The sequence below is a fragment of the Halomonas alkalicola genome, from assembly GCF_030704205.1.
GTDB lineage: Bacteria > Pseudomonadota > Gammaproteobacteria > Pseudomonadales > Halomonadaceae > Halomonas > Halomonas alkalicola.
Genome location: NZ_CP131913.1, coordinates 57672 through 111954, shown reverse-complemented (window position 1 = coordinate 111954; position 54283 = coordinate 57672). Strand labels below are relative to the sequence as shown.

At 67.7% G+C, this 54283-nt stretch carries 59 protein-coding genes, 1 tRNA gene and 2 pseudogenes (1 of these 62 running past the window's edge); 34 read left to right on the top strand and 28 right to left on the bottom strand.

Annotated features, from left to right (window positions below; genetic code table 11):
• Positions 1–249: 249 nt before the first annotated feature.
• A pseudogene (locus B6N23_RS00590) lies at positions 250–696 on the bottom strand (DUF4158 domain-containing protein); the annotation flags it as partial.
• Positions 697–878: 182 nt separating this feature from the next.
• Here B6N23_RS00590 and B6N23_RS00585 point away from each other — a divergent pair.
• From B6N23_RS00585 to pdxH, 8 genes are all read left to right on the top strand, one after another.
• The gene (locus B6N23_RS00585; RefSeq protein WP_016487057.1) at positions 879–1145 is read left to right on the top strand and encodes a nucleotidyltransferase family protein; all 267 of its coding nucleotides are present in this window, start codon (positions 879–881) and stop codon (positions 1143–1145) included.
• Entirely contained in the window at positions 1142–1528 is a 387-nt protein-coding gene (locus B6N23_RS00580; RefSeq protein ID WP_003100872.1) for a HepT-like ribonuclease domain-containing protein, read from the top strand. The genes B6N23_RS00585 and B6N23_RS00580 overlap by 4 nt, the downstream gene beginning before the upstream one ends.
• A 236-nt stretch (positions 1529–1764) precedes the next feature.
• Positions 1765–2121 carry a cupin domain-containing protein gene (locus tag B6N23_RS00575; RefSeq protein WP_003465043.1) on the top strand — a complete coding sequence of 119 codons (357 nt, stop codon included), beginning with the start codon at positions 1765–1767 and terminating at the stop codon, positions 2119–2121.
• 254 nt (positions 2122–2375) lie between these two features.
• Complete coding sequence (locus B6N23_RS00570; RefSeq protein WP_003100858.1) at positions 2376–2702, top strand: hypothetical protein; 327 nt, start codon at positions 2376–2378, stop codon at positions 2700–2702.
• Positions 2699–3199 (top strand): hypothetical protein, encoded by a 501-nt coding sequence (locus tag B6N23_RS00565; RefSeq protein ID WP_003100856.1) that lies wholly within the window; start codon positions 2699–2701, stop codon positions 3197–3199. The genes B6N23_RS00570 and B6N23_RS00565 overlap by 4 nt, the downstream gene beginning before the upstream one ends.
• Positions 3196–3567 (top strand): hypothetical protein, encoded by a 372-nt coding sequence (locus B6N23_RS00560; protein WP_003100853.1) that lies wholly within the window; start codon positions 3196–3198, stop codon positions 3565–3567. Before B6N23_RS00565 ends, B6N23_RS00560 begins: the two co-directional genes overlap by 4 nt.
• Positions 3561–4118 (top strand): recombinase family protein, encoded by a 558-nt coding sequence (locus B6N23_RS00555; protein WP_003100847.1) that lies wholly within the window; start codon positions 3561–3563, stop codon positions 4116–4118. The genes B6N23_RS00560 and B6N23_RS00555 overlap by 7 nt, the downstream gene beginning before the upstream one ends.
• A gap of 80 nt (positions 4119–4198) precedes the next feature.
• Entirely contained in the window at positions 4199–4840 is a 642-nt protein-coding gene (gene pdxH / locus B6N23_RS00550) for a pyridoxamine 5'-phosphate oxidase (RefSeq protein WP_110068723.1), read from the top strand.
• A gap of 94 nt (positions 4841–4934) precedes the next feature.
• On the opposite strand, the gene B6N23_RS00545 is transcribed toward pdxH, so the two are convergent.
• Positions 4935–7682, bottom strand: coding sequence for a bifunctional acetate--CoA ligase family protein/GNAT family N-acetyltransferase (locus B6N23_RS00545; protein ID WP_305501171.1), 2748 nt, complete (start codon positions 7680–7682; stop codon positions 4935–4937).
• A gap of 115 nt (positions 7683–7797) precedes the next feature.
• Here B6N23_RS00545 and B6N23_RS00540 point away from each other — a divergent pair, with 115 nt between their 5' ends.
• Positions 7798–8751 carry a histone deacetylase family protein gene (locus tag B6N23_RS00540; protein WP_305501167.1) on the top strand — a complete coding sequence of 318 codons (954 nt, stop codon included), beginning with the start codon at positions 7798–7800 and terminating at the stop codon, positions 8749–8751.
• A gap of 124 nt (positions 8752–8875) precedes the next feature.
• The gene (locus B6N23_RS00535; protein WP_119021083.1) at positions 8876–9508 is read left to right on the top strand and encodes a helix-turn-helix domain-containing protein; all 633 of its coding nucleotides are present in this window, start codon (positions 8876–8878) and stop codon (positions 9506–9508) included.
• Position 9509: 1 nt separating this feature from the next.
• Here B6N23_RS00535 and B6N23_RS00530 read toward each other — a convergent pair whose 3' ends face one another.
• Positions 9510–10361: a formate dehydrogenase accessory sulfurtransferase FdhD gene (locus B6N23_RS00530; protein ID WP_305501165.1), complete on the bottom strand. Its 852-nt coding sequence runs from the start codon at positions 10359–10361 to the stop codon at positions 9510–9512.
• 132 nt (positions 10362–10493) lie between these two features.
• Between B6N23_RS00530 and B6N23_RS00525 the strand changes: the two genes are divergently transcribed.
• The 12 genes and pseudogenes from B6N23_RS00525 (at position 10494) to B6N23_RS00475 (ending at position 20977) form a co-directional block, all read left to right on the top strand.
• Positions 10494–10925, top strand: a complete 432-nt coding sequence (locus B6N23_RS00525) for a DUF3305 domain-containing protein (RefSeq protein WP_369424763.1) — start codon at positions 10494–10496, stop codon at positions 10923–10925.
• Positions 10922–11455, top strand: a complete 534-nt coding sequence (locus tag B6N23_RS00520; protein WP_110068728.1) for a DUF3306 domain-containing protein — start codon at positions 10922–10924, stop codon at positions 11453–11455. The genes B6N23_RS00525 and B6N23_RS00520 overlap by 4 nt, the downstream gene beginning before the upstream one ends.
• A 34-nt stretch (positions 11456–11489) precedes the next feature.
• On the top strand, positions 11490–13199 hold the full coding sequence (locus B6N23_RS00515) for a 4Fe-4S dicluster domain-containing protein (protein ID WP_305501162.1): 1710 nt from the start codon (positions 11490–11492) through the stop codon (positions 13197–13199).
• Positions 13200–13201: 2 nt separating this feature from the next.
• The gene (locus tag B6N23_RS00510) at positions 13202–13834 is read left to right on the top strand and encodes a TorD/DmsD family molecular chaperone (RefSeq protein ID WP_305501160.1); all 633 of its coding nucleotides are present in this window, start codon (positions 13202–13204) and stop codon (positions 13832–13834) included.
• Positions 13835–13911: 77 nt separating this feature from the next.
• Complete coding sequence (locus B6N23_RS00505; protein ID WP_110068731.1) at positions 13912–14115, top strand: twin-arginine translocation signal domain-containing protein; 204 nt, start codon at positions 13912–13914, stop codon at positions 14113–14115.
• Positions 14116–14146: 31 nt separating this feature from the next.
• On the top strand, positions 14147–16342 hold the full coding sequence (locus B6N23_RS00500) for a molybdopterin-dependent oxidoreductase (protein WP_500796445.1): 2196 nt from the start codon (positions 14147–14149) through the stop codon (positions 16340–16342).
• Positions 16278–17006 (top strand): molybdopterin dinucleotide binding domain-containing protein, encoded by a 729-nt coding sequence (locus B6N23_RS17155; RefSeq protein ID WP_500796446.1) that lies wholly within the window; start codon positions 16278–16280, stop codon positions 17004–17006. The genes B6N23_RS00500 and B6N23_RS17155 overlap by 65 nt, the downstream gene beginning before the upstream one ends.
• Before the next feature lie 29 nt (positions 17007–17035).
• A complete protein-coding gene (gene fdh3B, locus B6N23_RS00495) occupies positions 17036–17686 on the top strand; it encodes a formate dehydrogenase FDH3 subunit beta (RefSeq protein WP_305501158.1) in 651 nt (216 codons plus the stop codon).
• A gap of 11 nt (positions 17687–17697) precedes the next feature.
• Entirely contained in the window at positions 17698–18753 is a 1056-nt protein-coding gene (locus B6N23_RS00490; RefSeq protein WP_305501157.1) for a formate dehydrogenase subunit gamma, read from the top strand.
• A gap of 101 nt (positions 18754–18854) precedes the next feature.
• Positions 18855–19175 (top strand): DUF1244 domain-containing protein, encoded by a 321-nt coding sequence (locus B6N23_RS00485; RefSeq protein WP_305501155.1) that lies wholly within the window; start codon positions 18855–18857, stop codon positions 19173–19175.
• Positions 19172–19693: a molybdenum cofactor biosynthesis protein B gene (gene moaB / locus B6N23_RS00480; protein WP_119021092.1), complete on the top strand. Its 522-nt coding sequence runs from the start codon at positions 19172–19174 to the stop codon at positions 19691–19693. Before B6N23_RS00485 ends, moaB begins: the two co-directional genes overlap by 4 nt.
• A gap of 77 nt (positions 19694–19770) precedes the next feature.
• Positions 19771–20977 (top strand): annotated as a pseudogene (locus tag B6N23_RS00475) (molybdopterin molybdotransferase MoeA).
• 12 nt (positions 20978–20989) lie between these two features.
• On the opposite strand, the gene B6N23_RS00470 reads toward B6N23_RS00475, so the two are convergent.
• The 7 genes from B6N23_RS00470 to B6N23_RS00440 form a co-directional block, all read right to left on the bottom strand.
• Positions 20990–21562 carry an ACP phosphodiesterase gene (locus tag B6N23_RS00470; protein ID WP_305501152.1) on the bottom strand — a complete coding sequence of 191 codons (573 nt, stop codon included), beginning with the start codon at positions 21560–21562 and terminating at the stop codon, positions 20990–20992.
• A 7-nt stretch (positions 21563–21569) separates the two neighbouring features.
• Entirely contained in the window at positions 21570–21923 is a 354-nt protein-coding gene (locus B6N23_RS00465; RefSeq protein WP_305501150.1) for a TusE/DsrC/DsvC family sulfur relay protein, read from the bottom strand.
• Positions 21923–22213, bottom strand: coding sequence for a sulfurtransferase complex subunit TusB (gene tusB / locus B6N23_RS00460; RefSeq protein WP_110068739.1), 291 nt, complete (start codon positions 22211–22213; stop codon positions 21923–21925). The genes B6N23_RS00465 and tusB overlap by 1 nt, the downstream gene beginning before the upstream one ends.
• A 28-nt stretch (positions 22214–22241) precedes the next feature.
• A complete protein-coding gene (locus B6N23_RS00455) occupies positions 22242–22625 on the bottom strand; it encodes a DsrE family protein (protein WP_305501142.1) in 384 nt (127 codons plus the stop codon).
• Between the two features lie 9 nt (positions 22626–22634).
• Positions 22635–23027 carry a sulfurtransferase complex subunit TusD gene (tusD, locus tag B6N23_RS00450; RefSeq protein ID WP_110068804.1) on the bottom strand — a complete coding sequence of 131 codons (393 nt, stop codon included), beginning with the start codon at positions 23025–23027 and terminating at the stop codon, positions 22635–22637.
• 76 nt (positions 23028–23103) lie between these two features.
• Positions 23104–23772, bottom strand: a complete 669-nt coding sequence (locus tag B6N23_RS00445; protein ID WP_169958318.1) for a Bax inhibitor-1/YccA family protein — start codon at positions 23770–23772, stop codon at positions 23104–23106.
• 91 nt (positions 23773–23863) lie between these two features.
• Positions 23864–24307, bottom strand: a complete 444-nt coding sequence (locus tag B6N23_RS00440; RefSeq protein WP_169958317.1) for an NUDIX hydrolase — start codon at positions 24305–24307, stop codon at positions 23864–23866.
• A gap of 119 nt (positions 24308–24426) precedes the next feature.
• Between B6N23_RS00440 and B6N23_RS00435 the strand changes: the two genes are divergently transcribed.
• Positions 24427–24516 (top strand) — tRNA-Ser (locus B6N23_RS00435).
• Positions 24517–24595: 79 nt separating this feature from the next.
• Positions 24596–25150 (top strand): YaeQ family protein, encoded by a 555-nt coding sequence (locus B6N23_RS00430; protein WP_169958316.1) that lies wholly within the window; start codon positions 24596–24598, stop codon positions 25148–25150.
• Here B6N23_RS00430 and B6N23_RS00425 read toward each other — a convergent pair.
• Positions 25144–26850, bottom strand: a complete 1707-nt coding sequence (locus B6N23_RS00425) for a potassium/proton antiporter (RefSeq protein ID WP_302143116.1) — start codon at positions 26848–26850, stop codon at positions 25144–25146. The genes B6N23_RS00430 and B6N23_RS00425 overlap by 7 nt on opposite strands.
• A gap of 149 nt (positions 26851–26999) precedes the next feature.
• Between B6N23_RS00425 and B6N23_RS00420 the strand changes: the two genes are divergently transcribed.
• Positions 27000–28385 carry an ABC transporter substrate-binding protein gene (locus B6N23_RS00420; RefSeq protein ID WP_305501135.1) on the top strand — a complete coding sequence of 462 codons (1386 nt, stop codon included), beginning with the start codon at positions 27000–27002 and terminating at the stop codon, positions 28383–28385.
• A 16-nt stretch (positions 28386–28401) separates the two neighbouring features.
• On the opposite strand, the gene B6N23_RS00415 is transcribed toward B6N23_RS00420, so the two are convergent.
• The 3 genes from B6N23_RS00415 to B6N23_RS00405 form a co-directional block, all read right to left on the bottom strand.
• Positions 28402–29175, bottom strand: coding sequence for an alpha/beta fold hydrolase (locus tag B6N23_RS00415; RefSeq protein ID WP_305501133.1), 774 nt, complete (start codon positions 29173–29175; stop codon positions 28402–28404).
• Between the two features lie 34 nt (positions 29176–29209).
• Complete coding sequence (locus B6N23_RS00410; protein ID WP_305501131.1) at positions 29210–29890, bottom strand: 7-cyano-7-deazaguanine/7-aminomethyl-7-deazaguanine transporter; 681 nt, start codon at positions 29888–29890, stop codon at positions 29210–29212.
• Between the two features lie 185 nt (positions 29891–30075).
• Positions 30076–31992 (bottom strand): propionyl-CoA synthetase, encoded by a 1917-nt coding sequence (locus B6N23_RS00405; RefSeq protein WP_305501129.1) that lies wholly within the window; start codon positions 31990–31992, stop codon positions 30076–30078.
• Positions 31993–32326: 334 nt separating this feature from the next.
• On the opposite strand from B6N23_RS00405, the gene B6N23_RS00400 reads away from it, so the two are divergent.
• On the top strand, positions 32327–32650 hold the full coding sequence (locus tag B6N23_RS00400) for an ArsR/SmtB family transcription factor (protein ID WP_119021105.1): 324 nt from the start codon (positions 32327–32329) through the stop codon (positions 32648–32650).
• On the opposite strand, the gene sohB is transcribed toward B6N23_RS00400, so the two are convergent.
• Entirely contained in the window at positions 32647–33687 is a 1041-nt protein-coding gene (gene sohB / locus B6N23_RS00395) for a protease SohB (RefSeq protein WP_305501124.1), read from the bottom strand. The genes B6N23_RS00400 and sohB overlap by 4 nt on opposite strands.
• A 139-nt stretch (positions 33688–33826) precedes the next feature.
• Here sohB and B6N23_RS00390 point away from each other — a divergent pair, with 139 nt between their 5' ends.
• Positions 33827–34138, top strand: a complete 312-nt coding sequence (locus B6N23_RS00390) for an SCP2 sterol-binding domain-containing protein (RefSeq protein ID WP_305501122.1) — start codon at positions 33827–33829, stop codon at positions 34136–34138.
• Positions 34139–34188: 50 nt separating this feature from the next.
• Here B6N23_RS00390 and nudC read toward each other — a convergent pair whose 3' ends face one another.
• The 4 genes from nudC to B6N23_RS00370 are packed head-to-tail and all read right to left on the bottom strand — an operon-like array spanning position 34189 to position 37029.
• Complete coding sequence (gene nudC / locus B6N23_RS00385; protein ID WP_305501120.1) at positions 34189–34959, bottom strand: NAD(+) diphosphatase; 771 nt, start codon at positions 34957–34959, stop codon at positions 34189–34191.
• On the bottom strand, positions 34959–35708 hold the full coding sequence (dnaQ, locus tag B6N23_RS00380) for a DNA polymerase III subunit epsilon (RefSeq protein ID WP_305501118.1): 750 nt from the start codon (positions 35706–35708) through the stop codon (positions 34959–34961). The genes nudC and dnaQ overlap by 1 nt, the downstream gene beginning before the upstream one ends.
• Before the next feature lie 45 nt (positions 35709–35753).
• Positions 35754–36233: a ribonuclease HI gene (gene rnhA / locus B6N23_RS00375; protein ID WP_379687228.1), complete on the bottom strand. Its 480-nt coding sequence runs from the start codon at positions 36231–36233 to the stop codon at positions 35754–35756.
• Positions 36226–37029: a class I SAM-dependent methyltransferase gene (locus B6N23_RS00370; protein WP_305501114.1), complete on the bottom strand. Its 804-nt coding sequence runs from the start codon at positions 37027–37029 to the stop codon at positions 36226–36228. The genes rnhA and B6N23_RS00370 overlap by 8 nt, the downstream gene beginning before the upstream one ends.
• 68 nt (positions 37030–37097) lie before the next feature.
• On the opposite strand from B6N23_RS00370, the gene gloB reads away from it, so the two are divergent.
• The 7 genes from gloB (at position 37098) to B6N23_RS00340 (ending at position 44981) form a co-directional block, all read left to right on the top strand.
• Positions 37098–37865 carry a hydroxyacylglutathione hydrolase gene (gene gloB, locus B6N23_RS00365; RefSeq protein ID WP_302142843.1) on the top strand — a complete coding sequence of 256 codons (768 nt, stop codon included), beginning with the start codon at positions 37098–37100 and terminating at the stop codon, positions 37863–37865.
• 76 nt (positions 37866–37941) lie between these two features.
• Entirely contained in the window at positions 37942–38613 is a 672-nt protein-coding gene (locus B6N23_RS16995) for a transglycosylase SLT domain-containing protein (protein ID WP_369424757.1), read from the top strand.
• Positions 38610–39155, top strand: a complete 546-nt coding sequence (locus B6N23_RS16990) for a LysM peptidoglycan-binding domain-containing protein (RefSeq protein ID WP_369424756.1) — start codon at positions 38610–38612, stop codon at positions 39153–39155. The genes B6N23_RS16995 and B6N23_RS16990 overlap by 4 nt, the downstream gene beginning before the upstream one ends.
• A gap of 112 nt (positions 39156–39267) precedes the next feature.
• A complete protein-coding gene (locus tag B6N23_RS00355) occupies positions 39268–41130 on the top strand; it encodes an extracellular solute-binding protein (protein ID WP_379687233.1) in 1863 nt (620 codons plus the stop codon).
• A 78-nt stretch (positions 41131–41208) separates the two neighbouring features.
• Entirely contained in the window at positions 41209–42279 is a 1071-nt protein-coding gene (locus B6N23_RS00350) for a microcin C ABC transporter permease YejB (RefSeq protein ID WP_302142840.1), read from the top strand.
• Positions 42280–42283: 4 nt separating this feature from the next.
• Positions 42284–43384 carry an ABC transporter permease gene (locus B6N23_RS00345; RefSeq protein ID WP_305501112.1) on the top strand — a complete coding sequence of 367 codons (1101 nt, stop codon included), beginning with the start codon at positions 42284–42286 and terminating at the stop codon, positions 43382–43384.
• Positions 43377–44981, top strand: a complete 1605-nt coding sequence (locus tag B6N23_RS00340; RefSeq protein WP_305501110.1) for an ABC transporter ATP-binding protein — start codon at positions 43377–43379, stop codon at positions 44979–44981. Before B6N23_RS00345 ends, B6N23_RS00340 begins: the two co-directional genes overlap by 8 nt.
• Before the next feature lie 82 nt (positions 44982–45063).
• Here B6N23_RS00340 and B6N23_RS00335 read toward each other — a convergent pair whose 3' ends face one another.
• The 9 genes from B6N23_RS00335 to B6N23_RS00295 form a co-directional block, all read right to left on the bottom strand.
• Positions 45064–46353, bottom strand: coding sequence for an O-antigen ligase family protein (locus B6N23_RS00335; protein WP_305501108.1), 1290 nt, complete (start codon positions 46351–46353; stop codon positions 45064–45066).
• Between the two features lie 179 nt (positions 46354–46532).
• Positions 46533–48527 (bottom strand): polysaccharide biosynthesis protein, encoded by a 1995-nt coding sequence (locus B6N23_RS00330; RefSeq protein ID WP_305501106.1) that lies wholly within the window; start codon positions 48525–48527, stop codon positions 46533–46535.
• 161 nt (positions 48528–48688) lie between these two features.
• Positions 48689–48901, bottom strand: a complete 213-nt coding sequence (locus tag B6N23_RS00325; protein WP_305501104.1) for a hypothetical protein — start codon at positions 48899–48901, stop codon at positions 48689–48691.
• Between the two features lie 287 nt (positions 48902–49188).
• Positions 49189–49380, bottom strand: a complete 192-nt coding sequence (locus B6N23_RS00320; RefSeq protein WP_305501102.1) for a hypothetical protein — start codon at positions 49378–49380, stop codon at positions 49189–49191.
• 302 nt (positions 49381–49682) lie between these two features.
• A complete protein-coding gene (locus B6N23_RS00315; RefSeq protein ID WP_369424753.1) occupies positions 49683–50174 on the bottom strand; it encodes a YgjV family protein in 492 nt (163 codons plus the stop codon).
• A gap of 66 nt (positions 50175–50240) precedes the next feature.
• Positions 50241–51920 carry an IS1634 family transposase gene (locus tag B6N23_RS00310; RefSeq protein ID WP_305501100.1) on the bottom strand — a complete coding sequence of 560 codons (1680 nt, stop codon included), beginning with the start codon at positions 51918–51920 and terminating at the stop codon, positions 50241–50243.
• Between the two features lie 267 nt (positions 51921–52187).
• Entirely contained in the window at positions 52188–53177 is a 990-nt protein-coding gene (moaA, locus tag B6N23_RS00305) for a GTP 3',8-cyclase MoaA (RefSeq protein ID WP_305503888.1), read from the bottom strand.
• A 30-nt stretch (positions 53178–53207) separates the two neighbouring features.
• A complete protein-coding gene (locus tag B6N23_RS00300) occupies positions 53208–53861 on the bottom strand; it encodes a Crp/Fnr family transcriptional regulator (protein WP_305501098.1) in 654 nt (217 codons plus the stop codon).
• Positions 53862–53913: 52 nt separating this feature from the next.
• Positions 53914–54283: the 3' end of a molybdopterin molybdotransferase MoeA gene (locus B6N23_RS00295; RefSeq protein ID WP_305501096.1), read on the bottom strand. It continues 881 nt past the right edge of the window; only the last 370 of its 1251 coding nucleotides appear in the window; the start codon falls outside the window, past its right edge; it ends in the stop codon at positions 53914–53916.

The following is a 54283-nucleotide window of genomic DNA, read 5'->3' as shown; positions in this document are numbered from 1 at the left end:
CGCCTTGAGGCGTTCGATGTGTTCCAGCATGTGCCGCGAGTTCGGTTTGACCGGGGATTGCCGCAGCCAGGCCAGCCACGTCGTCTTGCCGTTGTCGCGGCGCTTGAGCAGATCGTCGAGGCGACGGCGATGCACGTCCGTCAGCGGCTCAGCCAAGGCGTCGTAGAGACGCCGGTTGGCGCGGGTAATCGCTTCGGCGCTCGCCCGCTCGACGGCGTTGAGGGCGGGCACAATGACCGACTGCCGCCGCAGGTGCTCGATCAAGGCTCTGGCCAGCACGATGCCCTTGTCGGTTTGCATGGCCAGCTCGGTCAGCAACTGGACAGCCTGCCGGTAGTGGCCAATCGTGAACGGCTGGAAGCCGAACACCGTTTGCAGCTCGACCAGGTGCTCGCGTCGGGTCTGCTCACGCTGCCCGTACTCGTCCCAGCTTTCGATGCCGACCTTGAGCTGGTTGGCGACCAGTCTCAGCAATGGCGGGAACGGTGGCTCATCAGCGCCAAGGATGACGCCGGGAAAGCGCAGGTAGCAGAGCTGCACCGCGAAGCCCAGCCGATTGGCCGGGCCGCGCCGCTGCCGGATGATGGAGAGGTCGCTTTCGCTGAACGTGTAGTGACGGATCAACTCATCCTTGGTGTCCGGCAACGCCAGCAGGCTTTCGCGCTCGGCGGCGGAGAGGATCGAACGGCGGGGCATGCGGTTTCCTTCTTCTTGAAAAAGTAGGTTTGTGACAAGCCCGCCAAGGCAACCGGCGCGGCACGGGAATCAAGGCATTGCGATTCTCGAAAATAGTTCTTGAAATTCTATTCTTGATTGCATATCATCTCAACGAGTTTCGATAAGAAAGGATGCGCATGCGACCGTCTGTTGTGCTTGACATGAAGCGAAGCGCAGTGCGTGAAGCGGTAGGCCGCTTTCGCGCCGCGAACCCGCGCGTCTTCGGCTCGGTGCTGCATGGCACCGACCGGGATGGCAGCGACCTCGACCTGTTGGTCGATGCGCTGCCCGGTGCCACGTTGTTGGACTTGGGCGATTTGGAAGAAGAACTGAAATCGCTGCTCGGCGTTGACGTCGATCTGCTGACTCCCGGCGACCTGCCGCCGAAGTTCCGGGCCAAGGTGCTCGCGGAGGCGCAACCGATATGAGCGAGAACCGCCTGCCCGATTACCTCGACCACATTCAGCAGGCCGCAACCGATGCGCGCAGCTTCGTGGAAGGGATGGCCAAGGACGACTTCTTGGCCGACAAGCGCACCCAGCAGGCCGTCATCATGAGCCTGATCGTCATCGGCGAGGCGGCCACAAAGGTGATGGATGGCTACGTCGAGTTCACCCAGGCGCATGCCGACGTGCCGTGGCGCAGCATGCGCAATATGCGTAATCGCATGGCTCACGGCTATTTCGACATCAACCTCGATGTGGTGTGGGAGACGGTACAGGAATGGCTGCCGGCGTTGCTCCAGCAATTGCCCGCCGTGCGTCAGGATGCCGACGATGAAGACCGTAACGACAAAGGCATGGAGCCATGACCAATCAAGCCGCCGATGTTCGGCCCCTCTGGCGTGTTCGATCCCGCGACCTATGAGCCGCGCTCGGGCAAGACCTTCTGGATGGCCGCAACGGACGTGAGTTCGCTGGTGGGCAAGGAGGCAGCAGCCGACACGCTCATCGGCAACTGCACGACCGCACGACCAGCCTCCCGTTCAAATTCGAGTTAGAACTCATATCCAGCCTGTCTGGGGGCACTGTGAAAGAGGGATCTCCGATGACTGTTGAATCGAGAATATTTTCTGTAGCCGAGTATGTTCAGCCGTCCGAAGGCGAGCCTATTCGTTCCGTTGTGCTTGAAACCCGAGACTCAATTATCGTGGTTTGGCATGTCCATCCCGGGCAGGAAATTGCGGCTCACATTCATCCTCACGGCCAAGACACGTGGACTGTTTTGTCGGGAATGGCTGATTACTTTCAGGGCAATGGGATTGTTCGTGCCCTCAGGGAAGGTGAGATAGCCGTGGCAAGACCGGGCCAAGTGCACGGGGCGCGAAATACAGGTACCGAGCCATTTGTGTTCGTCTCGGTTGTGGCATCAGCCAATGCCGGTTTCGTATTGGCTGAGCGATAGAGCCCAATCTCTGGAGTTGGTCCAATGAGCGGTCGGGGAGATAGGTAACAGACATGCAGCGGACACGGCTGCTAAACCAGGTCGCAAACCTCCTTGCGTCGCAGCGTGCCGCAAGCGACGCGATCAATCGAATGGGGTCGGCATGAGACTGAACACCATCCAGTTCCCGACCGCGTAGCCGCCTGTCCTGCCGATCAGGTCTTGACCATCGACGCCTGGGATCAGTCCTGAATGTTCTTGGAGACCACTACGTTATGAGCCGCAGCCGCCGCAAAACACCCATCGTCGGGCACACGACCTGCGGCAGCGAGCGCGAGGACAAGAAGCTCTGGCATCAGCGCTGGCGCACCCGTGAGCGCACGGCGCTGACCAGCGCGTCGCCCGAAGCCCTGAGCGCCCATCTGCCCCTGCTGGAAAACCAGGCCAGCAGCGTCTGGTCGATGGGCAAGGATGGCCGCTCCTACTGGCCCGTCAAGCGCCAGGCCGCCACGGCGGATCGCATCGCCAATCACAAGGGACGCAACCCGCAAGAACGCGCCTCCCTGAAAAAGCGCCTGCTGCGCAAGTGGATGAGCAAATGAAGCTCTCCTTCCATCAGCACATTGCGCTGTTCTGGATGATCGGTGCTCCGGGCGTCTTCGCGCCCGTGATCGAGAACGCCAAGCGGCCCGATGCCGGCGCCGTCATGGCGTGGGGTGTCGCGATCGTGGCGGTGATGATCCTCTTCACCCCTTTGCTGCTGCGCTGTCCACCATTCCGGCGCTGGTATGGCCGGACGGATGCGCTGTCGGAGCGGCAGCGCCAGGCGCTTGCCGAGCGCGGCCTGCGCCGCTACTACCAGACCGCTTTCGATGACGGCTACGTGCCCCGCGTGATGCCCTACGTGTGGCGCATCATCTGGACGGTCGGCGGGTTGATGGCTGTGACCGCCGTACTGCCTACCAACACCGGACGGCCAGCCTTCGATGCCTTGGTGGTCTTCTCGACCTGGTATCCGATAGGCGTGATGCTGCTGGTTTTCGCGTCGAGGCCCCTTGGCCGGTTGATTCGCCAAAGAGCACAGGAGCGGCGGAAATGAGCACGTCAACCATCGAGGCGCTGGCCAGCGCCTGGGCAAGGATTGCCGAGGAAGCGGAATTCCCCGCTGACTACGAGGGGACTGCCACACCACAAGCGCATCGGGCTAGCGAAGCTATTCAGGAGCAGATTCGGGAGCGCATCGTCGCCACCAACGACATGCGGCTGTTCAGCCTGCTGCACCTGCTGGGTCAGGCGTCGCTGCGCATGGAGCAAGCGCTGTGGCCGGAGGATTACGAGCGGATGACGCGCGAGGTTGAGGAAGCCCTGCGGCAAGCCACCGACGCCAACGCCAGATCGTACACCCACGAAGAAGTGATGCAGGCGATGCAGGAACGCATCGACCGGGCGCGAGACAAGCCATGTTGATTGGCTATGCGCGCGTCTCGACGCAGGATCAGAACCTGGAGCTGCAACGCGAAGCCTTGAGCAAGGCCGGATGTAAAAAGGTCTTCGAGGACAAGGTGAGTGGCACGCGGGCAGACCGGCCTGGCTTGGCCAAGACGCTCGAAATGCTGCGCGAAGGCGATACTTTGGTCGTCTGGAAGCTCGACCGGCTGGGCCGGTCGGTCAAGCAACTGGTCGATCTGGTCGGCGATCTGCACAAGCACGGTGTCCAGTTCAGGAGCCTCACCGACTCCATCGACACCGGCACACCATCCGGGCGGTTCTTCTTCCACGTCATGGCGAGCCTTGCCGAAATGGAGCGCGAGCTGACCGTCGAGCGCACCCGCGCCGGGCTGGAAGTCGCCAAGCAGCTCGGCCGCAAAGGCGGCCGCAAGCCGAAGATGACCGACAGCAAGATCGAGTCGGCCAAGAAGCTGCTGGCCAGCGGGGTGCCGCCCAAGGACGTGGCCAAGAACCTCGGCGTGTCCATTCCGACGCTGTACCGCTGGGTGCCAGCCTCCACGCACGCTTAGCGTGCTTTATTTTCCGTTTTCTGAGACGACCCCTGAAGGCGCGCAGAGGCGACCATGCAAGAAACTTCGAGGAGATTTCCATGACACGCAACATCGCCGATATCCGCCGCGACTATGAAGGGGGACAGCTCGACGAGGCCCAGGCCACCGAGAACCCCATGGAGCTGTTCGAGGAGTGGCTGGCACTCGCGCTCGAGAGCGAGGGCGATGACGGCAACGCCATGACCCTTGCCACCGTGGACAGCCAGGGGCTGCCGCACGCGCGCATCGTCCTGCTCAAGGGCATCGACGACCAGGGCCTGGTCTTCTACACCAACTACCACAGCCACAAGGGCAGCGAGCTCACCAATGTCCCGAATGCCGCTCTGGTATTCTGGTGGCCCAGCCTGGCGCGCCAGGTGCGGGTCGAGGGCAGCGTCGAACAGGTCAGCGCCGAGGAGTCCGACGCCTATTTCGCCAGCCGTCCGCGGGCCAGTCAGCTGGGCGCCTGGGTGGCCACCCAGAGCGTGGTGATTCCCGGGCGCACCTGGATCGAGGAGCGCCAGAGCCGTTTCGAGCAGGCCTACGAGGGACAGGAGATCCCGCGCCCCGTGCACTGGGGCGGCTACCGCGTGGTGCCCACCATGATCGAGTTCTGGCAGGGCCAGCCCAGCCGCCTCCACGACCGCATCCGCTACGAGGCCCGCGACGGCCAGTGGCAGCACTTCCGCATGGCCCCCTGAGCGACCCTGCGGCCCGACACAAACCGCAGATCGACAACGCGAGACCCCCGCCACCGGCGGGGGTCTCGCGTTGGGGGCCGCGTGGCGCTCGCCCTCAGTCGGGCAGGCTCTCCAGGCGATGGCGCTGCCATTCGCTCTGGGGCTCGTTGAGGCGCAGCACCGCATCCACCACCTGCTCCTCCATGTTGTAGCGCTGGCTGAACCCCAGATGCTTCATCAGGGCGCGCATCGGGTGGTTGTCCACCATGATCTTGCCGATCATCTCCAGGGTGCCGACACTGCGACAGTAGTCGATCATCTTGTTCATCAGCAGGCTGCCGATGCCGAGCCCCTGGAGGTCATCGCGGATGATCACCGAGAACTCGGTGCGGATGTTGTCCGGGTCGTTCCACACTCGCACCACGCCGAGCATCTCCTTGCTGCCATCCTCCTGCAGGTGTTCGGCGATGAACGCCATCTGCCGGTCGTAGTTGATGTGCGAGAGCATCGACAGGTCGCGCTGGGTGAGGTCCGACTTGTTGTGGAAGTAGCGGAAGCGGATGCTCTCCTCGGAGAGCTGGCGGTGGAAGCTGGTGATCAGCGGGGCGTCCTCGGCCCGGATCGGGCGCACCTCCACCTCCCAGCCGTTCTTGAGGGTCACCCACTCTCGCAGCTCCTCCGGGTAGGGCATGATCGCGAAGCGGGCCGGGGTGCCGAGGTCCATGGCGAAGTCCACCGCCACCATCTCGTCACGGTTGAGCAGCAGCGGGTTGATCTCCATGCCGCGCAGCTCCAGCAGGTCGCTGGCCATCTGCGACAGCTTGACCAGCAGCTGGCAGAGCCGGCCGATATCGCGCTGCGGGTCGCTGGAGTGCTCGTGGATCAGGCGTGCCACGTGGGTGCGGTCCACCATGTCCTCGGCCAGGGTCATGTTGAGGGGGGGCAGCGCCACCTGGCGGTCGGCCAGGATATTGACCTTGTAGCCGCCGATACCGAAGACGATCACCGGGCCGAACACCGGGTCCCGGGTGACCCCGGCGCACACCTGCAGCGAGTGCTTGCCGCGCTGCATGGGCTGCAGGCAGTACTCGCGAACCCTGAAGGCGGGATACTTCTCGCTCACCTGTTCGCCGAGCAGCGCGACCCCCTCGGCCACCTGCTCGGGGCTCTTCAGATCCTGCAGCAGCCCCGCCGAGACCCGGTGGGGATGCTTGCGATAGCGAAACGGCCGGCAGTTCCCCTCGTGCACCACCTTGAGCGCCATGGCGCCATCGAACGCCTCCGCCGCCTCGGCGCCCTCCTCGGGGGTCGCCACGTAGCGGCTCTGGGCCACCGGAATGCCGTAGGCCTCCAGCACCTGGGCGGTCTCAGAGTGGGAGAGCGTCTCGCGCCCCTCGGCCTTGGCCTCCCGGATCAGGGTGCGGCAGCGGGCGCGGATGTCCGGCGTGGTGGCAAACGGCAGGCTGGGTGGAGTCTCCTGCAGCAGCGCCTGCACCCGCTGGTAGTCCACCATGTGCATGAAGGCGTTGATCGCCTTCTCGGGGGAGACATAGGTGGGAATCCCCGCCAGGTTGCACTCGTGGCGCGCCGAGAGCGCCTCCTCGAGCCCCATGAAGCTGGTCAGCAGGTTGCGGCGAAAGCGCTTGCGGTTGGCCACCACCGCCTCGGCGGTGGTCCTGGAGGGCGCCAGGCGGGTCGGCGCATGCACCACCAGCACGGCATCGACGCCGGGGTCGGCGGCCACGATCTCGATGGCATCGACGAACTTCTCGGGGGTGGCGTTGCCGCCCAGGTCCACCGGGTTCTCCCCCGGCTTGCTCATGTCGAAGTCGCCCTGCCTGAGGGCGCGGCGCGTCTCCTCGGTGAACAAGGCCAGCTTGCCCCCGGCGTGGATCAGCTTGTCGATCGCCAGCATGGCGGGGCCCAGGCCGTTGGAGACGATCGCCAGGCGGTCGCCGCGCAGCGGCTTCATGCGCGACAGGGTCATCAGCGCATCGAAGAGCTCATCGGAGTCGTGGACGCGCACCACCCCGGCCCGGGAGAAGGCCGCATCGAAGATCTGGTCGCGGTTGGCGACCCCCGGCGTGGGCGGCAGGCCGGTGAGGTCCGACTGGGGCGTGCGGCCGCTCTTGATGGCCAGCACCAGGCGGTTGCGCGAGGCGTCGCGCAGCGCGGTCATGAAGTGCTGGGCGTCGAGGATCTTCTCCAGATGGAGCAGGATCGCCTGGGTCGGCGAGAACTGGTTGATGTAGTCGAGCAGGTCGGGAAGCATCACGTCGACGCTGTCGCCGAGGGTGATCAGGTGCGAGAAGCCGACACCGCGCCCCGCCGCCCAGTCGATCATCGCCGTGCCGAGCATGCCCGATTGGCCCAGGTAGGCCACCTTGCCGGCCTTGATCGGCCGGTTGGCATAGGAGGCGTTGAGCTTGCGGCCCGGCACGATCAGCCCCATGCACTCGGGCCCCAGCACGCGGATCCCCGACTGGCGAGCGGCATCGAGCATGCGCTGGCGGATCGAGGCCTTGCCGTCGCGGGCCTCGTCCAGATGGGAGCCACCGGAGAGCACCAGGGCGGCGCGCACCCCGATGCTGCCCAGCCGCGCGATGCGCCCCGGCACCGTGGCCACCGGCGAGCAGATGACGGCGAGGTCCGGGGCCTCGGGAAGCTGGCCGATGCGCGCGAAGGCGGGCTGGCCGAAGACGCTCTCGTACCCCTTGGGGTTCACCGCCCAGATGGTGCCCGGAAAGCCAGCCTCCTGCAGGTTACGGATCACCAACCCGCCCAGGGAACTGGCCTTTTCCGAGGCGCCGATCACGGCGATGGTGCGAGGTTCGAAGAAGTGAAGCAGGAAACGGGTGCTCAAGACGCTCTCCCGACGGCTGGTGGCTGGATTGGCTGCCTACTGTGTACGACCTATTGACACTGTCTGGCAAGGGATTAGGCAAAGTAAAGTGACGCCAGTCAGCCTGGAGGCACCGATGATCACCGGTTACATCACCCATCCCCACTGCCAGCTCCACCACATGGGCCCCGAGCACCCCGAGAGCCCGCTGCGGCTGGAGGCGATCCGAGCCAGGCTGTCCCTTTCCGGGCTGCTGCAGCAGACCATGCAGTCCGAGGCCCGCGAGGCCACCGAGGAGGAGCTGGCGCGGGTCCACCCCCTGCGCCACCTGCGCGCCCTGGACAAGTGCGTGCCCGATGAGGGCATCGTCACCCTGGACAGCGACACCATGATGAACCCGGACAGCCTCAACGCCGCCCGGGTGGCCGCGGGGGCGGTGATCCGCGGCGTCGACCAGGTCTTTCGCCAGCAGGCCGACAACGTCTTCTGTGCGGTGCGCCCCCCCGGCCACCATGCCGAGGCCACCGATGCCATGGGCTTCTGCTTCTACAACAACGTGGCGGTGGGGGCCGCCCACGCCCGCGCCAAGTACGGGGCGCGGCGCATCGCCATCCTCGACTTCGACGTGCACCAGTGCAACGGCACCATCGACATCTTCAAGGATGACCCCGATGTGCTGGTCTGTACCAGCTTTCAGTACCCCTTCTACCCCTGGCGCTACCTGCGCAGCGAGTGGCAGAACGTGGTCAATACCCCGCTGGAGGCCGGCACCGACGGCGCCGCCTTCCGCCGCGCCATCGAGGATGACTGGCTGCCCGCCCTGCACCGCTTCAAGCCGGAGCTTGTGCTGCTCTCCTCGGGCTTCGATGCCCACCGCGAGGACGAGATGGCCGAGCTGTGCCTGGAGGAGGAGGACTTCTACTGGATCACCCATATGGCCATGGAGATCGCCGCCCTCTACGCGGATAACCGGCTGGTCTCGGTGCTCGAGGGCGGCTATCACCTGGACTCCCTGGGCCGCAGCGTCGAGGCCCACCTCAAGGCGCTGCTCGGCCAGCCCTTCGGCGACGCCCCCGCACCCTCGGCCTGAGGTTTCCTGTCGGCGGGAAACGTTCCCCGCCGACGGCGGCGCCGGGTCGGCCTGAGAACGGCGTTATCGCCGACGGGCTGTGATAAGCTTGAGTAAACCTGTTTCCGATAGTGAATTTCTGCCGATGACCGCCACCACCGATCAGGACGCCGCCCTGCGCATCGCCTCGGGCCGCAAGCCGCTCGTCGAACCGCTGCGCCTCGGCGAGCGCCTGCGCGAGATCCGCCTGGCCAACCAGTGGACCCTGGAAGACGTCAGCCAGCGCACCGGGCTCGCCCGCTCCACCCTCTCCAAGATCGAGAACGACCAGATCTCGCCTACCTTCACCGCTGTGCAGAAGCTGATCGGCGGGCTCGGCATCGACCTGCCCCAGCTGCTCACGCCGCCTCGCCAGCAGAGCCGTACCATGGGCCGCCGCGACCTGACCCGCCGCGGCCACGGGCAGCAGCACCCCACCCCCACCTATGAGCACGAGCTGCTCAGCTGCGAGCTGGCCCAGAAGCGCATGATTCCCTTCAAGACCATCGTCCGGGCGCGCAGCTTCGATGAGTTCGGCGAGTGGGTGCGCCACGACGGCGAGGAGTTCCTGATGGTGCTCGACGGCGAGATCCTGCTCTATACCGAGTTCTACGAGCCGCTGCGGCTCGAACAGGGCGACAGCATCTACTTCGACAGCGACATGGGCCACGCCCTGATCTCGGTGAGCGATGAGGATGCCGTGGTGCTGTCGGTCTGCACTCGAGTCGACGCCGCCTGAGTCAGCCCCTGGCGCCAGCCGCCCGGTCTCCCGGGCGGCGCTGAGGGATGGCATCCAGCACCAGGCGCTCGCCGGCGTGGATCGCCTGGAAGTGGCGCCCCTTGGCGCGGGCGATCAGCATCACCCCGAAACGGCTGGCGAGCTCGACCCCCTTCTGGGTCACCCCGGAGCGCGACACCAGCACCCCGATGCCCATCTGGGCCACCTTGAGCACCATCTCCGAGGTGAGCCGCCCGGTGGTGTAGAAGATATCCGCCTGCCCCGAATCCGCCTCTGCCAGCCACTGCCGCCCCGCCAGGGTATCCACGGCGTTGTGGCGGCCCACGTCCTCCACGAAGTCCAGCACCCGGGCCTGATGGCACAGCGCACAGCCGTGCACCGCTCCGGCGCTGCGGTAGGTCTGGTTGTGCTCGCCGAGGTTCTCCAGCAGCGCATAGAGGGTCGACTGGCGCAGCGGCGTCTCGGCCAGCGGGCGGCGAGGCACCGCATCGAGCAGCCGGCCGAACACCGTGCCCTGGCCGCAGCCGGTGGTCACGGTGCGATGCCCCAGACGCTCCTCGAGATCCTCCGGCAGGTGTCGGGTCACCACCGCCGCGGCCTCGACCTCCCAGTCCACGTGCACCGCCACGAGATCGTCGCCGCGGGTCAGCAGCCCCTGGTTGCGCAGGTAGCCCACCACCAGCGCCTCGGGGTCATCGCCCAGGGTCATCAGGGTGACAATCTCGCGCCTGTTGAGATAGAGAGTCAGCGCGCGCTCGGCGGCGATGGCCTGGCGACGGGGCTCGCCGAACTCGTCGAGGACCTCGATCTCCAGGGTGGCGGGCAGGCGGGCATGGCTGCGGGTGAACGGCATGAGGCGTCTCGTCTGTAGTGGGTGGGTGCCGACGGCGACTTGACCATCATGGCACCCTGGCGCCTTACTGTCTCCAGTACCGCCGCCATCACCGCCCTCGGCTCCCCCCCTCCACAACAACAGGAGCGTGCCGTGACAGACGCCCACCATATGCGCCCCTTCGGCATCACCCTGGCGGCCCGTGAGCACACCATCAACGGCTTCCGGGCTACCCAGTGGCACATCGCGGACCTGACCCCGGAGCGGGGCGGCGATGCCACCCTGTGGCTGCAGCTCACCATGACCGAGCGCGCCGCCTACCGCTTCAATCTCTCCTCGGGCAACCCTCGCCTCTTCGTGCGCGCCGGCTTTACCGGCGGCCCCGCCAGCGCCGCCGCCATCACCGCCAGCCAGGACGTGGCCGCCGCCTGGATGGACGGCGAGCAGCAGGTGCTCGAAGCCCCCATGCCCCTGGCCATCCAGGTGTGGATCGAGGCCTATCTGGCCCGCCACGGCGAGGCGCCCGTGGAGGAGCGCAGGAAGAAGCGCAAGGGCGCCGGACGCGCCCGGGAGGCTCAGCCATGAACCGCCTGGAGCGTTGGTCGCGCCGCAAGCGCGGCCTGGAGGCCGAGCCCGCCGCCTCGGCGGAGGCGGTGCCACCTCCGCACGAGGCAGCGGCCGCCAGCGACGAGCCGGACGCCCCGCCTCCCCTGCTGGACGATACCCTCCCCGACCCCGAGAGCCTGCCGCCCGGCAGCGAGGTCAGCCGCTATCTGCAGGAGGGGGTCAGCCAGGCGCTGCGCCGCCGTGCCCTTCGCCGCCTCTGGCAGGCCGACCACTACCAGGTCCGCGACGGCCTCGACGACTACGACGGCGACTACAGCCAGCTCGAGCCCATGACCCGGGAGGTCGCCGAACGCCTGCGACACTGGAGCCGGCGGGTCAACGAGGCCCTCGAGCCCGAAGAAGCCATCGAGGAGGCCGCCCCTGACGAGGAGCAGGCGCGGGTCGCCGACGACGAGGCTCACCCTCCGGTCGAGCCCGCCCCGGACGCGGCACCGGTCGGACGCGACCAAGGTGGCATAGGTCATATTAGCGATTCTCGACAAGACTGAGAGGAGCCCTACCCCCCAACAACAAGAGGTGTTCATGCCCGCCCCCATCGCCCTGACGTCGCTGGATGACCGGCGCAACCGTGCCGCCCGCGACGCCGCCAGGCGCCGCATCTCCTGGCCGGCCAACCTGGCTCCCGAGACCGTGGAGTTCGAGAGCCAGGGCCATCTGCTGATCCTGGGCAGCGAACTCGACGCGCGGCGCGCCGCCGCCACGCTGATCGACCGGCTGCCGGGCATCGCCCTGCTGGTGACCGAGCGCTCCAGCGCCGAGGATGACCCGGCGCTGGAGCAGATCTGGCAGGCTACCGCCGCCCTGCCCTGCCATACCGCCGCCAACGCCGACGCCCTGCGCCTCGAGGGCTACCTGGGACGCTTCCTGGCCACCCTGGCGCTGGACGGGGAGAGTGTGAACCTGGCCCAGGCCACCCTGGGGCGGCCCCGCTTCGACCAGGTCCTCGACCTCGGCGCCCGGCCGCACCTGACCCTGGAGCTGCCCCCGCCGGGCTACCTGGCCGTGCGCTGGGGCAGCGCCGAGGCCGACCAGGCGCTGGAGACGCTGGCCGCCTCCGTCGGCGTCTTCGAAGCCCCTCGTCACGTGCAGATCAACGCCGATCTCTGCGCCCACCAGCGCAGCGGCCTGCCCGGCTGCACCCGCTGCCTGGAGACCTGCCCGGCCGACGCCCTGGCCAGCCGCCAGGGCCGGGTCGAGGCCTGGATCGAGGTCGACCCGCACCGCTGCCACGGAGCGGGCAGCTGTGCCAGCGCCTGCCCCACCGGGGCCATCGAGTATCGCCTGCCGCACCCCGCCCCCCTGGAGGGCTACCTCGCGGGGCTGCTCGGCGCCTATGGCGAGGCCGGGGGCGAGCACCCGGTGGTGCGCTTCGTCAGCGAGGCGCGCCGCCGCTGTGAAGCCGCCGAGCCGGCGGGCCATGTGCTCGACATCGAGCTGGAGGAGCTCGGCGCCGCCGGGCTCGACCACTGGCTCTCCGCCCTGGCGGCCGGCGCCGCCGAGGTGCGCCTGCAGCGCGATGCCGAGACCCCTCCGACCCTGCAGCAGCAGCTCGAGGCCCAGGCTGTCCAGGCCAGGGAGCTGCTCTCGGCCCTGGGGCACCGCCCCGAGCGTCTGGCATGGCTCTCCATCGAGGACGACGGCAGCGCACGCGACGCCCTGCCCCGGGAGGCGGCGCTGATCGCGCGCCCCCGTGCCGAGCCGGCGGGTGGCAAGCGCGAGCGCCTCAACGCTACCCTCGACTGGCTGGCCGCCCAGGGGGCCCCGAGCGGTGAGAGCCACGCCCTGCCCGCCGGTGCGCCCTTCGGCGCCATCGAGGTGGACACCGAGCGCTGCACGCTGTGCCAGGGCTGCGTGGCGCTCTGTCCCACCCCGGCGCTCTCCGGCGGCGACGACACCACCCCGCGCCTGGCCTTCCGCGAGGCCGACTGCATCCAGTGCGGCCTGTGCGCGGCCGGCTGCCCGGAGCAGGCGATCCGTCTCGCGCCGGGGTTCCTCGCCGCGCCCGAGCGGTGCGAGACCCGCGTGATCAAGGAGGAGCCGGCCTTCGCCTGCATCCGCTGCGGCAAGCCCTTCGCCACTGCCAGCACCATCGCCAGCATCCAGCGCAAGCTGGCCGACCACCCCTATTTCGCCGGTGAGGCCCGCGCACGCCTCGAGATGTGCGAGGACTGCCGCGTCCAGGACGTCTGGCAGGAGCTCGCCCGCGACCCCGAACGCCAGCTGAAGGTGTAGCCATGCATGACAACCGCCAGACCGTGGCCGCGGTGGATGAACGAGAGGCTCTGCGCGCCGATATCTACCGCCTGCTTGCCCGGCTCCTGCTCGCGCCGCCGGATGCCGAGCTGCTCGATCTTCTTGCCCACCTGGAGCCCGACGAGGACGGCGGCGAGATGAGCGCCGCCTGGCAGGCGCTGGCCGATGCCGCCCAGACGACCACTCCCGAGGCGGCCGGCCGGGCGCATTTCGAGCTGCTGGTCGGGGTGATCCAGGGGGAGGTCACGCCCTACGCCTCCTGGTACCTGCACGGCACCCTGATGGACGAGCCCCTGGTGGCCCTGCGCCGCGACCTGCGCCGGCTGGGCATCGCCCGGGCCGAGGAGAGCCGCGACCCCGAGGACCACCTGGGCGCCCTGCTCGAAGTGATGGCGCTGCTGGTGGAGGGCGGCTCACCCGACCAGGCGGCCTTCTTCCATCGCCACCTGGCCTCGTGGGCGCAGCGTTGTCTGGCTGACCTGGCGAGGGTGTCCCCCCCCATCTACGCTGGTACTGGGCGCCTGGGCATTGCCTTTCTGGCGCAGGAGAGGCAGCGCTTCGAGGCCATGACCGAGGAGTCACCGGTACGCATGATCGACCCGGCTGCCGGTTAGCCACCCTGGCCATTCGACTGACGCGGCCGACAACAACCAACAAGAACGTCCCAACGCCTGATTCGAGGAACCACGCCATGAACCGACCCCACGACGCCCAGCGTCGCCGCTTCCTCCGCACCCTGGGGGCCGGCGGCGCCCTGGCCGGTACCACCGCTGTCATCGGCCATGTCAGCCTCAGCCAGGCAGACGCCCCACCTTCCCCTGAGCGCGAACCGGCGGAGAGGAACTACCGGGAAACCGAGCATATCCGCACCTACTACGCCACCCTGCGCGACTGAGCGCCCCGCCCAGGTCAGGAGGTAAGACACCATGCGTCTGACACGCAAGCAAGACACCCCACGCCCGGCGGGGCTCGGCATCTCCCGCCGGCAGTTCCTCAAGCGCAGCGGCGCGGCCACCGGGGGTCTGGCGGCCGCCGGCTTCATGGGCCACGGGATGATGCGACCCGTCGAGGCGAGCGGCAAGACCCCGGTGCTCGACTCCCCGGTCGAGGTCAAGCGCACCATCTGCTCCCACTGCTCGGTGGGCTGCGGCACCTACGCCGAGGTGCAGGAAGGGATCTGGACGCGCCAGGAGCCCGCCTTCGACCACCCCATCAACCGCGGCGCCCACTGCGCCAAGGGCGCCTCGCTGCGGCAGCATGGCCACTCCAGCCGCCGCCTCAAGTACCCCATGAAGCTGGTCGGCGGCCAGTGGCAGCGGATGAACTGGGACGAGGCCATCGAGGAGATCGGCGACAAGGTCCTGGCCCTGCGCGAGGCCCACGGCCCCGACAGCATCTTCTGGCTCGGCTCGGCCAAGTTCAACAACGAGCAGGCTTACCTGCTGCGCAAGTTTGCCTCCCTGTGGGGCACCAACAATACCGACCACCAGGCGCGCATCTGTCACTCCACCACGGTCGCCGGGGTGGCCAACACCTGGGGCTACGGAGCGATGACCAACTCGCTCAACGACATGCACAACAGCCGCTCGATGCTGTTCATCGGCTCCAACCCCGCCGAGGCCCACCCGGTGGCGATGCAGCACTTCCTGATCGCCAAGGAGCGCAACAGCTGCGACATCATCGTCGCCGATCCCCGCTTCACCCGCACCGCGGCCAAGGCCGATACCCATGTGCGCATTCGCCCCGGCTCCGATGTCGCCTTCATCTGGGGCCTCTTGTGGCACATCTTCGAGAACGGCTGGGAGGATCGCCAGTACATCCAGCAGCGGGTCTACGGCATGGACGAGGTGCGCGCCGAGGTCGCCACCTTTACCCCGAGGGTGGTGGAGGACGTCACCGGCGTGCCCGAGGCCACCATGCGGGACGTGGCGCAGCGCCTGGCCACCCAGAAGCCGGGCTGCATCGTCTGGTGCATGGGCGGCACCCAGCACACCACCGGCAACAACAACACCCGCGCCTACTGCATCCTCGAACTGGCCCTTGGCAACATCGGCAAGTCCGGCGGCGGGGCGAATATCCTGCGCGGCCACGACAACGTCCAGGGCGCCACCGACCTCGGCCTCGACTCCAGCTCCCTGCCGGCCTACTACGGCCTGGCCGAGGGGGCCTGGCAGCACTGGGCGCGGGTCTGGGACGTCGACTACGAGTGGCTCAAGGGCCGCTTCGACCAGACCGAGTACCACGACGGCCTGCCCATGAACAGCAGCGGCATCACGGTCTCGCGCTGGGTCGACGGGGTGCTCGAGGAGGACGAGGCGATCTCCCAGCGCACCGCACTCAAGGCGATGTTCTACTGGGGCCATGCGGTCAACTCCCAGACCCGCGGCCCCGAGATGCGCCGCGCCATGCAGAAGCTCGAGATGATGGTGATCGTCGACCCCTACCCCCCGGTGGCCGCGGTCATGCATGACCGCACCGACGGCGTCTATCTGCTGCCTGCCTGCACCCAGTTCGAGACCACCGGCAGCGTGACCGCCACCAACCGCTCGCTGCAGTGGCGCGACAAGGTGATCGAGCCGCTGTTCGAGTCCAAGCCCGACCACGAGATCATGTACCTGCTGGCCGAGAAGTTCGGCTTCGCCGAGGAGCTGACCCGCCATATCCAGGTCAACGGCAAGGAGCCGCTGATCGAGGACATCCTGCGCGAGATCAACCGCGGCACCTGGACCATCGGCTACACCGGCCAGAGCCCGGAGCGCCTCAAGGAGCACCAGAAGCACTGGCACACCTTCAGCTTCGAGGACCTGCGCGCCGAGGGCGGTCCCGCCGACGGCGACTACTACGGCCTGCCCTGGCCCTGCTGGGGCACGCCGGAGTTCGCCCACCCCGGCTCGCCCAACCCGCCTCCTCTACGACCCCAGCGTGCCGGTCAAGGAGGGCGGCATGGGCTTCCGGGCCCGCTTCGGCATCGAGCGCAACGGCGTGAACCTGCTGGCCGAGGGCTCGGCCCCGGTCGCCGGCGAGCTCGACGATGGCTATCCCGAGTTCACCGACCAGATGCTCAAGGACCTGGGCTGGTGGGACGACCTCACCGACGAGGAGAAGGCCGCCGCCGAGGGTGAGAACTGGAAGACGGACCTCTCCGGGGGCATCCAGCGGGTGGCCATCGAGCACGGCTGCGCTCCCTACGGCAACGCCAAGGCACGCGCCGTGGTATGGACCTTCCCGGACCAGGTGCCCAAGCACCGCGAGCCGCTCTACACCACCCGTCGCGACCTGGTCGAACAGTTTCCCACCTGGGACGACTTCCGCTCGCTGTTCCGGCTGCCCACCCTCTATCGCAGCATCCAGGAGAACGACAACTCCGACCGCTACCCGATCATCCTCACCTCGGGTCGCCTGGTGGAGTACGAGGGCGGCGGCGAGGAGACCCGCTCCATGTCGTGGCTCGCCGAGCTGCAGCAGGAGATGTTCGTCGAGGTCAACCCGGCGGATGCCAACGACATCGGCATACGCGACGGCGACACCGTCTGGGTCGAGGGCGCCGAGGGCGGCCGCGTGCGGGTCAAGGCGCTGGTCACGCCGCGGGTCGGCCGCGGGGTGGCCTTCATGCCCTTCCACTTTGGCGGCATCTTCCAGGGCGAGAATCTCCACGACCGCTACCCGGAGGGGGCGGCGCCCTATGTGCTGGGCGAGGCAGCCAACACGGCGACCACCTACGGCTATGACCCTGTGACCCTGATGCAGGAAACCAAATGCACCATCTGTAGGATCGAGCGCGCCTGAGCGATCGACAGCGACCAGGAGAACAAGACATGGCACAGATGAAATTCATGTGCGACGCCGAGCGCTGCATCGACTGCAACGGCTGCGTCACCGCCTGCAAGAACGCCAACGATGTCCCCTGGGGCATCCAGCGCCGGCGGGTGGTGACCCTCAACGACGGCCAGGCCGACGAGGTCTCGATCTCGGTGGCCTGCATGCACTGCGACGACGCCCCCTGCATGGCGGTCTGCCCCACGGACTGCTTCTACAAGACCGACGACGGCATCGTCCTGCACGACAAGGACCTCTGCATCGGCTGCGGCTACTGCCTCTATGCCTGCCCCTTCGGCGCCCCGCAGTTCCCCAAGCAGAACGCCTTCGGCGAGCGCGGCAAGATGGACAAGTGCACCTTCTGCGCCGGCGGACCGGCGGACAGCAGGGAGGAGGAGTACGAGAAGTACGGGGCCAACCGCATTGCCGAGGGCAAGCTGCCGCTGTGTGCCGAGATGTGTTCCACCAAGGCGCTGCTCGCCGGCGACGCTCAGACGGTGGCCGATATCTTCCGTCAACGGGTCATCCATCGCGGGCATCCCGACGGTGGCTGGTCGAGCAACCAGCGCCGCGAGCAGGAGCGCACCCGCGGCGGCGGCGATCTCTCCCAGGCCGATGCGCTGGCCTATGACGCGACCCGCCAGGGCTAGGAGGTGATGCCATGTGCCTGTGCCGAAATGGGCCCCTGAGGGGGCTGCTGCTGGCGGTGCTGCTGGCCCTGACCGCCCTGCTCGCCGCTCCCGCCATGGCCCAGGCGGAGACCGAACGCGAAGCGGCTACCGCGGTGGGCGGCGTCAGTCCCGATATCTGGCGCCAGGTGCGCAGCGGCGAGGTGGATGCCAACTTCCGCGACACCCGCTTCGATTCCACCTACAACCTGGTCAACTCCAGCGGCGAGCGCTGGCGGCAGCTGCGCAACCGCTGGGTCTCCCCCTTCGGCCTGATCGCCGTAGGCGGGATGATCGCGGCGATTGCGCTCTTCTACGTGATCATCGGCCGCAAGGACCTCAGCGAGCCGCGTACCGGCCGCAAGCTCTTGCGCTGGCCACTATTCGTGCGCTCGCTGCACTGGACGGTGGCCACGCTGTTCATCGTCCTGGCGCTCAGTGGCCTGAACCTGCTCTACGGCAAGTTCGTGTTTCGCTCGCTGTTCGGCGATGCGGTCTGGGGCGCGATGATCTCGGCCTCGAAGCTGGCCCACAACTACCTTGGCCCGTTGTTCGGGGTGCTGCTCATCGTGCTGCTGGCCAGGGTGCTCAAGCACAACTGGCCGAAGCGCCACGACCTCGAGTGGTTCCGCCAGGGCGGCGGCTTGGTGGGCAAGGGCCATCCCGATGCCGGCTTTGCCAACGGCGGCGAGAAGCTGTGGTTCTGGCTGCTGGCCACCGCCGGTCTGGCCGTGGTGGCCAGCGGCTTCGTGCTGGACTTCCCCAACTACGGCCAGAGCCGCGACACCATGCAGTGGGCCAACCTGATCCACGGGGGCGGCGCCCTGGGGCTCACCGCGGTGGCGCTGGGCCATATCTACATCGGCACCATCGGCTCGGAGGGATCGCTGGAGGGCATGACCACCGGCTACGTGGACGAGACCTGGGCCAAGGACCACCACAATCTCTGGTACGAGGAGGTCAAGGACCAGGCGGTGCCCGAGGAGCGCCTTGACGCGGCCAGTGCCACCGATGGCGACCGCAACGAGACGGCCTCTCGCCCCGGATGAACCGCGTTGAACCGCCCCCCACACGACACCGCCTACGGGCGGTGTCTTTTGTTATGCTGGCTCCATCCTGACCCAACTCACCCAGGGAGAACGAGAGCGCCATGGACCATCTCGACGACGCCACCCGCACCGAACTCGAGGCCGCCGCCTTCCGCCGCCTGCTCAGGCACCTCGACGAGCACAAGGAAGTGCAGAACATCGACCTGATGATCCTGGCCGACTTCTGCCGCAACTGCCTCTCCAAGTGGCTGGTCAGTGCCGCCGAGGAGCGCGGGGAGGCGCTCGACTACGAGGCCGCCCGCGAGTACGTCTACGGCATGCCCTACTCGGAGTGGAAGACACACTACCAGCAGGAGGCCACCCCCCAGCAGCAGGCCGCCTTCGCGGCGCGCCAGGCCCAGAAGCAGGAGAAGGCACGATGAGCGAAGCGATGCTCCCCCTCTCCATCGCCGTGCTGACCATCTCCGACACCCGCACCGAGGCCACCGATCGCAGCGGCCAGTCGCTAGTGGATCGCCTGACCGAGGCCGGCCACCGCCTGGCCGACCGGCAGATCGTCCCCGACGATATCTACCGTATCCGTGCAGTGGTCTCGGCGTGGATCGCCGACCCCGACGTCCAGGTAGTGCTGACCACCGGCGGCACCGGCTTTACCGGCAGGGACTCCACCCCCGAGGCCGTCAGGGCCCTGCTCGACAAGGAGATCGAGGGCTTCGGCGAACTGTTCCGCCAGCTCAGCTGGGACGAGATCGGCAGCTCCACGGTCCAGAGCCGCTGCCTGGGCGGCCTGGCCAACGCCACCGTGGTGTTCTGCCTGCCCGGCTCCACCGGCGCCTGTCGCACCGGGTGGGACGGCATCCTCGCCGAGCAGCTCGACAGTCGGCACAAGCCATGTAACTTCGCAAACCTCGTGATCCCGGAGCGAGGCCAGCATGTCTGACGCCAATATCTCCCGGCACAAGCCGTGTAGATCCTTGCAAGTTCGGGCCAACTACGTGATCCCTGAGCGAGGCCGGCATGGCTGATCTCAAGCCCGTCGAGGCGGCACTCACGGCGCTGCTGGAAGGGGTCATCCCCCTTTACGGGGAGCGAATCTCCTGCGAAGAGGCCGCCGGGCGCATCCTCGCCGAGTCGGTGCCGGCACGCCTCGACGTGCCCCCCTTCGACAACAGCGCCATGGACGGCTACGCGCTTTACCACGGCGATGCCGGCGGCTGGCTCAGGGTGAGCCAGCGCATCGCCGCGGGCGCTACCGGTGGCCCCCTGGAGCGCGGCACCTGCGCACGCATCTTCACCGGCGGCGCCATCCCCCCGGGGGCCGACTGCGTGGTGATGCAGGAGCGCTGCGAGCGCGAGGGAGAGCGCGTGCGCATCCCGCCGGAGGTCCCGGCCGGCGACAATGTCCGCCGCCGCGGCCGCGACGTCAGCGCGGGTGACGAGCTGCTGCCGGCCGGCGAGCCCCTCGAGGCAGCGGCGCTCGGCCATCTCGCCGGCCAGGGCATCACCGAGGTGACGGTGCGCCGCCGCCCCCCCGGTGGCGCTGCTCTCCACCGGGGACGAGATCGTCGACCCCGGCCGCCCCCTCGGCCCGGGTCAGATCTACAACTCCAACCGCCCCATGCTCAGGCGCTTGCTCGAGCGGTTCGGCGCCGAGGTGGTGCGGGTCGCCGCGATTCCCGACGATGCCGAGGGCACCCGCCAGGCCCTGGCCGCGGCGGCCCGGGAGGCCGACGTGGTGATCACCACGGGAGGCGTCAGCGTCGGCGAGGAGGATCACGTCAAGGCGGCGGTGGAGGCGCTGGGGCAGCTGGACCTGTGGCGCCTGGCTATCCGGCCCGGCAAGCCGCTGGCCCTGGGGCGGCTCCCCGCCGAGGGTCACGAGGCCCGCTTCGTGGGCCTGCCGGGAAATCCGGTATCGAGCTTCGTGGGGGCCTGGCTGTTCCTGCGCCCGCTGATGGGCGCGCTGCTCGGCGCACCGGCTCTGCTCGAGCTGCCGCGCCTGGCGGCGCGCGCCGCCTTTGCTACCCAGACCGGACCCCGCGCGCACTACATGCGCGTTCGCCTCGAATTCGGCACGGAGGGCATCAGTGCCCACGCCTTCCGCGACCAGAACTCCGGGGTGCTCTCCTCCTGCATCGCGGCGGATGCCCTGGCGGTGGTCCCGCCGGAGACGCGCCTCGAGGTGGGCGATAGGGTCGACTGCCTCTGGATCGGCGGGGCCTGAGCGCCTCGCCGGCTAGGGATGTGCCGGCACCTCCAGCGCCTGGCGCACCTCCGGCCACAGGCGCAGGAACTCCTCTTCCAGACGCCGCTGTTCCTCCTCGAGCCAGGGCACCAGCTCGGCCAGCCGATTGGGGCCGGAGAGGCGACGGCCGATACCGGCAATCGCCCGACAGGTGAAGGCGAAATCCGCATAGCGATGCAGCCAGTCCTGCTCCACCAGCACCGGCACCAGCGTGGCCAGGCGCGCCGGCGCCGGCCGGGCCCGCAGCACCCGGTAGGTGCGGGCCACCAGCGGGGAGTGCCCGGCCTGAAGGCCCAGCTCCCGCGCCACGAAGTGATCCCACACCAGGTCCAGGGCGATCCCGGCATAGCGACGCTGGCGATCGGGCGCCCGGCGACGGATCCGCGCCACGACGGGATGCGCATCCACGAAGGCGTCCACCCGACGGTGGTGGCGAATGCCGGCGGCAACCCCCCCCGGCCAGGCGGAGAGATCGCTCCCCTTGACCCCGTCGGCGATCAGGTTGCCCCACAGGAAGTCATCACTGCCGCCACGGGCCAGCCAGGCATGCGCCAGGAAGTTCACGGGTCGCTCACAGGCAGTGGGTGGGCTTGGGCAGCCCGGCGATGCGCGCGGCGAGCTTGGCCGGGCTGCCGGGGAAAAGCCGCATCAGGTGGATCGAGCGGCCCTTCTCCTCGCCCAGGGCCCTGGCCACGGCCTTTACCAGGGGCCGCATCGCCGGCGCCTGCTCGAAGCGCTGGTAGAAGTCGCGCAGCACCTGGATCACCTCCCAGTGCTCGTCGGTCAGCGTGATGCCCTCCTCCTCGGCCAGGCACCTGGCGACTTCGGGTGTCCAGTCGCCGAGGACGACCAGGTATCCCTCCGGATCCAGAGTCACCTGTTGATCGTTAACAGCTAGATAACGGTATATTTCTGTGGTCGCCATCAGAACCAGCTCACCGTGCGCTGCGCCTCTTCGGTGAGGGTGACGAAGCCCTCCATATCGACCCGGATCACCGAGTCGGCGCTGAGCGGCACCAGCCCGCGGGCGGCGAGGTCCTCCTCCAGCACGTAGAGGCGCCCCTGCAGGTCACCGAAGCGGCCCGCCAGGCTTTCCAGGGCGCCCTGCACCCCGTCCTCGATCATCAGGAGCCGATCGGCCGGCCCCATGGCGGCCAGCGCCTGGCGGTAGACCTCGCTAGTGGCCGGCGAGCGATTGAGAATATGCAGCAGCATCGGGTCTCTCCGGGCGGCCCCGCCGCCCTCAGAAGGTCAGTACCAGCGAATGGTCGGCGGTCAGCGCAGGCAGCTGCGCGGCCGCGACCGCCCTGGCGGGAAGCATCAGCCCCTCGACCGCCAGGCCAAAGCGCGCCAGCGCCTCCGCCTCCACCAGCAGGGTATCGATATCGTACATCTCGAGCATCTCGAGGGTGGGCGCGGTGCCCTTCTGCCCCAGGGGGCCGTTCGCCTGGCCGGGCACCAGGGCGGTGACGCCCTCGCCCATGAAGAGCAGAGTCACCCGGCGCCCGAAGGCGGCGGCCACCAGGGCGGCATCCAGGCCCTCGCGCAGCCAGCTGGTGCCGTGGGGGGCGTGACGCAGGATGACCAGCAGATCCCCGTCGACGCCTTGTACCTTTTCGTTTGGCATGGGCACTCCTCAGGGTCCGAAGGTGACCAGGCGATCGCAGTGCAGGCCAAGATCCACCAGCTGCCCCAGCCCGGTCAGCTCGAAGGGGGGCTCGATGCTGTGGCCCTGCTTGCCGTGGCGGGCCGCCTCGCGCTCATCGAGCAGGCCGCGGCGCAGCGCCGCGGCGATGCAGACCTGCAGCGGCACGCCGTGCTCGGCGGCCAGCGCAGCCCAACCGTCCACCAGGTGCGGCTCGTCCTGCGGCGGCGTGGCCAGGCGCGCGGCATTGTGCACACCGTCATGGTAGAAGAATACCCCCTCCAGGCGGTGGCCACGCCCCACCAGCGCCCGGGCAAAGCGCAGGGCGGAATGGGCGGCCTGGCTGCTGTAGGGCGCCCCCATCAACAGAATCGCGTAGCGCATCATCGCACTCGACACTCCACAAACAGGCTGGCCCCGCCGAGGCGGGGCCAGCCGAGGTCCTCGTGACCCGCCAGGATCAGTCGTTGCTCATGATGCCGAGCAGCGACAGCAGGCTGATGAAGAGGTTGTAGATCGACACATAGAGGGTGATGGTGGCGAGGATATAGTTGGTCTCGCCGGCCCGGTGCACGATCTCGCTGGTCTGGTAGAGGATCGCCGCCGAGGCGAACAGCACGAAGCCGGCGGAGACCATCAGCATCAGGGTCGGAATCTGGAAGATCAGCCCGGCGACCATGGCCAGGATCAGCACGATGGCACCGGCCATCAGGAAGTTGCCCAGGAAGCTGAAGTCCTTTTTGGAGACCAGCGCCACGGCGGAGAGACCGATGAAGGTCAGGCCGGTCATGGCCAGGGCGTTCATGACCAGGGCGGCACCGTTGGGCAGCGCCAGGTAGGCGTTGAGGATCGGCCCCAGGGTGAAGCCCATGAAGCCGGTGAAGGCGAAGGTCGCCAGCAGGCCGGCGGCCGAATTGGCGGTCTTGTGCACCAGGAACATCAGGCCGTAGGCGCCGATGAAGAACACGAAGATGTTGAGGCGTTCAACGCCCATGGCCATGGCGGCGCCAGCGGTCACCGCCGAGAACATCAACGTCATGGCGAGCAGGCCATAGGTATTGCGCAGCACCTTGTTGGTGCTGAGCGCCTGGCTCTGCTGACGGGTAAGCTGGGTGTCTTGGTATGCCATGGATCCAGTGCTCCCTGTGTTTGGTTGGTCGTGGCAGTGGACCTAGAATGCCGACTCGAGGTTCCCCGCGCAAGCCCTTGATGGGCATCGCTCAACGCTGTTTCCCTGCGCCCAGCAGCCGGGCAGCCAGCTCGGCGGCCGTCGCGCAGACCCCATCGGCGGCCGCCGTCAGGGCTTCGAGCTCCATCCAGCGGGCCTCGCTGGCGTCATCGCCAGCGACCGGCTCGCCCGCTTCCCACGCCATGCGCATCACCACCACCACGTAGTGGAAGCGCAGCCGGCCATCGCTCTCCCGCTCGATGACATCGAAGGCGGTGAGCGGCTCATCGGCCCTGGCCCGCACGCTGGTCTCCTCGAGCAGCTCGCGCTCCGCCGCCACGGCGAGGGGCTCCCCCGCCTCCACCTTGCCGCCCGGCAGCGCCAGCCGTCCGGCGTTGGGCGGGTGGCGCCGCCGCACCATCAACAACCGCCCTCCTCTTACCACCGCGCAGGAGACGGCGGCGGCCGGAAAGGCGTTGGATTCATTCCTGGTCATGGCAGGCTCCCTGGTCGCGGAATGACGTCTGGCACCCTGACGGCATCCTGGCTAACGCCTTGATCCCAAGGCCCTCTTGACCCGGCACCGAAAGCTGGTAATATTCACCGCCGTAAGCCGGAGGGATGGCAGAGCGGTTGAATGCACCGGTCTTGAAAACCGGCAAAGGTGAAAGCCTTTCCAGGGTTCGAATCCCTGTCCCTCCGCCATCGCATCAAGAGAATCAGGCACCTGCGGGTGCCTTTTTCGTTTCTGGCCATCCAACCCCACCATTCCCAGGAGGGCGCCATGGCGCTGAAGGCCACCATCTGCAAGGCGCGCCTGCAGGTTGCCGACATGGATCGGCACTACTACGGCGAGCACGTGCTGACCGTTGCCCGCCACCCGTCGGAGACCGACGAGCGCATGATGCTGCGCCTGCTGGCCTTCGCGCGCCACGCCCATCCGGACCTGGCCTTCGGGCGCGGCGTCAGCACCGATGACGAGCCGGACCTGTGGCTCAGGAGCCTCACCGGCGAGATCGAGCTGTGGATCCAGCTCGGTCAGCCGGACGAGCGGGAGATTCGCCGGGCCTGCGGCCGTTCGCGGCAGGTGGTGATCTACACCTATGGCGGCCACGGCTCCCGGCTCTGGTGGGAGCAGCTCGCCGGCAAGCTGAGAACCCTGGCCAACCTCACGGTCATCGATGTCGCGCCCGAGACCGTTGCCGAACTCGGCAGGCTGGCCGCTCGGGGAATGGACCTCAATGCGACCCTGCAGGACGGCATGATGTGGCTGGCCACGCCGGAGGCCTCCGTGGAGGTCGGCGTCGAGATCCGCCAGCAGGCCAGCGCGGCTCAGTAGAGCCTCAGCCCCACCTTGGTCACGGTGTTGCCCTCCATCTCGCTGACCACCCAGTGGATGCCGTGCCAGTCCACGTCGTCCCCCACCACCGGATGCCCGCCCACCCGCAGGGAGATGAAGTCCGCCAGGGTCATCTCCTTCTCCGCCTGGCTGAGCGTCAGACCGTAGGCATCGGCGATATCCTGCATGCGCGCCTCACCGGCGAAGGTAAAGGTACCGAAGAAGGCGCGCTCCTGCTTGAGCTTGGCATCGCCGTTGAAGAGCCGGTTCAGCGCCGGCAGATCCTCGCTGCGGCCGATCACGCAGATCACGTCATTAAGCTGCAGGCGGGTGCTGCCCTTGGGGTGCAACATCACATGGTCGCGGAACAGCGCCGAGATCAGCGCCCCCGAGGGGAAGCGCAGCAGCCGGATGGGCACGTCCTCGAGGTCGGAGTTCTCCACCCGGTAGACGAACATCTCGAAGTCGTTTTCCGGCAGGATGCCCAGCGGGCCGCGCTGGTTGGGGGTCACCGATGACGGCACCTCGACCTTCATCAGCCGCGCCATCCAGCCCAGGGTCCCCCCCTGGACCAGCAGCGAGAGCAGCACCACCGCAAAGGCCACGTTGAAGTAGAGCGAGGCGTTCTCCACCCCGCCGATCACCGGGAAGATCGCCAGCACGATGGGCACCGCGCCGCGCAGGCCCACCCAGGCGATGAAGCCGGTCTCCCGCCAGCGGAACTTGAAGAAGGGCTTGATGCTGATCAGCACCGCCAGGGGCCTGGCCACGAAGATCAGCGCCAGCGCCACCAGGCTGGCCGGTAGTGCATACTCGATCATCTCGCTGGGGGTCACCAGCAGCCCCAGCACCAGGAAGAGGCCGATCTGGCTGAGCCAGGCCAGGCCATCGTGTACCGGCAGGATGAAATTGAGGTGGCGCCCGGGCTGGTTGCCGATCATCAGCCCCGCCAGGTAGATCGCCAGGAAGCCGCTGCCGCCGAGGAAGCTGGTCAGGCCGAAGACGCAGAAGCCCAGCGCCAGCGCCAGCAGCGAGTAGAGCCCGGGGGCCAGATCCACCCAGCGCAGCAGCTTGCCGCTGAGCCAGCCAGCACCCACGCCGATGGAGAGGCCCAGCCCGAACTGCTGGACCAGCAGCAGCAGGGTGTCGGCGGTGCCGCTCACCTGCCCCACCAGCATCTCCACCAGCACCAGGGTCAGAAAGATCGCCATGGGGTCGTTGGTGCCGGACTCGATCTCGAGGGTCGCCCCCACCCGCTCGTTGAGGTTGACGCCTCGTCCGCTGAGCATCGAGAACACCGCGGCGGCGTCGGTGGAGCCCACGATCGCCCCCACCAGCAGCCCCTGCAGCAGCGAGAGGTCGAAGATCCACATGGCCAGCAGCCCGATCAGCCCGCTGGTGATGAAGACGCCGAGAGTCGCCAGCGAGAGCGCCGGCCGGAAGCCGACCCGGAAGGTCTTGAGGCGGGTGCGCAGCCCGCCATCGAGCAGGATCATCGCCAGCGCCAGGTGGCCGATGGTGAAGGCCAGGGTATAGTCGTCGAACTGGATGCCGAGCAGGCCCTCCTCCCCCGCCAGCATGCCGAGGCCGAGGAAGATCAACAGCAAAGGCAGCCCCACCAGACTGGAGAGGCGACTGGCCAGCACGCTGAGCGCGATCAGCAGGCCGCTGAGCATGAAGAGGGTATTGATGGCGTCCATGGCATCCTCGAGGCGGTGAAGGGCCATTATCGCATGCGGCTTGCAGCGGCGCGACGCCGCCGGCCCGGGCTGGTCAGCCCTTCCCGAGAGCGGCTACACTCTGCTGCCGCCAGCCGGCCAGATGCCGGCACCACTGCCGGAGCCCGTGCATGCCCGACCCCGCCCAGCCCAGGCGACTGACCGCCGTGGCGTCCGCCCTCACCCTGCTGATGGCGGCACTCTCGAGCCTGGCGCCGATGACGAGCGTAGCGGCCGAGGAGCCCCCGCCCCTGGTGGTGCCCGACCTCCCCCGGGACGCACCGGCGCCCGCCAAGCTTGCGACGACCGTCCTGGTGCCCGAGATCCCGGCGCGGGAGCAGGCCCTCGAGGAGCCATCAGAGGCCCCGTCAGAAGAGACAGCCGAGGAGACGCCCAAGAAGACGACCGAGAAGGCTCGGGAGGCAGGCAGTGAGTCCGCTGTTGTGAGGCCGGCACCGCCGCCCCCGGCCGGCGATGCCACCGGCCACACGGATGGAGAGGACGCCATCGGCGCCGCCCCGGCTCCCCAGGACAGCTCGGACTCACCGGAGGCCGATGCGACGAGCGATCTGGTCGACGAGGGCCCCAGGGTGGCACTCACGCCTCCCGAGCCCCTCGAGCCGCCGCCCCTCAAGCCCCTGGAGATCATGCTGGACTGGTACCCGGGCCCTCAGCACGCTGCCCTGTTCATCGCCCTGCACAGGGGCATGCTGGAGCGCCGGGGCCTGCAGGTGACCCTGACCACCCCCGCCGCCCCCACCCTGCCGACGCGGCTGCTGGCCGCCGGGCGCATCGATCTCGCCCTGAGTCGTCAGCCGCTGCTGCATCTGCAGGTGGATCGCGGCATGCCGCTGGTGCGGATCGGCACCCTGGTCGAGCTGCCCCTGGCGGGTCTGCTGCTGCGCGACGACGGCGACCTGGCGTCACCGGCCCAGCTGGCGGGCAGGCGCATCGGCTACTCGGTGGAGGAGAGCCGCGAGCTGCTGCTGCCGCTGCTGCTCAAGCCCCACGGTATTGCCATCGAGGAACTCGAACTGGTGGACGTCAACTTCAGCGCCGTGAACGAGATGGTCGACCAGGGACTGGACGGCGTGATGACGCCACAGCGCCTCGGCCTGCCCCGGCGACTGGGCGACGAAGGCCTCTCCACCCACCTGCTGCGACTCGAGGAGCACGGGATCCCACGCCACGAGGGGCTGATCCTGGTGGCTAACCGCGACCGCGTGGGTGGGCAGCGAGAGAGCCTGCGGCGCTTGCTGGAGGCGCTCGCCGAAGCCACCGCCTGGAGCCTGGAGCATCCCGAGGCGGCCTGGGCGCTCCTGGCGGAGCGGGAACCCGCCATGGACACCCCGGCGAACCGGGACGCCTGGCTGTCCATGCTGCTGCGCCTGAGCGCCCGCCCCGCCGCCCTGGACCGGGGCGGCTATGCCCGCTTCGAGGCGTTCCTCCACGAGCGCGGCCTGACCGAGACCCTGACCCCGGTCGGCGGGCTCGGGGTCGACCTCGGCGCCCCCTGAAGGCGCCCCGCCCGGATCAGCGCCGGACGAGGAAGCGGTCGACCGCGTCGCGGAAGGCCTCGGGCTGCTCGGCATGCAGCCAGTGGCCGGCCTCCAGGGTCACCACCTCGGCCTCGGGGAGCACCTCCCGCAGGGCCGGCAGCATTTCATCGGTAACGTAGTGGGAGTTTGCGCCGCGCAGCACCAGGGTCGGACCGCTGAAGGCACCCTCGCCCGCCGTCGGCCCCATGATGGTCTCGTAGTCTTCCTGGATCTCGTCGAGCCCCAGGCGCAGCCTGAGCCCGCCCTCCTCGCCACGCTCCAGGTTGGTGGCAAGGAACAACCTCACCGCCCGCTCCTTGACGTGCTCGCCCAGCAGGTCGTCCGCCTCGCGGCGATTGGCCGGCTTCCCCTCCTCGAGGCGGCGCAGGCCGGCGAACACCGTGTCGTGGTCGTGGCCATAGGCCACAGGCGCGATATCGCCAACGATCAGCGAGGCCACCCGCTCGGGCGCCAGGCGCGCCAGCGAGATCACCACCTTGCCGCCCATGGAGTGGCCGAGCAGGTGGGCGCGGGGGACCTCGAGGCGGTCGAGCAGGCGGGTCACATCCTCGGCCATGGCGTCGTAGCCCATCCCCTCGACGTGGGGAGAGCGGCCGTGGTTGCGCAGGTCCACGGTGATCACCCGCCGCGTCGCCTCCCACGCCTTGACGTGGGAGCGCCAGTTGTCGGCGCTGCCGAACAGGCCGTGGATCACCACCAGCGGCACGCCATCGCCACCGGTATCAAGATAGTTGAGCTCTACGCTCATGGCACTTTCTCCTTGGCCGGCTCCCCGGCCTGTGTCAGGGGCGGGACCTCGCCGCCGCAGCGGCAGGCTCGGCCTCGGTAGCCGCCACCAGGCGGCGGCTCAGGGTCGCCAGCAGCACGCCATACAGCGGCACGAAGAACAGCAGGCTGATGCCCAGCTTGATGACATAGTCGACCCAGGCGATCTCCAGCCAGTTGGCCGCCATGAAGGGGTCGGGGCTGTTGTAGAAGGCGATCGAAAAGAAGGCGAAGGTGTCGGCCAGATTGCCGAGCACGGTGGAGATCGCCGGCGCCACCCACCAGGCCCTGAGGCCTCGCAGGCGGTCGAAGACGTGCACGTCGAGGAGCTGGCCCAGCAGGTAGGCCATGAAGCTCGCCACGGCGATGCGGGCCACGAACAGGTTCCACTCCCCAAGCGCCCCCAGGCCCGCATAGCCGCCCCGCGGGAAGACCACCGAGACCACATAGGAGATCACCAGGGCCGGCAGCATGACCCGCATCACGATGGCCCGGGCCGGCTCCTTGCCGAACAGCCGCACGGTGAGGTCGGTGGCCAGGAAGATGAACGGAAAGCTGAAGGCGCCCCAGGTGGTATGGAAGCCGAACAGGGTGAAGGGCAGCTGCACCAGGTAGTTGCTGGCGGCGATCACCAGGATATGGAAGCCGATCAGCAGGGCCAGCAGGCGACGCTGCTGAGCATCGGAAAGCGCGAACATGGAGCATCCTTTTTTTACGGGAGGGGTGAGGGAACCCTCGTGGAACGGGCTGCCGCGGCAGCGTGCGGTCGCGCATTATACGGACCTCGCCTGGCGCTTGCCATGCCAGCAGCAAGAACGCCGCCCCGAGGGGCGGCGTCATGGAGGCGGTCTGGCGAATGCCGCCGCGTAATGCCGTCAGCGCATCAGACCTGGCGCGCCTCGTGGGCGGCGCCCACCTCACGAGCCTTCATGGCCTCGTGCACATCCTGCAGGCTGGCCGGGTCGTCGATGGTGGAGGGGATGCCGAACTCCTTGCCGTCGGCGATGCTGCGCAGCAGCTTGCGCAGGATCTTGCCGGAGCGGGTCTTGGGCAGGCGGTCCACCACCAGCACCTGCTTGAAGCAGGCGATGGGGCCGATCTTCTCGCGCACCAGGGCGATCAGCTCCTGCTCGAGGTCGTCCTCGCGCCCCTCGAAGCCGTCCTTCGGAATCACCAGGCCGATGGGCAACTGCCCCTTGAGGGCATCGTGGATGCCGATCACCGCGCACTCCGCCACGGCGGAATGGGCGCCGACGACCTCCTCCATCTCGCCGGTGGAGAGACGGTGGCCAGCCACGTTAATGACGTCATCGGTGCGACCCATGATGAACAGGTAGCCGTCCTCGTCCACATAGCCGCCGTCGCCGGTCAGGTAGTAGCCCGGGAAGGCCGCCATGTAGGCCGCGTGGAAGCGCTGCGGGTCGCCCCACACCCCCACCAGGCAGCCCGGCGGCATCGGCTGCTTGATCACCACGCTGCCCTGCTCCATCGGGCCCATGCGCTCGCCCTCACGGTCGAGGATCTGCACGTCGAAGCCAGGCACCGGCACGGTGGCACTGCCCGCCTTGGTGGGCATCGGCTCCAGGCCATGCAGGTTGGCGGCGATGGGCCAGCCGGTCTCGGTCTGCCACCAGTGATCGATCACCGGCACCTCGAGCAGGTCGTCGAGCCAGTGGAAGGTGGGCGGATCGAGCCGCTCGCCGGCCAGGAACAGCGCCTTCATGCAGGAGATGTCGTATTGGGCCAGCAGCTTGCCGTCCGGGTCCTCCTTCTTGATGGCGCGGAACGCCGTCGGCGCGGTGAAGAAGCTCTTCACCTGGTACTCGCTGATCAGCCGCCAGAAGGCACCGGCGTCCGGGGTCTTCACCGGCTTGCCTTCGTAGACCACGCTGGTGGCCCCGCGCAGCAGCGGCGCATAGACGATGACGATGTAGGAGTGGCCCACCACCCAGCCCACGTCCGAGGCGGAGAAGAAGACCTCGCCGGGGGCGATGTCGTAGATGGCCTCCATGGAATAGGCCAGCGCCACCGCGTAGCCGCCGGTATCGCGTACCACGCCCTTGGGCTTGCCGGTGGTGCCGGAGGTGTAGAGCACGTAGAGCGGATCGGTGCCCTTCACCGGCACGCAGTCGGCGGGCTCGGCCGAGGCCATCAGGGCGGCCCAGTCATGGTCGCGCTCGCCTAGCTCGGCGGTGTGCTGCTCGCGCTGGAAGATCACGCAGGCATCCGGCTTGTGGCTGCTCTGCTCGACGGCCGCATCGATGATCCCCTTGTAGGGCAGGACCTTGTTGACCTCGACCCCGCAGGAGGCGGCCACCACCACCTTGGGGGTGGCGTCCTCGATGCGCACGGCGAGCTCGTGGGGCGCGAAGCCGCCGAACACCACCGAGTGGACGGCGCCCAGACGTGCACAGGCGTACATGGCCACCAGCGCCTCGGGGACCATGGGCATGTAGATCACCACGCGATCGCCCTTCTCCACGCCGAGCCCCCTGAGGGCGCCGGCGAAGGTCGCCACCTGGTCGCGCATCTCGCGATAGGTCAGGGTGCGCTTGCTGTCGGTGACCGGCGAGTCCCAGAAGATCGCCGGCTGGTCGCCGCGTCCCTGCTCCACGTGGTGGTCCAGCGCCGCGTGGCAGATGTTCAGCTCGCCGTCGGCGAACCAGCGGGCGTGGTTGGCCTCGTCATAGTGAAGGATCTGGGTCGGCGCCTTGAACCAGGGGATACGACGGGCTTGCTCGGCCCAGAAGCTCTCCGGCTGCTCGATGGAGCGGCGAAATTCGTTGGCGTAGGTGCTCATGATCGTCCTGTAGCAGGTCAGTGACATCGAAGGATTGTTGACACTGTAATGCACCAGGCCGCCGACGCCCTCATACGATAGACTAACTTTCGACAAAAGGAGGAGATATCAGGGGAAACATTGTCAACAACAGAGGTGTGCGCCAACCCTCTCTCAACGCGCAGGGACACTCTTCCACTCCCCGACGGGTGGTCTATGCTTTAATCAAGTCCTAAATGAGGAAAGGACGCTCGCCAAGGAGCGATCACAACGGCCTGATCGGAGCCGCTGGCCCCTGAGGGCACGGGGCCAGCACGGCATACCACTTCTGCACCTGCCAGCGCGGGGAATTCACATGGGCAATTCCAACAGCACGGCAGCGCGCCTCCTCGCCGGAGGTGACGCCACCATCGATCGGGCCACGGCGCTGCTCAAGGCCATGGCCAACGACAACCGGCTGCGCATCCTCTGCCTGCTGGACGGGCAGGAGCTCTCGGTGACCGAGCTCAACAGCCGGCTCACCCTCAGCCAGTCGGCCCTCTCCCAGCATCTGGCGATCCTGCGCCGGGAGAACCTGGTCTCCACCAGGCGGGCCTCCCAGACCATCTACTACTCCTGGCAGGGCGACAGCGCACAGACCATCATCGAGGCCCTAGGCCAGCTCGGCATGGCCGACTAGCGGCGGCGCAGGGGGCTCTGCTCCAGCACCTCGAGCCCCTTCTCCAGCGCCCGCTCTACGCCGACCGAGACCGCCGCCCCGAGCCGATCCGCCAGGCGGCGGCGCGGCTCCAGGCGCAGATGGATCACCCGTGCCTCCTTCATGCGCTCCACCAGGTAGGCCTCGCTGGTGCCCAGGGCGTCCACCAGGCCGCGCTCGAGGGCCTCGCGGCCGTACCAGGTCTCCCCGGTGGCCACCGCCTCGATATCCAGCGACGGGCGACGCTCGGCCACGTGACGCTTGAACAGCGCGTGAACCCCCTCCAGCTCGTCGATGAACTTCTCGCGCCCCTCCTCGCTGTTCTCGCCGAACACGGTCAGGGTGCGCTTGTAGCGCCCGGCGGTCAGCACCTCCACGTCGATGTCGTGGCGCTTGAGCAGGCGATGCACGTTGGGCACCTGGGCCACCACGCCGATGGAGCCGACCACCGCCAGCGGCGCGGCGCGCAGCTGGTCCGCCCCGCAGGCCATCAGGTAGCCGCCGCTGGCCGCCACCTTGTCCACGCACACCGTGGTCCTCAGGCCCGCCTCGCGCAGCCGATCGAGCTCGGCGGCCGCCAGCCCGTAGGCATGTACCAGCCCCCCGGCGGACTCCAGGCGCACGATCACCTCGTCGCCCTGGTCGGCGGCCTCGATCAGCGCCGAGACCTCCTCGGCCAGCCGACCGGTGGCGCTGGCACGCAGGTCGCCATGGAAGTCGATCACCCAGGCGATGGACTGCCGCGCCTTCTCCCCCTTGCGCCCGGTCTTGTCGCGGGCCTTGTCCTCGCGGCGAAAGGCCTTGATGAGACGCTTGCGGGCCCCGGGCTCGCTGGCGGCCAGGGTCAGCCGCCGCCGGCGGTAGTCCCGGGCATCATTGAGCTCGTCCAGGCGCAGTCGGCTGCGATCCCCCACCTCGCCGCGCACCCGGGCCACCAGCGCCACCACCACAGCGATGATCACCACCAGGCTCACCAGCTGAGCCAGGAACATGCCAAAATCGGCCAGCCAATCGTTCATGATGCTCTCCTGTCCGTGTCCGAGCGCCTGCCCATGCCCCCTAGCACGCCAGGCGTGCCGGGCAGCGTCAAGGCGCTTGAATGAAACAATCGTTTGAAATAACCTGATGACCGATGCCCACCCACCCCCAGGAGTCCCGATGAGCCTCTCCACCCTCGAAAAGCTGCAGTCCCGCTTCGACGCCCAGTCCGCCCAGGGCATGGATGACGTCTTCCAGTTCCACTTCAGCGATGCCGGCAGCCACTACCTGGTGGTCAAGGACGGCGCCCTCGACATCCAGGAGGGTGAGCATGACGATCCCTCCGTCAGCCTGAGCATGTCCACCGACACCCTCAAGGGCCTCATGAACGGTGAGGTCAACGGCATGACCGCCTTCATGACCGGCAAGCTCAAGGCCACCGGCAACGTGATGCTGGCCACCAAGCTGACCAGCCTCTTCCCCAAGGGCTGAGGCAGCACGCCCCGCCACCATCGGGCCGCCCTGGGCGGCCCGATGTCGTTCTAGCGGGCCGCCACCTCGGTCAGGTGGGTCTCGATCAGCGCCCGCGAGATGGAGTAGAGCGGCGGAAGCTGCGGCAGCCGGCGCGGCGAGTACCAGGCCGCATCGGCGATCTCCACGCCGTCGATGCGGATGCGCCGACTGGCCGCCTCGGCGAAGAAGCCCAGCATGAGCGAGTGCGGGAAGGGCCAGGCCTGGCTGCGGAAGTAGCGGATGCGCCCCACCTGCAGCCCCACCTCCTCGAAGACCTCGCGACGCACCGCCTCCTCCGCGGACTCGCCGGGCTCGATGAAGCCGGCCAGGGTGGAGTAGCGTCCCGGCGGGAAGCGCGGGCTGCGCGCCAGCAGCAGCGCATCACCATGGGTCACCAGGGTGATGATGCAGGGCGAGATGCGCGGGTAGTTGCGGTGGCCGCAGGTGCGGCAGTGCATGGCGAACTCGGCGTCGAGGCGCTCGGCGGGGGTGCCGCAGCGGCCACAGAAGCGATGGTCGCGCAGCCAGGCGCCGACCTGCAGGGCGGTGGAGAGCAGTGCGAAGCGCGACTCCGGCAACCTGGCGAGCCAGCCCCGCCCATCCGGCCAGGTCTCTTCCGGCGCCGCCTCCAGCGACAGCGCCACCGGCTCGTCATGCCAGTAGCAGAGCGGCTGCATGGCCGGCGCCCAGGGCTGGGGCGGCTGCAGCAGGTCGCCATCGGGCCCCGGGGCGATGCGCCCCTCGGCCAGGCGAATGACGCGCCCCGCCGACGCCTCGAGGGGCAGCTCACGCCGCAGCATCAGTGCGGCACCCCCTCGCCCATGCGGTCCCAGCGACACTCCCCGGACGCCTCGCGGATCGCCGTCAGCTTGGCGCGGTGGGCGGCCAGCTCCTGCTCGCTGGGAGAAAGCACCGCCAGGCGGCCCGGCTCCAGGGCGAGGCGGCGAATCGCCATCCCGCCGCTGCCGGCCACGCCGCTGTCACCGCCGGCCGAGGCGTCCAGGGAGAGCGCGGTCTGGCCGCCGGTCATCGCCAGGTAGACGTCGGCGAGGATCTCGGCGTCCAGCAGGGCGCCGTGGAGCACCCGGTGGCCGTTGTCGATCTCGTAGCGCTTGCACAGGGCGTCGAGGTTATTGCGTTGCCCCGGATGCTTCTCGCGGGCCATCACCAGGGTATCGAGGATCCCGCAGTGCGCCGCCACCGGGCCCAGGCGAGGTTCGCCGCGCGCCCGATTGAGCCTCTCGAACTCGTGGTCGATGAAGCCGACGTCGAAGGGAGCGTTATGGATGACCAACTCGGCGCCCTCGATGAAGGCCCAGAACGCATCGGCAATCTCGGCAAACCGCGGCTCGTTGGCCACCCGCTCGTCGGTGATGCCGTGCACGCCCACCGCCTCCGCCTCGATCTGCCGCTCGGGGTTGATGTACTGGTGGTAGGTGTTGCCGGTGAGCCGGCGATTGACCATCTCCACCGCCCCGATCTCGATCAGGCGGTGGCCTTCCCGGGGGTCGATGCCGGTGGTCTCGGTGTCGAGGATGATCTGGCGCATGGGAAACTCTCTGGCTCAGGAAGGATGGGGAGGACGACGACCGGCTCAGGCCCGGGAGTGCGCCGCATCGATGGCCTCGTTGGCAAGCGCATCGGCGCGCTCATTGCCCGGGTGGCCGCTGTGGCCCTTGACCCAGTGCCACTCGATGCGATGGCGGTGGGTCTCCTCGAGCAGCTCTCGCCACAGCTCGGCATTCTTCACCGGCTGCTTGCCGGCCGTCTTCCAACCGCGCTTGACCCAGTTGTGGATCCACTCGGTGATGCCGCGGCGCAGGTACTCGGAGTCGGTCCACAGCTGCACGCGACAGGGCCGCTTGAGCTCGCGCAGCGACATGATCGCGGCCATCAGCTCCATGCGGTTGTTGGTGGTGCGGGACTCGAAGCCGTTCAGCGCCTTCTCGTGCTGACCGCTCCTGAGCAGGGCGCCCCAGCCGCCGGGGCCGGGATTGCCGCGGCAGGCGCCGTCGGTATAGATGATCACCTCGGGCAGGGCATCGGCCCCTGTCTCGGTCAGCGTCTCAGTCAACCTCTGTCATCCTTTCCTGATCGTTTGGGGGACATGGCTCGGCCAGCCAGCGCGACTGGCCGAGCCGGGTCGCGCCCAGGGCCGAGCCACCGAAGGGCCTGGCGAAACCGAGCGAGCTCCCCTGGCGCTGGGCCAGCTGGGGGCGTCGGCTCGCCTGGATCATATAGCTGTCGCCGAGCGGCAGGTTGTGCCGCCGCCCGAGGGTCTCGAGGGAGGCGTTGCGGGGCATGCCGCCGGGCAGATGAAAGCCGCAGTAGTCTACCCGCTCGATCTCGAAGTCGACAAATGCCAGCCAGTCGCGCAGGCGAGCCGGCGTGCGCCAGTGGCCGCGCCAGGGCAGCCGCCGCCGCCGGCCGGGCCACACCCGCGGCAGGGCCCCCGGCGAGAGGGGCATCCAGCCGAAGATGATCAGCCGGCCGTCGTTGCGGGTTACCCGGGCGGCCTCCTGTAGCGTGCGGTGGGGGTCGGGCGCGACCTCGAGCAGGTGGTGAATCACCACCAGGCTCAGGCAGCTGTCGGGTAGCGGCAGGGCATCGAGAGGACAGATCAGGGTGGCGGGATGCTCGGCCAGCTCCCGGATCGGCGCCCAGGCCATGGGGTGGCGCACCGGGCACATGTCCGCCAGCGCCCCGCTCATGCCAAGCTCGAGGCTGTGCCCGCCGAACAGCCGCTCGCACACCGGCCCCAGGCAGGCGCGCTCGGCCTGGCGCACCGCCTGGCCACCGGGCGTGGCCCAGAAGCGGCGCCCGTCCCGCACCAGCGCGGCCAGGGACGAAAGCGTGGGAGAAATTGACATTGGCAGCAGGTTCCTCCATTCTGGGCGGATTTTGCGACCCGTTCATGCCCATTCAGGACGCCATGCCCATGTTGAGCGTGACACCGATTCCCGCGTTTGGCGACAACTATATCTGGCTGCTGCGCCAGGACACGAACTCCGAAATCTGCGTAGTCGACCCGGGCGATGCCGCCCCGGTGATCGAGCTGATCGAGCGGGAGGGACTCACTCTCTCCACGGTGCTGATCACTCACCACCACCAGGATCACACCGGCGGCCTGCCCGAGCTGATCGAACGCTATGCGCCGCGGGTCATCGGCCCCAACAATCCGAAGATTGCCGGCATCGACGAGCGGGTCGGCCAGGGTGACGAATTCCGCGCTCTGGGCAGGCTGTTCGAGGTGCACGAGGTACCCGGGCACACCCTCGATCATATCGCCTTCTTCACCGCCGGCATCCCGCCGCTGCTGTTCTGCGGCGATGCCCTGTTCAGCGCCGGCTGCGGCCGGCTCTTCGAGGGCACCCCCGAGCAGATGCACGCCTCCCTCGGCAAGCTCGCGGCGCTGCCCGACGACACCCTGGTATTCGCCGCCCACGAATACACCCTGGCCAACCTGCGCTTCGCGTTGGCCGCGGATCCTCACAATCCGGATGTGGCCAAGGCCATGGAGGAGTGCCAGCGCGCCCGGGAGCTCGATCGCCCCACGCTGCCGAGCCCCCTGGCCCGCGAGAAGCGCATCAATCCTTTCCTGCGCTGCCGGGATGCCGGCGTACGCCAGGCGGCCTCGGCCCATGGTGACACCGACAGCGAATCGGCCACCTTCGCCACGCTGCGCAGCTGGAAAGACAACTTTTGATACAGCCCCGATTGGACGTCATGCGGATTGCCCCGCTGTCGGCGGGACCGCTTACGACCAGGAGGAACCCTTCCAGATGACCTTCCACACCAAGCGACGCAGGTTGATCGGCTTCGCCAGCACCACGGCCCTGATCGGCTCGCTGCTGGCCAGCGGCGTCTACAGCCAGGCCGCCACCCTCAGCCCCGAACAGCGCCAGAACGCCCTCAAGGGCACCGCCTCGCCCCCCCAGACCGCCGAGACCCATCGACTGCCCACAGAGCAGCACTTCTGGGATGCCCTGGCCCTCGAGCCCCGCGATGCCTGGAGCCGACTGCGTGCCAGCTTCCAGTGGCAGGAGCGCCTCGACGAGCCCCGGGTCCAGGAGTGGATCGAGTATTATCGCCAGAGCCCCCATAACATCGTCGAGATCACCGAGCGCGCCCGCCCCTGGCTGGCCTGGATCGTCGAGCAGGTGGAGGAGCGCGGCCTGCCTGGCGAGATCGCCCTGATCCCCTTCGTCGAGAGCTCGTTCGACCCGACCGCCCGTAGCCACCGCGGCGCCGCCGGCCTGTGGCAGTTCATGCCCGGCACCGGTGACGCCCTGGGCCTGCGCCGTGGCAACGGCTACGATGGCCGCCTGGACGTGGTCGCCTCCACCCGCGCCGCCCTGGACTACCTGGAGCTGCAGGCCGACCAGTGGTACGACGGCGACCTTGAGCTGTCGCTGGCCGCCTACAACGCCGGCGCCGGCACCGTGAACCGGTGAACCGGTCGCGCCGCAACGCCATCGCCCAGGGCCACGCCGGCGACTACTGGAGCCTCTCCCTGCCCCGGGAGACCATGAACTACGTACCCAAGCTCAAGGCCATCGCCGCCATCATCAACGATCCTGACCAATACCAGGTCGCCCTCCCCGAGATCGAGGACGCGCCGGCATTTGCCAAGATCCCCGTGGATCGCCCCCTGGCCCTGGACGAGGCCGCCCGCCTCTCGGGCGCCAGCCGTGGCGAGCTGGCCGAGCTCAATCCGGCGCTGCGCAACGGCACCGCCAACCCCGGCCAGGCCCGGGTCCTGCTGGTGCCCGCCGACCGCGCCGACACCCTGATGGCCCGCCTGGAGACGCCCGCCTCTCCGGTCGGCAGCGGCGAAGCCCGCTACGTGGTGCAGCAGGGTGACAGCCTCTCGGCCATCGCCTCTCGCGAGGGCGTGAGCGTCGCCCAGATCCGCCAGGCCAACGGGCTCAACGGCGACATCCTCCAGCCTGGCCAGGTCCTCGACCTGCCCCGCCAGAGCCTCGCCTCCCGATAGGCAGGGCGCCCCGAGCGGCGGCAGGCTTGCCAAGCCGCCCGGGGCCTGACACCTTATTGGCCGACCGATGCCGGCCCCGCGGGCCGGCTGCCACCGACCAAGGATGTCGCCGATGCCCGTAGCCCTGTGCCGCCTGCCCCTGGCCGCCTGCCTTGCCCTCGTCTGGCTGCTGACGACCGCCACGGCGGTGGCGGCCTCGCCGGACCCGATGGCGACGGATCGGACGCCCACCGTCCATGGCCTGGCGCTCTACGACGAGCCGGCGCTGCCGGCGGACTTCCCTCACTTCCCCCACGTCAATCCCGAGGCTCCCCGGGGCGGCACCCTGACCCAGGCCGCGGTGGGCGGCAGCTTCGACTCCACCAACCCCTTCATCATCCGTGGCACCCCGGCGGCGGGGCTCTTCGAGATCTATGACACCCTGGTGGAGGGCAACCCCGACGAGCCCTTCTCGGTCTATGGCCTGCTGGCCGAGGGCATGCGCCTCGACCCCGAGCGCAACTGGATCGAGTTCGACCTGCGCCCCGAGGCGCGCTTCCACGACGGTACGCCGGTCACCGCCGACGACGTGGTCTACAGCTTCGAGCTGCTCACCGAGCAGGGAAACCCCTTCTATGGCGCCTACTACGCCGACGTGGAGAGCGTCACGGCCCTGGACGAGCGCACCGTGCGCTTCGACTTCGCCGAGGTGCACTCCCGGGAGCTGCCGCTGATCGTCGGCCAGCTGCCGGTGCTGCCGAAGCACTACTGGGAGGAGCGCGACTTCACCGCGCCGAGCCTCGCCGCCCACCCGGGCTCCGGCCCCTACCGCATCGCCGAGGTGGACCCAGGCCGGCGCATCGTCTATCAGCGAGACCCGGACTACTGGGGGCAGGACCTTGCGGTGAAGCGCGGGCGCCACAACATCGACCGGCTAGTCTACGACTACTACCGCGACCGCGACATCGCCTGGGAGGCCTTCAAGGCCGGAGTGCTGGATTACCGCATCGACGCCCGCGCCGCCACCTGGGCCATCGGCTACGACTTCCCCGCCTACCGTGACGGCCTGGTGCGCCGCCTGGCGGTGCCGGACGGCCAGCCGGCCCGCATGCAGGCCTTCGTCTTCAACCTGCGCCGCGACAAGTTCGACGACCCCCGGGTGCGCGAGGCGCTCTCGCTCACCTTCGACTTTCCCTGGCTCAACGCCAACCTATTCTACGACGCCTATCGGCGCACCGAGAGCTACTTCCAGAACTCCGAAATGGCCGCAAGCGGGCTCCCCGAGGGCGAGGAGCTGGCCCTGCTGGAGCCCTGGCGGGACCAGCTGCCCGAGCGGCTCTTCCAGGAGCCGGTGCCCCACGAGCACCCGCTGGACTTGCGCGAACGGCTACGCCTGGCGCTGGACCTGCTGCGCGAGGCGGGCTATGAGGTCCAGGGCAATCGCCTGGTCCACGGCGAGACCGGCCAGCCGCTGAGCGTGGAGGTGCTGCTTTTCGACACCGGCATGGAGCGGGTCACCCAGCCGATGCTGCGCAACATGGCGCGCCTGGGCATCCAGGGCAGCATCCGCATCGTCGACATCAACCAGTACCTCAACCGCCTGCGCAGCTTCGACTTCGACATCACCGTGGGGCAGTTCCCGCAGTCGAACAACCCCGGCAACGAGCAGCGCGACTTCTGGACCAGCGCCGCCGCCGAGACGCCCCAGAGCCGCAACCTGATGGGCCTGGCCGACCCGGTGGTGGACGACCTGGTGGAGCGGCTGATCCGCGCCGACAGCCGCGAGGCGCTCAACGTCACCGCCCGCGCCCTGGACCGGGTGCTGCTGTGGCGCTTCCCGATGATCCCCCACTACCACTCCGGCGAGACCCGCATCGCCATCTGGGACAAGTTCGGCTGGCCCGAGCCCTTCCCGGCCTACGGCATGGACCTGGCCGCCTGGTGGGTGAACGCCGAACGCGAAGCCGAGATCAACCAGCGCCTGCGCCGCCGCTGACGCGGCTGGCGATGTCGCCAAGCCCGAGATGCCAGAGCCCGGCATGCCAGAGCCTGATATGCAAAAGGACACCCCATCGTGAGCCGCTATATCCTGCGCCGCCTGCTGCTGATGATCCCGACCCTGATCGGGATCATGCTGCTCAACTTCATCATCGTGCAGGCCGCCCCGGGCGGGCCCATCGACCAGATGCTGGCCCGCTTCGAGGGGGCCGATGCCATGGCCAGCACCCGGCTCGAGGCCGGCGGCGAGGTGATGGTGCGCGACGAGTCCCGCGGGGCTCGTGGCATCGACCCCCGTTTCATCGAGCAGCTCGAGGCGCAGTTCGGCTTCGACCAGCCCGCCCATGTGCGTTTCCTCGGCATGATGCGCGACTACGCCACCTTCGACTTCGGCACGAGTTTCTTCCGCGACCGACCGGTGGTGGAGCTGATGATCGAGCGGCTGCCGGTGTCGATCTCACTCGGGCTCTGGACCACCCTGCTGGTCTACCTGATCTCGATCCCGCTCGGCATCCGCAAGGCGCTCCATCACGGCTCGCGCTTCGACGTCTGGACCTCGGGGCTGGTGATCGTCGGCTACGCCATCCCGGGCTTTCTCTTCGCGATACTGCTGATCGTGCTCTTCGCCGGGGGCAGCTACTGGGACCTCTTCCCGCTGCGCGGGCTCACCTCGCCGGACTTCCACGAGCTCTCCACCTGGGGCAAGGTGAAGGACTACGCCTGGCACATCACCCTGCCGGTGGTGGCGATGACCATCGGCAGCTTCGCCACCCTCACCATGCTGACCAAGAACAGCTTCCTGGACGAGATCCACAAGCAGTATGTGCTGACCGCCCGGGCCAAGGGAGCGAGTGACGCCGGCGTGCTCTACGGTCACGTCTTCCGCAACGCCATGCTGATCATCATCGCCGGCCTGCCAGGCGCCCTGATCGCTATCTTCTTCACCGGGTCGCTGTTGATCGAGGTGATCTTCTCGCTGGAGGGACTGGGGCTGCTCGGCTTCGAGGCGGTGATGCAGCGCGACTACCCGGTAATCTTCGGCACGCTGTACCTGTACACGCTGATCGGCCTGCTCCTCAAGCTGATCTCCGACCTGACCTATGTGTGGGTGGACCCGCGCATCGACTTCGAGACGAGGGAGTCCTGAGCCGATGGCCACCAAGTTCAAGGTGTCACCGATCACCCGCCGCCGCCTGGCGGTGTTCAAGGCCAACCGCCGCGCCCGGGTCTCGCTGTGGGTGTTCCTGGCGCTCTTCGTGGTGAGCCTCGGCGCCGAGCTGATCGCCAACGACAAGCCGCTGGTGATGCGCTACGACGGCCAGTGGTATGTGCCGCTGCTGGTCGACTACCCGGAGACCGAGTTCGGCGGTTTCCTGCCCACCACCGCCGACTATCACGACCCCTTCGTGCAGGCGCAGATCGCCGAGCACGGCTGGGCGCTCTGGCCGCCGATCCCCTTCTCCTACCAGACCCTGGACATGCAGATGATGCGCCCGTCGCCGGCGCCGCCGGATGGGCGCCACTGGCTCGGCACCGACGACCAGGGGCGCGACGTGACCGCCCGGGTGATCTACGGCTTCCGGCTCTCGGTGGCCTTCGCCCTGGTGCTCACCGCCGGCTCGCTCGTGATGGGGGTGCTGGTGGGCGGCATCCAGGGCTACTTCGGCGGCAGGACCGACCTGATCGGCCAGCGTTTCACCGAGATCTGGTCGGGACTGCCGGTGCTGTTCCTGCTGATCATTCTGGCGAGCTTCGTGCAGCCCGGCTTCTGGTGGCTGCTCGGCATCATGCTGCTCTTCTCCTGGCTGGGCCTGGTCGACGTTGTGCGCGCCGAGTTCCTGCGCGCCCGCAACCTGGAGTACGTGCGCGCCGCCCGGGCCATGGGCTTGCCACCGCGGCTGATCATGTGGCGCCATGTGCTGCCCAACGCCATGGTGGCCACCCTCACCTTCGTGCCCTTCCTCTTCACCGGGGCCATCACCACCCTTACCGCCCTGGATTTCCTGGGCTTCGGACTGCCCCCGGGCTCGCCGTCGCTGGGCGAGCTGGTGGCTCAGGGCAAGAACAACCTGCACGCCCCCTGGCTCGGCATCACCGCCTTCGTCAGCCTGTCGCTGATGCTCTCGCTGCTGGTGTTCATCGGCGAGGGGCTGCGCGACGCCTTCGACCCCCGCCACGTGCGCCATGCCGCCACCCCGGTGCCCGCCGCCGGGTCGCCCACATCGCCCGCCCGGAGCCAGACCGATGCCTGATGCCCCGTCCCGCTCCCCGCTGCTGCACCTCGAGGAGTTCTCCGTCGCCTTCGACGGCGTCACCGTGCTGGACCGCCTCACGCTCACCGTGAACCGTGGCGAGACCCTGGCCCTGGTGGGCGAATCCGGCTCCGGCAAGTCGGTCTCGGCGCTGGGCGCCATGGACCTGCTGCCGGGCAACGCCGCGGTCAGCGGCGAGCGCCGGTTGGGCGACACCGACCTTGGCCGCCTGAAACGCCGCGACTGGCAGGGGCTACGCGGCGGCCGGGTGGGCTTCGTCTTCCAGGAGCCAATGACCTCGCTCAACCCGCTGCATACCGTGGGCAAGCAGATCGGCGAAACCCTGCGACTGCACCAGGGGCTCTCGGGGCGGGCCGCCCACGCTCGCATCATCGAGCTGCTTGGCCAGGTGAAGCTGCCGCGCCCCGAGGAGCTGATCGACGCCTGGCCCCACCAGCTCTCCGGCGGGCAGCGCCAGCGGGTGATGATCGCCATGGCCATCGCCAACGACCCGGAGCTCCTGATCGCCGACGAGCCCACCACGGCGCTCGACGTCACCGTGCAGCAGGAGATCCTGGCACTGCTCGCCGAGCTGCGCGACCGCTACGGCATGGGCATGCTCTTCATCACCCACGACCTCAACCTGGTGCGCCGCCACGCCGATCGGGTCTGCGTGCTCTACCAGGGCCGCGAGCAGGAGACCGGGCCGGTGGCCCGGGTCTTCGACGCGCCGGCCAGCGCGTACACCCGCACCCTGCTCGACGCCGAGCCCGTGGGGCGCCCGCTGGCGGTGCCTCACAGCGCGCCGCTGCTGCGCGCCACCGGCCTCGGGGTCAGCTTCCAGCGCCCCAAGAAGCTCTTCATGAAGCGCCCCCCGGCCTTCGAGGCGGTCAGGCCGCTCGCGCTCACCCTGGCGCCGGGGGAGACCCTCGGCATCGTCGGCGAGTCGGGCTCCGGCAAGACCACCCTGGCGCTGGCGCTGCTGCGCCTCACTCAGAGCCGCGGCGAGATCACCTTCGGCGACACCCGCCTGGATACCCTCACCGGCGCCGCCCTGCGCCGCATGCGCCAGCGCTTCCAGATCGTCTTCCAGGACCCCTTCGGCTCGCTCTCCCCGCGCCTTCCCGTCTCCGAGATCGTCAGCGAGGGGCTGCGCTTCCACCACCCCGAGCTCTCCGCCGACGAGGTCGCCCGCCGCGTGGCCGCCACGCTTACCGAGGTGGGGCTGCCCGAGGACTGCGCCGACCGCTACCCCCACGAATTCTCCGGCGGCCAGCGCCAGCGCATCGCCGTGGCCCGGGCGATCATCCTCGAGCCCGAGTTGCTGGTGCTCGACGAGCCCACCTCGGCGCTGGACCGCACCGTGCAGAAGCAGCTGGTGGCGCTCTTGCGCGACCTCCAGGCCCGCCGCGGCCTGAGCTACCTCTTCATCAGCCACGACCTCGCCGCGGTGCGCGCCATGGCGCACCGCATCATGGTGCTCAAGGAGGGAGAAGTGGTGGAGAGCGGGGAGTGCCTCGCGGTGCTCGAGAACCCGAGCAGCGACTACACCCGGGCGCTGGTGGCCGCGGCGGGGCTGGCGCCGCGGGTGGAATGACTTGGAAATTATCCTCTGGAGGGGTTACTGGTGCGTTATCCCCTCCGGCGGATAATGCGTCGCCCGGGCGGGCGCGGCCACCCTACCGGCTGGAACCCCCTGCATCGAAAGCGGGAGGTTTCGAGGCCGTTAATGTGAATGCCAGCAGTAGCGCCAACCAGCTCCCATAGACCAGGATCCCGACCGGGTAGGCGAAGAAGGCATAGCTCAACCCGAAGTCGATGAAGGTCACCGGCAGCAGCAGGCCGGCCACCGCTAGGCTGCGCCGCGCAGGGTCACTGTCCACGAGACGGGGGGTAAACACCCACAGCGGCAGCAGATAGAGCGCCAGCAGAGCGAGCAGGGCCGGCAGGCCTCGCCGCACCCAGGCATCCAGCAGGTCGTTATGGGCGTGCCAGTAACGATCCATCCCCGGCGCCACCCTGCCCTGCTCCACCAGCTCGCTCATGGCCTCGGCGTAGCCGCCGTGGCCGCGCCCCATCCAGGGGGACTGGGGGATCAGCAACAGCGCGCCGCGATACATCTCCAGCCGCGCCCCCACGGAGCCGTTCGGTTCGCCCGCCAGGTAGTCCGCCGCCTCGTCCATGGCCACGCCCACCCGCTGCTGTACCCCGCTCTGGGGCGTGAGGTACAGACCCGCCAGCAGCAGCGTCACCGCACCGACCGTCAGCCAGCGCCAACGCGCCGGCCAGTCGCGCAACCAGGCACGATAGAAGACCAGCGTCGCCAGTGGCAGCGCCAGCCAGCCGCCGCGGGTGCCCGACAGCGCAGAGGCCAGCAGCCCGCCCGCCGCCCCCAGCAGCAGGACCACGAGCCAGCGCCGACGAGACTCCTGCTGCCACGCCCAGCCCAGCCCCGCCAGGCAGAGCAGGCCGGTAAGCAGGGCCAGGTTGCCGAACAGGATCGCGTTCACCTCACCATGGCCATTGGCGCGACGCACGCCCTCGACGCCCGCCTGCCAGAGCGCCCAGAGCCCGTTTCCTGCCCCACTCAGCGCCAGGCCTCCCCACCACCAGGCCAGCGCTGGCCTCAGGCGGTACACCGCAGGACCCACGGCCGCGGCCAGCAGCGCGGCCAGCAACGCGGCCAGCACCGTGGGCCAGGCGAGCGCCAGTTCACCATGCCATAGCCCCGCCACCAGCTCAGCAGCGCCAAGGCACAGCAGCGCGGCGGCGGCACACCATAGCGGGCCGGCCGGTGGCAGCGAGGCGGCACCACGTCGCCAGGCCAGGAGGGCGATCAGCAGCAGGGGAAGCGGGGCCAGCCAGTAGCCCATGGGCAGCAGCAGCGGTGCGGCCAGCATCCCCACAACGGCGATGTCGCAACCTCTCCCCGGCAGCAGCCCATGGCGTGATCGACTTCCTTCTTCCATCGGGGGCTTCTTCCTCTTGAGCGGCGGCGAGTCGCGGCGAACCCGACTATCGAAGACCGGGGTCCATTGGACAGAAACCGACAGCAGTTCGCAACGAAGAAAGCCGCGGCCTCGATCGCGCGAGGCAGCGGCTTTCCCTGGATCTAACTCGAGGCAACAGGCCCTTGGGTGGCAGGCGCTCAGCTCGCCGTGGAGGTGTGTTGGGGGCGCAGTGTCACCACCTTGGGACGCTGCGCTGACTGGGCCGAGGCACCTGCCAGCACCTGGCCATCCTGCTGCTCCCACACCAGGTCAACGAGCTCCCCCTGAGGCTGGTAACCCAGCGGTGCCCTGAGCAGCAGCTCGCGAATGCGCGGGGCGTCGAAGGCGAGGCAGGCATCGAACAGGGTCTCCAGCAGGCAGTCCATCTCGTCCCATTCCAGCGAGATCTCGTTGGCGGTCATGATCCGAGCATGGCGGGTGGCCTCCACCTTCTCGCCGATCAGAAGCTCCTCATAGAGCTTCTCCCCGGGGCGCAGGCCGGTAAAGCGGATCTCGATGTCACCGCCAGCCGCAGCGCCATCCTCGCCACCGGGATAGCTCGGCTCGAGCCCGGAGAGACGGATCAGGTGGCCGGCCAGCTCGGCGATCTTCACCGGCTCGCCCATGTCCAGCACGAAGACGTCACCGCCGCGGGCCATGGCGCCGGCCTGGATCACCAGCTGGGCGGCCTCGGGGATGGTCATGAAGTAGCGGGTGATCTCCGGATGGGTCACCGTGACCGGGCCGCCGGCGGCGATCTGGCGACGGAAGAGGGGCACCACCGAACCGCTGGAGCCCAGCACGTTGCCGAAGCGCACCATGCTGAAGCGTGTACCCTTCTGGGCCCTGGCCAGCCCCTGGCACACCAGTTCCGCCAGGCGCTTGCTCGCGCCCATGACGTTGGTGGGCCGCACGGCCTTGTCGGTGGAGACCAGCACGAAGCTCTCCACCCCCGCCTCCACTGCCGCCCGGGCGGTTTCCAGGGTGCCCATGACGTTATTGCGCAGCCCCTCGACCACGTTGTGCTCCACCATCGGCACGTGCTTGTAGGCGGCGGCGTGGTAGACGGTCTGCACATGGAAGACGGTCATGATTCTCTGCACGCGGTGGCGATGCTGCACCGAGCCCAGCAGCGCCCTCACCGGGCAGGAGATGCCCTCTTCGCGGGCAATCTGCGAAAGCTCCTGTTCGATGCGATAGAGGCTGAACTCGGAGAGCTCGAGCAGCAGCAGCTGAGCCGGGCCCTGGCGAAGGATCTGGCGGCACAGCTCGCTGCCGATGGAGCCGCCGGCACCGGTCACCATCACCACCTTGCCGGTGATATTGGCCCCCATCAGCGAGGGATCCGCCGGCACCGGATCCCGGCCCAGCAGATCCTCCACCGAGACATCGCGAAGATCGTTGATCTGCGCCCGGCCGGCCACCACGTCGGCCATCCCGGGGATCGTCTGGACCGGCACCTCCAGCGGCTCCAGATGCTCCAGGATCTCCCGACGCCGCGCCCGCGACGCACTGGGGATGGCCAGCAGCACCTTTTCGACGCCGTAATCCTTGACCAGGCGTGCCAGCTCCGCCGGGGCATAGACCTTCAGCCCCTGGATGAAGGCGCCCTCCAGGCTGCGCGCATCGTCGGCGAAGCCCACCGCCTCGTACTCGGTGCCGTGGCGCAGCGACTGCACCAGCTGGCGACCCGCCGCCCCGGCGCCATAGATCACCACCCGCGTCTTGTAGCGCAGCTGGTTGCGCAGGTAGATCCCGCGCAGGGCAAAGCGCACCCCGCCCACGGTCAGCAAGGCCAGCATGGCGTAGATGAACGGCACCGAACGCGGCACCGGCAGCTGGAACAGGTAGTTGACCACCAGCAGCGCCAGCGCGGAGGCCCCTACCCCGGCCGCCACCGCCTTCACCGCCTTCATGCTCATGTAGCGGATCACCGCCCGGTAGAAGCCCAGACGAATGAAGATCACAAGGCTCACCGGGATCACCACGGGCAGCACCCACCACACCCGGGGCTGGGTCACGAAGGCCCAGCTGTCCAGGCGCAGCAGCATCGCCAGCAGGAAGCTCAGCGTGATCAGCAGGCTGTCGGCCGCCAACTGCAGCAAGCGTTTCTGCCGGCGTGGCAGCCGGAACAGGGGTTGGAGCAGCGTCATTATCACAGGCAGGAGTCCTCTCATCCGTGATGAGGAGAAACATCAGAAGAAAGTACGATTCTACCAGTACCGGGCCGACACTTCAGTTTCCTGAAGCGCCAGATTGACGACAGCTGATGTAAGACAGGGATTACAACGAAAGGCAGGAGTGGGGCGCCGGGCTAGCAGGAGGCACCCTCTATGGCAGGCTTGGGGTCGCTCAGCTGGGCCTGAGCCTGACACTGCTTGCAGGTGACCAGGGCGAGACTGTTGGGCCGGGGCTCGATCTCGAACGCCTGCCAACGGATCTCACCGCGCCCGATCTCGACGCTGCCGCAGCGGCAGCTCAGGATGAAAGTACCAACCGCATCGCGCTCAAGGCTGATAGATGACATGGGGTCCCTCCCATCGATTTAAGCCAGCTTAAGCCGCGCGGGTGACGCCCCCATAGTGGAGAACACCGACACACCGTGTAGTCCTGGGCCGACACCCGTGTAGAACACTCCGCGAGATTCACCGCCGTCGCCCTTACTTATCATCACCCCGCAGCCGCGCTGGACCAGATCCTGCTGCTGCGCCGAGGCCTCGATGCCCTCGGCGACCAAGACCAGCTCCGTGAGAATATGCTCGATGAAGGCACGGTCCAGCTTGTCCTTATGAATCGGCAGGCCGCGCAGATAGCTCAGGCTGGAGAACCGGTATCGAAGTCGTTCAGGGCCACGTGAACGCCCAACGCCTTGGGCTGGTCGATCAGTTCAATGGCCTGGTCGGCGCCGTCCAGGCACTCCGCGGGAAGACCTGACGCGTTCAGCGCCGCTTTCACCTCTTCCAGCCCCCCTCGGCGGAACTGCAGCGAGGAGATGTTCACCGCCACCGGCACCGCCGGGCGCCCGGAGCGCCGTGGCAGGCAGGGTAGAGGCCGGGCTTCGAAGCCTTCTTCAGGGTCAGACCCTTAATTCCCCTTAAGGGTCTGACCCCGGGGGACGGTGGGGCTAACCCTCATGCTCCCAGCCCACGGCCAGCAGGCCCAGCGCCTCATACAACGCCTTGGGAGCCTTACTAACTGTTATCTATCGTTAACGCATTGAATTGCCTAGCTTCCGGCTTCCTAACTAGTCGAGGACTCCCGGATAAAGTTTTTTTCTCGGTAGAGGCGATGAATGGTAATTGCATTGGTCAAGACCACGAGTACTTCGGCCATTGTCCGACCGAGCCAGCCAGGACATGACTGAGTGTCCTGGCTAATGCTGCCAGACCCAGGAAGACACGCATGGGAATGCCGCGGAGCAGAAACATGCCCAGCGTACCCAACACCATCGCCACGATGGCGGGCAGGTCTGCCCAACTCTGCCAGGTGAGCACGGAAGCCACACCGCTTGCTGCCAACACAATTGCCATTGCCACTTTACTGCCCGGATAGCGGCGTGCGAGCGCAATGCGCGCAATCACCAGCAATGACAACGCAGCGGCAGTCCAGCTCTCAAAAAACATGAACTGTAACGCGAAGGCCACGTTGGCCGAGAGCAGCAGCATCAATAGCCGATCGTCCTGCTTGCTGGAAAAGGCCCAGACGCAGAGTGCCAGCGACACCAGACCAAAAAACTGACCGGCCACCGTGCTATAGCTTTCGAACCTGGATTCATAGAAAAAAACTGAGCTAATTGGCACCCCCAAGTTCGACAGATAGAAGCGTAATCCACTGATTAGTCTGGAAACTCCTTTTCAAAATTCGCACTACAAGCGTGATGCGGCAGGTGCCGGCAGGCCAATCGCTTCGAAAAGGTCGCGTTGTTCAGGCTTCAGTTTGGTCAGGCCGCTCGCCGTCTCACGACGGTGAAGCAGGACCTGGTGGAATTGGATCTTGCGGGCAATTTCCAGCGCCCGCGTCGGCGACAGCGGGTGATCGCTGGCCTTAAGCCGCAGCCTCAGCACCCGGTAAAGCACCAAGGCGAGGAAGCAGATCAAGGCATGAACACGGATGCGATCCGGCAGCCGGTGGTAGACCGGCGCGATCTCGATGTCGCTCTTCAGCACCCGGAAGCCGCGCTCGATGTCAGCCAGCGAGCGGTAGCGCTCGACGATCTGCGGCGGCTCGTGATCGGTCATGTTGGTGACCAACAGTAGCTTGCCATCCATCATGCGGGCGCGATCAAGGGCCCGCTGATCGAGTACGTAATTGAACGTCTCAGCGGTCAGATCGACCTTGAGAATATGACCGAGGTGAGCGTCTGTGACCGCCTTGTAGAACCTGGCGGTGACGCCGGCGTCGGAGAGCTTTCTGCCACGATAGCGGCGTCCGGCATCCTGGTTGTCCAGCTTCTCGAACCACTGGCGCGCATCAGCCTGCAGCGCCTCGATCTTCTGGTCACGCGCGGTTGTCTGACCCTTGGCGACTTCCGGCCGATGCGCCACGATCAGTCGATGACCCTGCCAGGCCATCTCGCCGTAGGCTTCGCGATCGGCGTCCTGGCAGTGCGTCTGATGAAACGCCTTCAATAGGTCGTCGAACTCGCCGTAACGGCGGCCCGGCACGGCCAGGATGAATTCCAGGGAACGACCCTCGATACGCACAGCGGACAGGGCTTCCAGGTTGTCCAGAGACAACAAACCACGGTCGGCCACCAGCACCACGCGTCGCACGTTGAAGCGCTGGGTGACGGTCTCGATGGTCGGCAGCAGCGTCTTGGTTTCCGCGACGTTGCCATCGAATACCTCGTGGTGAATGGGCAGCCCTTCCGCCGTCTGCACGACGCCCAACATGAACTGTCGGCCGATGCCGCCTTCCTTCGAAGGCCCGTAATGGCGCACATCACCTTCGATCGATGTCTGGCCTTCTGCTCGGATCGTGGTGAGGTCGTAAAAAACGATCGACAGCTCTTGATCGATCAGCGGTTTGAGCTGCTGAGCCAGTACATCATTGAGCGTTTCGCTGCAGTCCGACAGGGTGTCCATGGTGCGCAGCAGATGCTGATGACGGATCGAGGCCGTATCGACATCGGGCACCAGCACATCCTCCAACCAGCGCAGCACGCCGAGCTTGGATTCGGGATCGCAGAGGCGGTTGAACACCATGACCCGCAGCAGCCGCTCGGCATCGAACTGCCGCTTGCTGCGCAGCACACGGCGGAAGGCGTCATCCAAGCCAAGCTCTTTCCAGAGCGAGGTCAACAGCCAGGTGTCGCCGACGGAGCGCGCCGGCGCGAAGTCGGTCTCGCCGGTGCCTTCTTCGAGAGAGGGCTGGCCGGAGACCCGCAGTAGGCCGTTGATCAGCGCGCTGGATTCCCCGGCGGTGACGGCCTCCAGGCGGCCCAGCGTCGCGATCACGCGTTGGCGCGACTTGCCGGCCTCGTCGCGGAAAGACTCGACGAGCTTCACGTAGCGACGCGGGCCGGATTTGGTGACTTTGACAAACATGTCACCACAATAGTCCGGCCATGAGATAGATGGCAAAGAACCATGAGAAAAACATGTCACTACAAAGAATTTGGCAGAAATTGCCTAACTAACTGAATCCTCGGACCACGGGTGCCGAAATCAGGCCAAAATCGGGCTGGAAGTGTCGAAGTCGGGGGCGCTGCCATCATCGATGAGCAGGTGCTCTAAGCCGAGCGTAAGCGGAAGTCCCGCGAGAGCGTGCTTGCCGCCCTGGGCCACTGGCCGCCACCAGGCGGTCAGCTTTGGCTAGCCCCCGGTCATGTTCATGAACCGCACCACCTGCACGTCACCGTCGGTGGTGAAGTGATGCCGCTCGGGCTTCTTCAGCATGGCGGCGACGATGACGGCCTTGAGCCGTTCAAGATCGCCGGGGTGACGGCGCATCACCGCGCGCAGGTCGACTGAGTGCTCGTTGCCCAGGCACAGCAGCAGGCGGCCCTCGGCGGTAACCCGCACCCGGTTGCAGGCGGCGCAGAAGTTGTGGCTGTGGGGCGAGATAAAGCCAACCCGCGAGTCGCTGTCGGCCATGCGGTAATACTTCGACGGCCCCAGGGTGCTCTCGGTGGTGGGCACCAGCGCATGACGCGCCTCGATGGTTGCGCGCACCGTATCGCTCGAGCAGAAGGTCTCGGTGCGGTCGTGGCCAATGGTCTCGCCCAGCGGCATCTCCTCGATGAAGCTGATATCCACGCCTTCGGCACGGGCGAAGTCGACCAGGTCGAGCACTTCGTCGTCGTTGCGCCCCTTGAGGATCAGGGCGTTGAGCTTGATGCGCTCGAAACCGGCATCGCACGCGGCACGGATGCCATCGATGACCCTGTCCAGGCTGCCGGTGCGGGTCAGCTCGCGGAAGCGGTAGGGGTCCAGGGTATCGAGGCTGATATTGAGCCGCTTCAGGCCGCCCTCGCGCAGCGCCTGGGCGGCCTTGACGAGGCCGGCGCCGTTGGTGGTCATGGCGAAGTCGCGCAGGCCCGGCAGGGCCCCAACCTCGGCGACCAGGGTCTCGATGTTGCGCCTGACCAGCGGCTCGCCGCCGGTGAGGCGGATCTTCTCCGCGCCGAGCTCGACGAAGACCCGGCACAGGGTGGCCATCTCCTCCAGGGTCAACACCTGGGCGCGGGGCAGGAAGGTCATCTCCTCGGCCATGCAGTAGACGCAGCGGAAGTCGCAACGGTCGGTGACCGACAGGCGAACGTAGCGCACGGTGCGGCCGAAGCCGTCGATCAGACTTTGCATGGTCATCTCACCCCTTTACGTCGACGCTTCTCAAAGCTCGGCATTAGTCAACATGTTATTCAGGATTTCCGGATCTCGAATAATGAGCTTCTGGCCGTAGCCATCAATGGCACCAGTATCGCGCAGTTTGGCTAATAAGCGTGACAGTGTTTCCGGCGCCATGCCCAACTGGTTGGCTAGCCAGCGTTTGGGAAGTGGTAATGATATTGCAAGAGGGAAATTAGTGGATCCTGATGGCACCTGACGCAAGAGGTAGTCGATCACTCGCGTCATGGCATTGGCTTGGGCCAGCAATGCCATATCGACGAGATGCTCAGTGAGGCTGAGCGCAAGGCGACTCATGAGCTGGGCATGACAACGGGGCTGGCGCTCCAATACATCACGGCAACATGCCGTAGGAATGGCGAGAATACGGCTTGGGCAAAGCGTTTCTCCAGAAAAAAGATGAGTACATTCAGGAGATGCAAGGCTTAACTCTCCAAGGCAATCTCCGCGCCCTATGCACCGAATGGTAACAAAGCGGTTATCGCCTGTTGAACGTGCCAGCCTTAGCGCACCATCAATCACGATATACAGCCAGTCTGCCGCCTCATCCTTATGGAACAACCATTCGCGACTACCCAGCACCAACACCTTGGAAGCTTCCAGCAGGGATGCGACATCGCCACTAGGTAGGTCACTCAACCACGATACACCGTGTATCAGGTCCTTAAGCTCTCGAGGGACAGACCTGGGCTCAAGCATCGAATTGTCCAGCTGGCAGATAGGGGTACTCATCACCTTCCTCCACGTCGATATCGGCGGCCATCATTAGATAACCGTGCGCCTGGCTGGCGGCACGCAGCATATGGGAGCCCTGTCCACCAGCCAGCCGGGCGACCGGCTGGCTGCCCGACCAATCGAGCACTACCCGCAGCAGCTCCCGCCGCCCGGGACTGGCCCGCCGGGAGAACCCCGCTCGCACGGCGAACTGCTGCAGTGGTGGCACCTCTCGCCCTTGACAGCCTTGGACAAAGGGCCTGGCCAGCAGTTGCCATCCGACCAGCGAGGCCACCGGGTTGCCTGGCAGACCGATCAGCGGGACACCTTCGGGTGAACCGTTATCC

Bases quoted from the DNA above. Each gene is read 5' to 3' on its own strand.
- B6N23_RS00585 (WP_016487057.1), top strand. From the start codon at position 879: ATGAAGCGAAGCGCAGTGCGTGAAGCGGTAGGCCGCTTTCGCGCCGCG.
- B6N23_RS00580 (WP_003100872.1), top strand. From the start codon at position 1,142: ATGAGCGAGAACCGCCTGCCCGATTACCTCGACCACATTCAGCAGGCC.
- B6N23_RS00575 (WP_003465043.1), top strand. From the start codon at position 1,765: ATGACTGTTGAATCGAGAATATTTTCTGTAGCCGAGTATGTTCAGCCG.
- B6N23_RS00570 (WP_003100858.1), top strand. From the start codon at position 2,376: ATGAGCCGCAGCCGCCGCAAAACACCCATCGTCGGGCACACGACCTGC.
- B6N23_RS00565 (WP_003100856.1), top strand. From the start codon at position 2,699: ATGAAGCTCTCCTTCCATCAGCACATTGCGCTGTTCTGGATGATCGGT.
- B6N23_RS00560 (WP_003100853.1), top strand. From the start codon at position 3,196: ATGAGCACGTCAACCATCGAGGCGCTGGCCAGCGCCTGGGCAAGGATT.
- B6N23_RS00555 (WP_003100847.1), top strand. From the start codon at position 3,561: ATGTTGATTGGCTATGCGCGCGTCTCGACGCAGGATCAGAACCTGGAG.
- pdxH (WP_110068723.1), top strand. From the start codon at position 4,199: ATGACACGCAACATCGCCGATATCCGCCGCGACTATGAAGGGGGACAG.
- B6N23_RS00540 (WP_305501167.1), top strand. From the start codon at position 7,798: ATGATCACCGGTTACATCACCCATCCCCACTGCCAGCTCCACCACATG.
- B6N23_RS00535 (WP_119021083.1), top strand. From the start codon at position 8,876: ATGACCGCCACCACCGATCAGGACGCCGCCCTGCGCATCGCCTCGGGC.
- B6N23_RS00530 (WP_305501165.1), bottom strand. From the start codon at position 10,361: ATGCCGTTCACCCGCAGCCATGCCCGCCTGCCCGCCACCCTGGAGATC.
- B6N23_RS00520 (WP_110068728.1), top strand. From the start codon at position 10,922: ATGAACCGCCTGGAGCGTTGGTCGCGCCGCAAGCGCGGCCTGGAGGCC.
- B6N23_RS00515 (WP_305501162.1), top strand. From the start codon at position 11,490: ATGCCCGCCCCCATCGCCCTGACGTCGCTGGATGACCGGCGCAACCGT.
- B6N23_RS00510 (WP_305501160.1), top strand. From the start codon at position 13,202: ATGCATGACAACCGCCAGACCGTGGCCGCGGTGGATGAACGAGAGGCT.
- B6N23_RS00505 (WP_110068731.1), top strand. From the start codon at position 13,912: ATGAACCGACCCCACGACGCCCAGCGTCGCCGCTTCCTCCGCACCCTG.
- B6N23_RS00500 (WP_500796445.1), top strand. From the start codon at position 14,147: ATGCGTCTGACACGCAAGCAAGACACCCCACGCCCGGCGGGGCTCGGC.
- B6N23_RS17155 (WP_500796446.1), top strand. From the start codon at position 16,278: ATGCTCAAGGACCTGGGCTGGTGGGACGACCTCACCGACGAGGAGAAG.
- fdh3B (WP_305501158.1), top strand. From the start codon at position 17,036: ATGGCACAGATGAAATTCATGTGCGACGCCGAGCGCTGCATCGACTGC.
- B6N23_RS00490 (WP_305501157.1), top strand. From the start codon at position 17,698: ATGTGCCTGTGCCGAAATGGGCCCCTGAGGGGGCTGCTGCTGGCGGTG.
- B6N23_RS00485 (WP_305501155.1), top strand. From the start codon at position 18,855: ATGGACCATCTCGACGACGCCACCCGCACCGAACTCGAGGCCGCCGCC.
- moaB (WP_119021092.1), top strand. From the start codon at position 19,172: ATGAGCGAAGCGATGCTCCCCCTCTCCATCGCCGTGCTGACCATCTCC.
- B6N23_RS00465 (WP_305501150.1), bottom strand. From the start codon at position 21,923: ATGGCGACCACAGAAATATACCGTTATCTAGCTGTTAACGATCAACAG.
- tusB (WP_110068739.1), bottom strand. From the start codon at position 22,213: ATGCTGCTGCATATTCTCAATCGCTCGCCGGCCACTAGCGAGGTCTAC.
- B6N23_RS00455 (WP_305501142.1), bottom strand. From the start codon at position 22,625: ATGCCAAACGAAAAGGTACAAGGCGTCGACGGGGATCTGCTGGTCATC.
- tusD (WP_110068804.1), bottom strand. From the start codon at position 23,027: ATGCGCTACGCGATTCTGTTGATGGGGGCGCCCTACAGCAGCCAGGCC.
- B6N23_RS00445 (WP_169958318.1), bottom strand. From the start codon at position 23,772: ATGGCATACCAAGACACCCAGCTTACCCGTCAGCAGAGCCAGGCGCTC.
- B6N23_RS00440 (WP_169958317.1), bottom strand. From the start codon at position 24,307: ATGACCAGGAATGAATCCAACGCCTTTCCGGCCGCCGCCGTCTCCTGC.
- B6N23_RS00430 (WP_169958316.1), top strand. From the start codon at position 24,596: ATGGCGCTGAAGGCCACCATCTGCAAGGCGCGCCTGCAGGTTGCCGAC.
- B6N23_RS00425 (WP_302143116.1), bottom strand. From the start codon at position 26,850: ATGGACGCCATCAATACCCTCTTCATGCTCAGCGGCCTGCTGATCGCG.
- B6N23_RS00420 (WP_305501135.1), top strand. From the start codon at position 27,000: ATGCCCGACCCCGCCCAGCCCAGGCGACTGACCGCCGTGGCGTCCGCC.
- B6N23_RS00415 (WP_305501133.1), bottom strand. From the start codon at position 29,175: ATGAGCGTAGAGCTCAACTATCTTGATACCGGTGGCGATGGCGTGCCG.
- B6N23_RS00410 (WP_305501131.1), bottom strand. From the start codon at position 29,890: ATGTTCGCGCTTTCCGATGCTCAGCAGCGTCGCCTGCTGGCCCTGCTG.
- B6N23_RS00405 (WP_305501129.1), bottom strand. From the start codon at position 31,992: ATGAGCACCTACGCCAACGAATTTCGCCGCTCCATCGAGCAGCCGGAG.
- B6N23_RS00400 (WP_119021105.1), top strand. From the start codon at position 32,327: ATGGGCAATTCCAACAGCACGGCAGCGCGCCTCCTCGCCGGAGGTGAC.
- sohB (WP_305501124.1), bottom strand. From the start codon at position 33,687: ATGAACGATTGGCTGGCCGATTTTGGCATGTTCCTGGCTCAGCTGGTG.
- B6N23_RS00390 (WP_305501122.1), top strand. From the start codon at position 33,827: ATGAGCCTCTCCACCCTCGAAAAGCTGCAGTCCCGCTTCGACGCCCAG.
- nudC (WP_305501120.1), bottom strand. From the start codon at position 34,959: ATGCTGCGGCGTGAGCTGCCCCTCGAGGCGTCGGCGGGGCGCGTCATT.
- dnaQ (WP_305501118.1), bottom strand. From the start codon at position 35,708: ATGCGCCAGATCATCCTCGACACCGAGACCACCGGCATCGACCCCCGG.
- B6N23_RS00370 (WP_305501114.1), bottom strand. From the start codon at position 37,029: ATGTCAATTTCTCCCACGCTTTCGTCCCTGGCCGCGCTGGTGCGGGAC.
- gloB (WP_302142843.1), top strand. From the start codon at position 37,098: ATGTTGAGCGTGACACCGATTCCCGCGTTTGGCGACAACTATATCTGG.
- B6N23_RS16995 (WP_369424757.1), top strand. From the start codon at position 37,942: ATGACCTTCCACACCAAGCGACGCAGGTTGATCGGCTTCGCCAGCACC.
- B6N23_RS00355 (WP_379687233.1), top strand. From the start codon at position 39,268: ATGCCCGTAGCCCTGTGCCGCCTGCCCCTGGCCGCCTGCCTTGCCCTC.
- B6N23_RS00345 (WP_305501112.1), top strand. From the start codon at position 42,284: ATGGCCACCAAGTTCAAGGTGTCACCGATCACCCGCCGCCGCCTGGCG.
- B6N23_RS00340 (WP_305501110.1), top strand. From the start codon at position 43,377: ATGCCTGATGCCCCGTCCCGCTCCCCGCTGCTGCACCTCGAGGAGTTC.
- B6N23_RS00335 (WP_305501108.1), bottom strand. From the start codon at position 46,353: ATGGAAGAAGGAAGTCGATCACGCCATGGGCTGCTGCCGGGGAGAGGT.
- B6N23_RS00330 (WP_305501106.1), bottom strand. From the start codon at position 48,527: ATGACGCTGCTCCAACCCCTGTTCCGGCTGCCACGCCGGCAGAAACGC.
- B6N23_RS00325 (WP_305501104.1), bottom strand. From the start codon at position 48,901: ATGTCATCTATCAGCCTTGAGCGCGATGCGGTTGGTACTTTCATCCTG.
- B6N23_RS00310 (WP_305501100.1), bottom strand. From the start codon at position 51,920: ATGTTTGTCAAAGTCACCAAATCCGGCCCGCGTCGCTACGTGAAGCTC.
- moaA (WP_305503888.1), bottom strand. From the start codon at position 53,177: ATGCAAAGTCTGATCGACGGCTTCGGCCGCACCGTGCGCTACGTTCGC.